The organism is Streptomyces sp. bgisy027, assembly GCF_057710365.1.
In genome coordinates this window covers 114,061-169,493 of record NZ_JBYIVZ010000016.1, presented here as the reverse complement: position 1 = coordinate 169,493, position 55,433 = coordinate 114,061, and the positions used below count along the sequence as shown (strand labels likewise).

The 55,433-nt window shown below is 71.2% G+C and carries 53 protein-coding genes (2 of these 53 only partly in view); 23 read left to right on the top strand and 30 right to left on the bottom strand.

All coding sequences use genetic code 11. The features are described 5' to 3' along the window. Window positions 1-675: the 3' portion of an amidohydrolase family protein gene (locus tag AC3ETA_RS18760; protein WP_432194047.1), read on the top strand. Its footprint begins 138 nt before the window's first position; 675 of the gene's 813 nt are visible here — the last part of the coding sequence; its start codon lies off the left edge, out of view; it ends in the stop codon at window positions 673-675. Window positions 676-1,296: 621 nt separating this feature from the next. Here AC3ETA_RS18760 and AC3ETA_RS18755 read toward each other — a convergent pair. Beyond that, window positions 1,297-1,749, bottom strand: coding sequence for a TIGR03668 family PPOX class F420-dependent oxidoreductase (locus tag AC3ETA_RS18755; RefSeq protein ID WP_432194046.1), 453 nt, complete (start codon window positions 1,747-1,749; stop codon window positions 1,297-1,299). Window positions 1,750-1,851: 102 nt separating this feature from the next. On the opposite strand from AC3ETA_RS18755, the gene AC3ETA_RS18750 reads away from it, so the two are divergent. After that, a complete protein-coding gene (locus AC3ETA_RS18750) occupies window positions 1,852-2,307 on the top strand; it encodes an archease (protein ID WP_432194045.1) in 456 nt (151 codons plus the stop codon). Between the two features lie 45 nt (window positions 2,308-2,352). Further along, window positions 2,353-3,471, top strand: coding sequence for a CapA family protein (locus AC3ETA_RS18745; protein ID WP_432194044.1), 1,119 nt, complete (start codon window positions 2,353-2,355; stop codon window positions 3,469-3,471). Between the two features lie 3 nt (window positions 3,472-3,474). Here the strand turns inward: AC3ETA_RS18745 and AC3ETA_RS18740 are convergent, their stop codons facing one another. Both AC3ETA_RS18740 and AC3ETA_RS18735 read right to left on the bottom strand, forming a co-directional pair. Further along, window positions 3,475-4,116, bottom strand: a complete 642-nt coding sequence (locus AC3ETA_RS18740; protein ID WP_432194043.1) for a phosphoribosyltransferase — start codon at window positions 4,114-4,116, stop codon at window positions 3,475-3,477. Between the two features lie 167 nt (window positions 4,117-4,283). Beyond that, complete coding sequence (locus AC3ETA_RS18735) at window positions 4,284-4,523, bottom strand: hypothetical protein (protein ID WP_432194042.1); 240 nt, start codon at window positions 4,521-4,523, stop codon at window positions 4,284-4,286. Between the two features lie 229 nt (window positions 4,524-4,752). Between AC3ETA_RS18735 and AC3ETA_RS18730 the strand changes: the two genes are divergently transcribed. After that, window positions 4,753-5,406 carry a phosphoribosyltransferase gene (locus AC3ETA_RS18730; protein ID WP_432194041.1) on the top strand — a complete coding sequence of 218 codons (654 nt, stop codon included), beginning with the start codon at window positions 4,753-4,755 and terminating at the stop codon, window positions 5,404-5,406. A 54-nt stretch (window positions 5,407-5,460) separates the two neighbouring features. Beyond that, window positions 5,461-6,033, top strand: coding sequence for a GNAT family N-acetyltransferase (locus AC3ETA_RS18725; protein WP_432194040.1), 573 nt, complete (start codon window positions 5,461-5,463; stop codon window positions 6,031-6,033). Between the two features lie 19 nt (window positions 6,034-6,052). On the opposite strand, the gene AC3ETA_RS18720 is transcribed toward AC3ETA_RS18725, so the two are convergent. From AC3ETA_RS18720 to AC3ETA_RS18700, 5 genes are all read right to left on the bottom strand, one after another. Further along, a complete protein-coding gene (locus AC3ETA_RS18720; protein ID WP_432194039.1) occupies window positions 6,053-6,832 on the bottom strand; it encodes an SDR family NAD(P)-dependent oxidoreductase in 780 nt (259 codons plus the stop codon). A gap of 163 nt (window positions 6,833-6,995) precedes the next feature. After that, window positions 6,996-7,520: a hypothetical protein gene (locus tag AC3ETA_RS18715; RefSeq protein WP_432194038.1), complete on the bottom strand. Its 525-nt coding sequence runs from the start codon at window positions 7,518-7,520 to the stop codon at window positions 6,996-6,998. 166 nt (window positions 7,521-7,686) lie between these two features. Beyond that, complete coding sequence (locus AC3ETA_RS18710; protein WP_432194037.1) at window positions 7,687-8,793, bottom strand: NAD(P)/FAD-dependent oxidoreductase; 1,107 nt, start codon at window positions 8,791-8,793, stop codon at window positions 7,687-7,689. A 150-nt stretch (window positions 8,794-8,943) separates the two neighbouring features. Next, the gene (gene katG, locus AC3ETA_RS18705) at window positions 8,944-11,157 is read right to left on the bottom strand and encodes a catalase/peroxidase HPI (protein ID WP_432194036.1); all 2,214 of its coding nucleotides are present in this window, start codon (window positions 11,155-11,157) and stop codon (window positions 8,944-8,946) included. A gap of 24 nt (window positions 11,158-11,181) precedes the next feature. Next, a complete protein-coding gene (locus AC3ETA_RS18700; RefSeq protein WP_093748167.1) occupies window positions 11,182-11,631 on the bottom strand; it encodes a Fur family transcriptional regulator in 450 nt (149 codons plus the stop codon). A 201-nt stretch (window positions 11,632-11,832) separates the two neighbouring features. On the opposite strand from AC3ETA_RS18700, the gene AC3ETA_RS18695 reads away from it, so the two are divergent. Next, on the top strand, window positions 11,833-13,203 hold the full coding sequence (locus tag AC3ETA_RS18695; protein ID WP_432194035.1) for an alpha-lytic protease prodomain-containing protein: 1,371 nt from the start codon (window positions 11,833-11,835) through the stop codon (window positions 13,201-13,203). Window positions 13,204-13,280: 77 nt separating this feature from the next. On the opposite strand, the gene AC3ETA_RS18690 is transcribed toward AC3ETA_RS18695, so the two are convergent. The 5 genes from AC3ETA_RS18690 to AC3ETA_RS18670 are packed head-to-tail and all read right to left on the bottom strand — an operon-like array spanning window position 13,281 to window position 17,223. Next, window positions 13,281-14,393 carry a serine hydrolase domain-containing protein gene (locus AC3ETA_RS18690; RefSeq protein WP_432194034.1) on the bottom strand — a complete coding sequence of 371 codons (1,113 nt, stop codon included), beginning with the start codon at window positions 14,391-14,393 and terminating at the stop codon, window positions 13,281-13,283. After that, entirely contained in the window at window positions 14,390-15,310 is a 921-nt protein-coding gene (locus AC3ETA_RS18685) for a DUF6895 family protein (protein ID WP_432194033.1), read from the bottom strand. Before AC3ETA_RS18685 ends, AC3ETA_RS18690 begins: the two co-directional genes overlap by 4 nt. Then, window positions 15,307-16,323, bottom strand: a complete 1,017-nt coding sequence (locus tag AC3ETA_RS18680) for a DUF6895 family protein (protein ID WP_432194032.1) — start codon at window positions 16,321-16,323, stop codon at window positions 15,307-15,309. Before AC3ETA_RS18680 ends, AC3ETA_RS18685 begins: the two co-directional genes overlap by 4 nt. Next, window positions 16,320-17,018, bottom strand: coding sequence for a hypothetical protein (locus AC3ETA_RS18675; RefSeq protein WP_432194031.1), 699 nt, complete (start codon window positions 17,016-17,018; stop codon window positions 16,320-16,322). Before AC3ETA_RS18675 ends, AC3ETA_RS18680 begins: the two co-directional genes overlap by 4 nt. 22 nt (window positions 17,019-17,040) lie before the next feature. Next, complete coding sequence (locus tag AC3ETA_RS18670) at window positions 17,041-17,223, bottom strand: hypothetical protein (RefSeq protein WP_030958898.1); 183 nt, start codon at window positions 17,221-17,223, stop codon at window positions 17,041-17,043. A 1,002-nt stretch (window positions 17,224-18,225) separates the two neighbouring features. Here AC3ETA_RS18670 and AC3ETA_RS18665 point away from each other — a divergent pair. The 5 genes from AC3ETA_RS18665 to AC3ETA_RS18645 are packed head-to-tail and all read left to right on the top strand — an operon-like array spanning window position 18,226 to window position 22,348. Next, window positions 18,226-18,699 (top strand): carboxymuconolactone decarboxylase family protein, encoded by a 474-nt coding sequence (locus AC3ETA_RS18665; RefSeq protein WP_432194030.1) that lies wholly within the window; start codon window positions 18,226-18,228, stop codon window positions 18,697-18,699. A 36-nt stretch (window positions 18,700-18,735) separates the two neighbouring features. Next, window positions 18,736-19,701, top strand: a complete 966-nt coding sequence (locus AC3ETA_RS18660) for a patatin-like phospholipase family protein (RefSeq protein WP_432194029.1) — start codon at window positions 18,736-18,738, stop codon at window positions 19,699-19,701. Beyond that, window positions 19,698-20,921 (top strand): macrolide family glycosyltransferase, encoded by a 1,224-nt coding sequence (locus AC3ETA_RS18655; RefSeq protein ID WP_432194028.1) that lies wholly within the window; start codon window positions 19,698-19,700, stop codon window positions 20,919-20,921. Before AC3ETA_RS18660 ends, AC3ETA_RS18655 begins: the two co-directional genes overlap by 4 nt. A gap of 3 nt (window positions 20,922-20,924) precedes the next feature. Beyond that, a complete protein-coding gene (locus tag AC3ETA_RS18650; RefSeq protein WP_432194027.1) occupies window positions 20,925-21,413 on the top strand; it encodes a hypothetical protein in 489 nt (162 codons plus the stop codon). Next, a complete protein-coding gene (locus AC3ETA_RS18645) occupies window positions 21,410-22,348 on the top strand; it encodes a hypothetical protein (protein WP_432194026.1) in 939 nt (312 codons plus the stop codon). The genes AC3ETA_RS18650 and AC3ETA_RS18645 overlap by 4 nt, the downstream gene beginning before the upstream one ends. Before the next feature lie 9 nt (window positions 22,349-22,357). Here AC3ETA_RS18645 and AC3ETA_RS18640 read toward each other — a convergent pair whose 3' ends face one another. Further along, entirely contained in the window at window positions 22,358-23,257 is a 900-nt protein-coding gene (locus AC3ETA_RS18640) for a UTP--glucose-1-phosphate uridylyltransferase (protein WP_432194025.1), read from the bottom strand. A 159-nt stretch (window positions 23,258-23,416) separates the two neighbouring features. Between AC3ETA_RS18640 and AC3ETA_RS18635 the strand changes: the two genes are divergently transcribed. The 5 genes from AC3ETA_RS18635 to AC3ETA_RS18615 all read left to right on the top strand — a co-directional run bounded on the left by AC3ETA_RS18635 (window position 23,417) and on the right by AC3ETA_RS18615 (window position 28,312). Continuing rightward, a complete protein-coding gene (locus tag AC3ETA_RS18635) occupies window positions 23,417-24,175 on the top strand; it encodes a class I SAM-dependent methyltransferase (protein ID WP_432194024.1) in 759 nt (252 codons plus the stop codon). Between the two features lie 70 nt (window positions 24,176-24,245). After that, window positions 24,246-25,142 carry an RNA polymerase sigma-70 factor gene (locus tag AC3ETA_RS18630; protein WP_432194023.1) on the top strand — a complete coding sequence of 299 codons (897 nt, stop codon included), beginning with the start codon at window positions 24,246-24,248 and terminating at the stop codon, window positions 25,140-25,142. A gap of 108 nt (window positions 25,143-25,250) precedes the next feature. After that, window positions 25,251-25,682 carry a hypothetical protein gene (locus tag AC3ETA_RS18625; protein ID WP_432194022.1) on the top strand — a complete coding sequence of 144 codons (432 nt, stop codon included), beginning with the start codon at window positions 25,251-25,253 and terminating at the stop codon, window positions 25,680-25,682. Window positions 25,683-25,734: 52 nt separating this feature from the next. Continuing rightward, window positions 25,735-27,435, top strand: a complete 1,701-nt coding sequence (locus tag AC3ETA_RS18620) for an FAD-binding protein (protein ID WP_432194066.1) — start codon at window positions 25,735-25,737, stop codon at window positions 27,433-27,435. Window positions 27,436-27,565: 130 nt separating this feature from the next. Then, window positions 27,566-28,312, top strand: a complete 747-nt coding sequence (locus AC3ETA_RS18615; protein ID WP_432194021.1) for an SDR family oxidoreductase — start codon at window positions 27,566-27,568, stop codon at window positions 28,310-28,312. Between the two features lie 178 nt (window positions 28,313-28,490). On the opposite strand, the gene AC3ETA_RS18610 is transcribed toward AC3ETA_RS18615, so the two are convergent. Next, complete coding sequence (locus tag AC3ETA_RS18610) at window positions 28,491-29,165, bottom strand: sigma-70 family RNA polymerase sigma factor (RefSeq protein WP_432194020.1); 675 nt, start codon at window positions 29,163-29,165, stop codon at window positions 28,491-28,493. A 90-nt stretch (window positions 29,166-29,255) separates the two neighbouring features. Further along, entirely contained in the window at window positions 29,256-29,519 is a 264-nt protein-coding gene (locus AC3ETA_RS18605; protein ID WP_432194019.1) for a WhiB family transcriptional regulator, read from the bottom strand. Window positions 29,520-29,724: 205 nt separating this feature from the next. Here AC3ETA_RS18605 and AC3ETA_RS18600 point away from each other — a divergent pair, with 205 nt between their 5' ends. After that, window positions 29,725-30,444: a sigma-70 family RNA polymerase sigma factor family protein gene (locus tag AC3ETA_RS18600; protein ID WP_432194018.1), complete on the top strand. Its 720-nt coding sequence runs from the start codon at window positions 29,725-29,727 to the stop codon at window positions 30,442-30,444. Window positions 30,445-30,483: 39 nt separating this feature from the next. Here the strand turns inward: AC3ETA_RS18600 and AC3ETA_RS18595 are convergent, their stop codons facing one another. The 3 genes from AC3ETA_RS18595 to AC3ETA_RS18585 all read right to left on the bottom strand — a co-directional run bounded on the left by AC3ETA_RS18595 (window position 30,484) and on the right by AC3ETA_RS18585 (window position 36,570). Beyond that, complete coding sequence (locus AC3ETA_RS18595; protein WP_432194017.1) at window positions 30,484-32,280, bottom strand: stealth family protein; 1,797 nt, start codon at window positions 32,278-32,280, stop codon at window positions 30,484-30,486. Between the two features lie 30 nt (window positions 32,281-32,310). Beyond that, window positions 32,311-33,981 carry a stealth family protein gene (locus AC3ETA_RS18590; RefSeq protein ID WP_432194016.1) on the bottom strand — a complete coding sequence of 557 codons (1,671 nt, stop codon included), beginning with the start codon at window positions 33,979-33,981 and terminating at the stop codon, window positions 32,311-32,313. Window positions 33,982-34,521: 540 nt separating this feature from the next. Further along, complete coding sequence (locus tag AC3ETA_RS18585) at window positions 34,522-36,570, bottom strand: SpoIIE family protein phosphatase (RefSeq protein ID WP_432194015.1); 2,049 nt, start codon at window positions 36,568-36,570, stop codon at window positions 34,522-34,524. Between the two features lie 856 nt (window positions 36,571-37,426). Between AC3ETA_RS18585 and AC3ETA_RS18580 the strand changes: the two genes are divergently transcribed. After that, the gene (locus AC3ETA_RS18580; RefSeq protein ID WP_432194014.1) at window positions 37,427-39,007 is read left to right on the top strand and encodes an AMP-binding protein; all 1,581 of its coding nucleotides are present in this window, start codon (window positions 37,427-37,429) and stop codon (window positions 39,005-39,007) included. 87 nt (window positions 39,008-39,094) lie between these two features. Beyond that, complete coding sequence (locus AC3ETA_RS18575) at window positions 39,095-40,318, top strand: alpha/beta hydrolase (RefSeq protein ID WP_432194013.1); 1,224 nt, start codon at window positions 39,095-39,097, stop codon at window positions 40,316-40,318. Window positions 40,319-40,462: 144 nt separating this feature from the next. On the opposite strand, the gene AC3ETA_RS18570 is transcribed toward AC3ETA_RS18575, so the two are convergent. The 3 genes from AC3ETA_RS18570 to AC3ETA_RS18560 all read right to left on the bottom strand — a co-directional run bounded on the left by AC3ETA_RS18570 (window position 40,463) and on the right by AC3ETA_RS18560 (window position 43,818). Further along, window positions 40,463-40,927 (bottom strand): hypothetical protein, encoded by a 465-nt coding sequence (locus AC3ETA_RS18570; RefSeq protein ID WP_432194012.1) that lies wholly within the window; start codon window positions 40,925-40,927, stop codon window positions 40,463-40,465. Between the two features lie 569 nt (window positions 40,928-41,496). Further along, entirely contained in the window at window positions 41,497-42,729 is a 1,233-nt protein-coding gene (locus tag AC3ETA_RS18565) for an alpha/beta hydrolase (protein WP_432194011.1), read from the bottom strand. 234 nt (window positions 42,730-42,963) lie between these two features. Further along, on the bottom strand, window positions 42,964-43,818 hold the full coding sequence (locus AC3ETA_RS18560) for a class I SAM-dependent methyltransferase (RefSeq protein WP_432194010.1): 855 nt from the start codon (window positions 43,816-43,818) through the stop codon (window positions 42,964-42,966). 63 nt (window positions 43,819-43,881) lie between these two features. On the opposite strand from AC3ETA_RS18560, the gene AC3ETA_RS18555 reads away from it, so the two are divergent. Further along, window positions 43,882-44,565: a PadR family transcriptional regulator gene (locus AC3ETA_RS18555; protein ID WP_432194009.1), complete on the top strand. Its 684-nt coding sequence runs from the start codon at window positions 43,882-43,884 to the stop codon at window positions 44,563-44,565. Between the two features lie 220 nt (window positions 44,566-44,785). On the opposite strand, the gene AC3ETA_RS18550 is transcribed toward AC3ETA_RS18555, so the two are convergent. The 5 genes from AC3ETA_RS18550 to AC3ETA_RS18530 form a co-directional block, all read right to left on the bottom strand. Then, complete coding sequence (locus AC3ETA_RS18550; protein WP_432194008.1) at window positions 44,786-45,352, bottom strand: copper resistance CopC family protein; 567 nt, start codon at window positions 45,350-45,352, stop codon at window positions 44,786-44,788. A gap of 35 nt (window positions 45,353-45,387) precedes the next feature. Continuing rightward, window positions 45,388-46,077, bottom strand: a complete 690-nt coding sequence (locus AC3ETA_RS18545) for a superoxide dismutase family protein (RefSeq protein ID WP_432194007.1) — start codon at window positions 46,075-46,077, stop codon at window positions 45,388-45,390. A 191-nt stretch (window positions 46,078-46,268) separates the two neighbouring features. Then, window positions 46,269-47,039 carry a hypothetical protein gene (locus tag AC3ETA_RS18540; RefSeq protein ID WP_432194006.1) on the bottom strand — a complete coding sequence of 257 codons (771 nt, stop codon included), beginning with the start codon at window positions 47,037-47,039 and terminating at the stop codon, window positions 46,269-46,271. A gap of 167 nt (window positions 47,040-47,206) precedes the next feature. After that, window positions 47,207-49,030 (bottom strand): copper resistance CopC/CopD family protein, encoded by a 1,824-nt coding sequence (locus tag AC3ETA_RS18535; protein ID WP_432194005.1) that lies wholly within the window; start codon window positions 49,028-49,030, stop codon window positions 47,207-47,209. Window positions 49,031-49,088: 58 nt separating this feature from the next. Then, complete coding sequence (locus tag AC3ETA_RS18530; protein WP_432194004.1) at window positions 49,089-49,793, bottom strand: DUF1775 domain-containing protein; 705 nt, start codon at window positions 49,791-49,793, stop codon at window positions 49,089-49,091. A 225-nt stretch (window positions 49,794-50,018) separates the two neighbouring features. On the opposite strand from AC3ETA_RS18530, the gene AC3ETA_RS18525 reads away from it, so the two are divergent. The 3 genes from AC3ETA_RS18525 to AC3ETA_RS18515 all read left to right on the top strand — a co-directional run bounded on the left by AC3ETA_RS18525 (window position 50,019) and on the right by AC3ETA_RS18515 (window position 53,377). Continuing rightward, complete coding sequence (locus AC3ETA_RS18525; protein ID WP_432194003.1) at window positions 50,019-50,150, top strand: hypothetical protein; 132 nt, start codon at window positions 50,019-50,021, stop codon at window positions 50,148-50,150. 660 nt (window positions 50,151-50,810) lie between these two features. After that, entirely contained in the window at window positions 50,811-52,490 is a 1,680-nt protein-coding gene (locus AC3ETA_RS18520; RefSeq protein WP_432194065.1) for a chloride channel protein, read from the top strand. A gap of 146 nt (window positions 52,491-52,636) precedes the next feature. Beyond that, window positions 52,637-53,377 carry a DUF4142 domain-containing protein gene (locus AC3ETA_RS18515; RefSeq protein WP_432194002.1) on the top strand — a complete coding sequence of 247 codons (741 nt, stop codon included), beginning with the start codon at window positions 52,637-52,639 and terminating at the stop codon, window positions 53,375-53,377. On the opposite strand, the gene AC3ETA_RS18510 is transcribed toward AC3ETA_RS18515, so the two are convergent. From AC3ETA_RS18510 to AC3ETA_RS18500, 3 genes are all read right to left on the bottom strand, one after another. Continuing rightward, a complete protein-coding gene (locus tag AC3ETA_RS18510; protein WP_432194070.1) occupies window positions 53,297-54,046 on the bottom strand; it encodes a hypothetical protein in 750 nt (249 codons plus the stop codon). The two genes, AC3ETA_RS18515 and AC3ETA_RS18510, sit on opposite strands and share 81 nt — an antisense overlap. A 275-nt stretch (window positions 54,047-54,321) precedes the next feature. Beyond that, on the bottom strand, window positions 54,322-54,858 hold the full coding sequence (locus tag AC3ETA_RS18505) for a MarR family winged helix-turn-helix transcriptional regulator (protein ID WP_432194001.1): 537 nt from the start codon (window positions 54,856-54,858) through the stop codon (window positions 54,322-54,324). A gap of 34 nt (window positions 54,859-54,892) precedes the next feature. Beyond that, a protein-coding gene (locus AC3ETA_RS18500) for a PP2C family protein-serine/threonine phosphatase (RefSeq protein ID WP_432194000.1) crosses the window boundary here: on the bottom strand, window positions 54,893-55,433 show its end. Its footprint extends 548 nt past the window's final position; 541 of the gene's 1,089 nt are visible here — the last part of the coding sequence; its start codon lies off the right edge, out of view — the gene reads right to left on this strand; it ends in the stop codon at window positions 54,893-54,895.

The following is a 55,433-nucleotide window of genomic DNA, read 5'->3' as shown; positions in this document are numbered from 1 at the left end:
GAGGCCGCGGACGTGGAGATCGGTCTCGCGTCCGCCTGGTACGGGCCGCAGGGACCGCTGGTCGACAACGACGAGGTGGCCGGCTTCGTCGAGCAGGCCGGTGGACGGCTGCGCGGGGTGGCGGGCGCCGACCTCGCCCGCCCGATGGCGGCGGTGCGGGAACTGCGGCGCGCCGTCGAGGAACGGGGGTTCGTGGCGCTGCGCGTGGTGCCGTGGCTGTGGGGGCTGGCGCCCACCGACCGGCTGTACTACCCGCTGTACGCGGCCTGCGTCGACCTCGGTGTGCCGTTCTGCACCCAGGTGGGGCACACCGGCCCGCTGCGGCCGTCGGAGACCGGGCGGCCCATCCCTTACATCGACCAGGTGGCGCTGGACTTCCCCGAGCTGACGATCGTGTGCGGGCACATCGGCTACCCGTGGACGACGGAGATGATCGCGGTCGCCGACAAGCACGAGAACGTCCACATCGACACCAGCGCCTACACCGTCCGCCGCTATCCGCCGGAGTTGGTGGAGTACCTGCGCGGAAGGGGCCGCCGCAAGGTGCTGTTCGGCTCCAACTACCCGATGATCACGCCGAGTCGGGCCCTGGAGCACCTCGACACCCTGGGTCTGGACGAGGAGACGCGGGAGCTGTTCCTGCACGGCAACGCCCGCCGAGTCTTCGCTCTCTGACCTCCGTCCGCCGGCGGTTCAGCGCACGAGGCAGGGCCGCTTCGCGTCGAATCTCCAGCCCTCGACCAGGTACCGCATGCCCACGGCGTCGTCCCGGCCGGACGGCCGGCCGGACCGAATCACGCCTTCCTCAGCAGATGTCGAAGTAGTTGTTGGAGTGGCAACCCCAGGTCAGCCCCATCGCGTTGCACAGCTGGGCGACGCGGACCGGGTCGGCGTCGCGCAGGGTCCGCGTGATCTTCTCCCCGCCGGGTACCTCGCCGAGGCCGGTGCGGCCCTCGGAGTCCTCCAGGACGACGACGTAGGACCAGGACGCCGCCGAGACCCGAGGATCGCGAGGACCGTCGTGTACGTGGTGCGGGCTTTGACGGCGTCGAGGACGGACAGGTTGAAGTACTCCTTTTGAACCTGGTCATCAGGACGAGCAGGACCAGGACGCTGATCCCGACCACCACGAGCGGCATGTCTCAGTTCTCCTTTGAACGCCGCCTGGCCGCGTACGTTCACCTCACTGAATGTGATCCTCATATAAAGACATGGTCTACATATGAGGACGGAGATGATGTTCGTGGATGGCCAAGGTCAATGGGTCTGCCGCTGCGGGACCGCCGAGCGGTGGGATCACCGGCCGCCCGACACGGCCCGCCAGCCGCTCCAGTGCAGGACGGTGACCACGATGACCGCCCCCTCCGGGGGCTCCTGCCAGTACTGGGGGTACTTCTGCCGCAGCAGCTCCACGGCGTCGGCGTACTCGGCGCGCGCGGCCTCGTCGGCCGCGTCGGGCGGCAGGACCCGGGCGCCGCCGTCCGCCCTGACCCACCACAGCCGGTCCCAGTCCGCGTCGTACGCGTCGGCCAGCAGGCACACAGCCGGCCGCACGGCGATGTTGTGCAGCCGCTTGAGCCCCTTCGACCGCTTCGGCTTGGCGTCCACGGCGGTGACGATCTCGTCGCCGTCCGACGCGAACACGACGGGCACCAGATGCGGCCGGCCCTCCGGGTCGACCGTCGCCAGTCGTGCGACCTGTGCCGCGGTGAACCGCGAGCGTGCTTCGTCCTGCTCCATGTCCGGCATGTCGGCTCCTTCGGCCTCGGCGGCGGTACACCGTGCCCCGTGCCGGGTACCCCTGTCCGTGTAGCACTCCTCGGGGACGACTCGGTGGATCAGGTGGTGCCGATGGTCGGCGACACGGACGACGTCATTCAGGCGCGGCGGCGCGGCGAGAGCGGGCATCGGGCCGTGCCGCACACGGACGACGTACGGATCGAGGCGTGGGGGGTGAGTCGCGAGCGGTGTCTGGTGGAGGCCGCGCTGGGGATGGTGGAGTGCTTCGCGGACGTCACCACGGTACGACCCACCTCGGTGGAGCGGGTGCGGCTCGCCGAGGACACCGACGAGGGGCTCCTGACGGCGCTCCTCGACGAGGTCGCCGTACGCCTCGACGAGGACGGCCGGGTCCCGGTGGACCTGGAGGCCGACGCCGCGGAGGGCGAACTCGACGTACGGCTGGCTCTCGCCGAACTCACCGACGTGCGGGTCACCGGCATCGACCCGAGAGGTGTCTCCTGGCACGGGCTGCACATCGGGCCGGATCCGTACGGATGGTCCTGCGCGGTGACCGTGGACGTATGAGGGGCACAGGTCGGCGGCGAGGCGAGGGACTCGTACCGTGGAGGCATGAACGGCGGCACGGTGACGCTGTTCGTCTGCGGCGATGTGATGCTCGGACGCGGCGTCGACCAGATCCTGGCCCGGCCCGGTGACCCGGTGCTGCGGGAGGGGTACGTCACCGACGCCCGCGCCTACGTGCGCATGGCGGAATCGGTGAGCGGCTCGATCCCGGCTCCCGTGGACGCGTCGTGGCCGTGGGGCGAGGCGCTGCGGCTGCTGGAGGCGGGCGGCCCGGACGTGCGGATCGTCAACCTGGAGACGTCCGTGACGCGCAGTGACGCCTTCGAGCCCGGCAAGGCCGTCCACTACCGCATGCACCCGGCCAACCTGCCGGCCCTGACGGTGGCCCGGCCCGATGTCTGCGTCCTGGCCAACAACCATGTGCAGGACTTCGGCCGCGCGGGCCTGAAGGAGACCCTCGACGTGCTGCACGGGGCGGGCCTGCGCACCGCCGGCGCGGGACGCGGCGCGCAGGAGGCGTACGCGCCGGTGGCACTGCCGCTCCGTCACGGCGGGCGCCTGCTGGTCTTCGCGCTGGGCGCCGCCGACAGCGGTGTCCCGGCGGGCTGGGCGGCGACCGGGGACCGGCCCGGTGTCGCCTATGTGCCCGAGCTGTCGCCGGCCACGGCCGCCGCGGCGGTCCGGCGGATACGGCAGGTGAAGCGGGCCGGCGACCTCGTGGTGGTGTCCGTGCACTGGGGTTCCAACTGGGGCTATCCGGTCCCCCGCGAGCAGCGCCGCTTCGCCCACGCACTCGTGGAGGGCGGCGCCGATGTCGTCCACGGCCACTCCTCGCACCACCCGCGGGCGGTCGAGGTCTACGGCGGCCGGCTGATCCTGCACGGCTGCGGCGACTTCATCGACGACTACGAGGGCATCCCCGGTTACGAGCAGTACCGCGACGACCTGCGCATCGCCTACTTCGTGACCCTGACGGCGGACACCGGCGAACTCGCCGGGCTGCGCATGGAGCCCCTGCTGGCCCGCCGTATGCGTCTGGAGCCGGCGCCGGCGGAGGCCCGCGGCTGGCTGCGGACGACCCTCGACCGCATCGGCTACGGCGTCCACGTCACCCTCGGCCCGGACGGCGCGCTCGCCCTCAGCGGGCCCGCCGCCCCGGGGTGAGCCTCAGTCACCCCGCAGCGCGTCCAGCACATCGGCGTCGGTGAGCTGCCGGAAGTCCTCGTACCACTCGCCCACCGCGCTGAACAGCCGCGGCTCGTACAGGCAGACGAACTCGTCCACCTCCCGGCGCAGTTCCTCGGCCGCCTCCGGGGCACAGACGGGCACGGCGAGGACCAGCCGCCGGGGCGACCGGTTGCGTACGGCGCGCACCGCGACGCGTGCGGTGTTGCCGGTCGCCACCCCGTCGTCCACGACAACGGCGGTACGGTCGCGCAGCCCCGGCGCCGGGCGGCCCTGCCGATAGCGTTCCTCGCGGCGCCGCAGCTCCTTGCGCTCCCGCTCCACGACCGGCGCGAGGTCGGCCTCGCTCAGCCCCAGCCGGTACAGGGTCTGCTCGTCGAAGAGCGCAGGGTCCTCGCCTGCGAGCGCACCGACCCCGAACTCCTCGTGGAACGGCGCCCCGATCTTGCGTACGACGAGCACGTCCAGCGGCGCCTGAAGGACCTCGGCGATCTCCCGGGCGACCGCGACGCCGCCTCGGGGCAGCGCGAGGACGACCGGGTGCGGCAGCTCCCCCTTGTCCTGACGGATGCGCAGTTGCTCCGCCAGTTCCCGCCCGGCCTCGGCGCGGTCACGGAACTGCATGGGTCTCCCCTTCCGTCCGTCGCCGCGTACCCCGCGCTCCGGTGTCGGACACCCCACCGGACTCGGTCCGCTACCGGATGGTCCAGCCGACGCCGCCGACGGTGGCCGTGCGGTCGGTGTTGTTGTGGCGGCCGGCGATGCCGTGGGGTCCGGGTTGCGCTCGGCCCTCACCCCTTGCCCTTGTCGGAGGGGTCCGGGCTGTTCCAGTCGTACGGGCCGCCGCCGCGCCACTCGATCAGCTCGGGGTCGTCGACGGCCCGGTCCTCGGTGGGCAGGCCCGCGCGGTGCACCAGGTCCATGACGTCGAACAGGCTGTAGGCGGTGCCCGTCGGCTCGTCACGGATCGTCACCTGACGCCCGCCGTCCGACTCCGGCGGCGACACCACCACGGGGGGACGCGTGCTCATGTCACCACCATGCGCTCTGCGCGGCGTGTACGCAGCCCGGCGTACCGGCCACAGTTGAATCGTCATCAATTTGGGTTGTCGGTGTTCGGCGTACGGGTGCAGCGGAGCCGGGCGGTGGTCGGTTCGGGATGCCGCTCCGGAGGCCGGCCGGTTTCCCCGGTGCCCGCTCGTTTCGCGGTGCCTCGGGCCGGGCACTCGGCGGCTGCGCAGATCGGGAGGGAGGAGTCCCGTGCCATTCCGCGACCGTACCCACGCCGGACGGGCGCTCGGCCTGCGGCTGGTCGAGTGGGCCGGGTCGGACGACCTGAGCAATGTGCTGGTGCTGGCCCTGCCCCCGGGCGGCGTACCCGTGGCCTCCGAGGTCGCCCGTGCCCTGCACGCCCCACTGGACGTGCTCATCGCCGGCGAGATCAGCACCCCGATCCGGCCGCAGACACCGATCGGGGCGATCGTCGCCGACGACCCGCCTCTGTACGACCGGCAGAGCCTGGCCATGATGCATCTGTCCGAGGACCGGCTCGGTGACGTCGTCGTGCACCGGCGCAACGAGCTGCACCGCCTCGAATACGTCTACCGCGGCCGCCGCCCGCCGCCCTCGGTGAGCGGACGCACGGTCGTCCTCGTCGACGACGGCCTGACCACCGGCCTCACGGCCACGGCGGCGCTGCGCTTCCTGCGCCGCCACGGCCCGGCACGGCTCGTCCTGGCGGTCCCTGTCGCCAGTGCGCGGACCGTCGCCGCCATGCGCACCGAGTGCGACGACCTCGTGTGCCCCGAACAGCCGCCGGGCCTGCATGTGGTCGGCGAGTGGTACGAGGACTTCGGCCAGGTCCCCGACCTGGCCGTCGCGAAGACACTGCACGCGTTCCACGCCACGGCATGACGCGTCGCCGGGTCGGCTTCCGCACCCGTGCGGGTGGCGTGAAAGGGTTGTGCCATGGCCATCGAAGTCCGCCCGGCATCCGTCTTCGAGGACGTACGTCCGGTCCTCGGCCCGAAGTCGCCCACGGCGAGCGTCTGTTGGTGCCTGAGCTACCGCATCCCCTCGAAGCTGAACAACGCGCTGCGCGGACCGGCCCGCGGCGAGTACGTCGCAGAGCTGTGCCATGCCGATCCCCCTCCCGGGGTGCTCGCCTACGACGGTGACGAGCCGGTCGGCTGGGCCGCGGTGGCGCCGCGCTCGGCCACGTCCTTCGCCCGCAACCGCAAGATCCCGCACGTCGACGACCTCCCGGTGTGGTCGCTGTGGTGCGTCCGCGTCCGCCCCGGCCATCGCAAGCAGGGGATCAGCCACGCCCTGATCGCCGGAGCGGTCGAGTTCGCACGCGACCGGGGCGCTCCGGTGATCGAGGCGTACCCGCTCGACAACGGCGACGCCCGGGTCGACCTGACGATGGCGTACGCCGGGATCCGCAGGAACTTCGAGCGCGCGGGGTTCGTGCACGTCGCCGACACGACCTCGGTGCTGGCGGGTCATCCGCGGATCCTGATGCGGCTCGACCTGCGCTGACGGGCCGGGGCCCCCGGGCTCAGTGGACCGAGAACCCGCCGTCCACGAAGATCGACTGTCCGGTGACGTAGGCGGAGGCGCCGCTCGCGAGGAACACGGCGGCGCCGGCGAAGTCCTCCGCGAGGCCGTTGCGCCCGACCATGGTGCGCGCGGCGAGTGCCGCCACCTTGTCCGGGTCGGACGACAGGCGGGTGTTGAGCGGCGTCATGACGAACCCGGGCACGAGCGTGTTGCAGGTGACGCCGTACGGCGACCACGCCTCCGCCTGGGAGCGGGCCAGCGATTCCAGCGCCCCCTTCGAGACGCCGTAGGCGCCGCTCTGGACGAACGCCCGGTGCGCCTGCTGGGAGGTGATGTGGATGATCCGCCCGAAGCCGCGCTCGGCCATGCCGGGTCCGAACCGCTGTCCGAGGAGGTGGGGCGCGTCGAGGTTGAGGGCCATGGTGGTGTCCCAGACGTCCTCGCCGAGCTCGCCCATCGGGGGCCGCAGGTTGATCCCGGCGCAGTTCACCAGGATGTCGGGCTCGCCGAACGCCTCCACCGCCGCCTCGGCCGCGGCGCGCACGCCGTCACGGGTGCCCAGGTCCGCGCTCACCCGGGCCGCGCGGCAGCCCTTGGCCTCCAACTCACCGACGGTCGCCGCCAGTTCCGCCTCCCTGCGGGCCACGACCACGACGCTCGCGCCCGCCCGGGCGAGTGCCTCCGTGATGGCGCGGCCGATGCCGGAACTGCCACCGGTCACCACGGCGACCCGGCCTTCCAGCGAGAACAGTTCGGAGAGGTATGCCTGCGAGCTCATGCCCGCACCCTAGGCCGCACGCGTACGGCGCCGACGCTGGGGGCTGCGTGGTGTGCGACGCGGTCGTAGACGGCAGGTGGCGGGCCCTGCCAAGGGGCCCGAGGCGCCCTCTGGAACTGACGCGGCGTGAAGTCCGGTCCTCCGCGGGCGGCGGGCGTCCCTCTCACGCGATCAGCGCCTGCCCCGGGCCGAGGCGCTCGTCCAGTGCCGTGCGGTGCAGGACCGCCACGGGGGCGAGGAGATCGGGGTGGCGCAGCAGGGCAGCCGCCCGGCGGTCGTCGGCGTCGGGCGAGACCAGGCGCCGGAACTCCGCCGGGGCCGCGGCAAGGCCGCCGTCGGCGACGGCGCAGACCGCGAGCCGGGCCAGGTCGGCGTCGATGAGCAGGCAGGCGGCCCAGCTCGCGACGACTTCGTCGACCCAGGTGCGCCAGGCGAAGTCGTCCGGATCCTCGTGCGCGGCGATGTCCGCGCCGGTGATCCGGTCCAGGCCGGCCGAACCGCCGGGGCCGGCCATCCGGACCAGCGCGGCGTCGGTCGGCGTCGGGTAGCGCAGCCAGGCGGCGACCGTGACCGCCTGACGGGCCTGCACCTCGCCCAGGGCTGCGGCCAGGGCACCGCCGTACGCCGGGTAGGAGCGGGTCAGCCACTGGGTGGTCGCGGCGATGAGCGGGGAGAGGTCTGCGAGCACGGCCGGACCGTCCGAGGTACTGGCGATGGGCGAAGGCCATCAGGGGAAGGGGGGTCCCGCAAACGGTAGCCCGGCCGCCCCGGCGCGGAACATGCCCGCGATCTCACCGGCGGCGTGGCCTCCCCCACACCGGGCCGGCGTGTTCAGGCCGCCCGGCCGACGGCGCTCACGCGGCGCTGTAGCCGAGCTGGCGCCTCATGTAGGGCGTCATCAGGTTCTTCGCCTTGGCCACGGTCGTGGTGCGGCTGCCGAGGACGGCTGTTTCGCCGCCCGGCACCGGCATGACCGTCACACCGTCGGCCGCGCCGAAGGGGACGATGAGCGGGGTGCGGTGCATCGGCCGGTAGAAGCGGGGCTGCTTGCGGTGCTTGCCGTTGCTGTTGAGGTGGGCGCGGATGTTGTGGGCGGCCAGGTCGGCCTGAGCGAGCGCGGCCGGGGTGATCTTGAGGTCGGTCGCGTCGTTGACGTCGCCGACCGCGAACACGTCCTGCCGGCCGCGGAGGCGGAGTGCCTCGTCGACCTTGACGTGGCCCGTGGCGTTCAGCCAGTCGCCGTGACCGGCGAGCCGCAGCCAGAGGGTGTTGGGCGTGGTGCCGGTCGCCCAGAAGGAACGATCCGCCTCGATGAGGTTGCCGCGGGCGTCGCGGTAGGTGCCGAAGTCGTTGCCCGGCGACATGAAGGAGTCCAGCCACACCTGCACGTCGTGGGACTCCAGCCAGCCCCGCGCCCGGCGCCCGGCCCGTGCGCTGCCCGTGGAGTGCAGGAGTTCCGGACCGGAGTGCGCGAGGGTGAGGCGGGCATCGGGCCGGGAGAGCCGTATCTCCGCGGCGAGCTCCACGCCGGAGGGCCCGCCGCCGACGACCAGGACGTGCCCGGCGGTCGCGATGTGGTGCTGGTGCGTGGCGAAGGACTTCACCGCCTCCTCGGTGGTGGTGCCGCTGAAGCGGGCCGGCTCGGGGTAGTCGGCGCCGGTGGCGATCACCAGCACGTCGTACGCGAGCCGCTCGCCGGTGCCGAGGACGACCTGTCGCCCGCCGGTGTCGATACGGACCGCCTTGCCCACGACCACGCGGCCGTTGCGCAGCAGCCGGTCGTAGGGGATGAACGGGCTGTGCGACCAGTCCGGACGCACTCCGGCGCGCAGGGCGGCGATGCGGTGGAAGAAGACCTCCTTGCGGTCCACCAGTGTGACCCGCGCGGTCGTGTCGAGTCGCTTGGCCAGCCGGACGCCGGCATAGCCGCCGCCGATCACCACTACGTCGCCGTCAACCACGCCGAGTCTCCTGGAACCTCGTCGGCCTCTGTCTGGATGCGGCGAGCCTATAGCTTGAAGTCTAAATAATTGATGGTGCGGGGTGTGCGTTCTGTGAAAGACGTCCGGGCCGACCCCAGCGGGCCGGCCCGGACGTCTTACGGGGACTGATCAGACGAGGTCGAACCGGTCCAGGTCCATGACCTTGGCCCAGGCCGCGACGAAGTCCTTGACGAACTTCTCCTTCGCGTCGTCGCTCGCGTACACCTCGGCGAGGGCGCGCAGTTCGGAGTTGGAGCCGAACACGAGGTCGGCACGGGTGCCGGTCCACTTGACCTGGCCCGAGGCGTCACGGCCCTCGAACGTGGTCTGGTCCTCGGAGGTGGACTTCCACGTCGTGCCCAGGTCGAGCAGGTTGACGAAGAAGTCGTTGGTCAACTTGCCCGGGGTCTCGGTGAGGACGCCGTGCTTGGACCCGTTCTGGTTGGCGCCCAGGACGCGCAGGCCACCGACCAGGGCGGTCATCTCGGGGGCGCTCAGCGCGAGCAGGTTGGCGCGGTCCAGCAGCAGGTACTCGGCAGGCAGGCGGTTGCCCTTGCCGAGGTAGTTGCGGAACCCGTCGTACGTGGGCTCGAGCGCCGCGAACGACTCGGCGTCCGTGTGCTCCTCGGTCGCGTCGACACGGCCCGCGGTGAACGGCACCTCGACCGTGACACCGGCGTCCTTGGCGGCCTTCTCCACGGCGGCGGAGCCACCGAGGACGATCAGGTCGGCCAGGGAGACCTTCTTGGCACCCGAGTTGAACTCGCCCTGGATGTTCTCCAGGGTGCGCAGGACCTGGGCGAGCTCGTCCGGGTCGTTGACCTCCCAGCCGCGCTGCGGCTCCAGGCGGATACGGCCGCCGTTGGCACCGCCGCGCTTGTCGCTGGCGCGGTGCGTGGCGGCGGACGCCCACGCGGCCTTGACCAGCTGCGGGACGGTCAGACCCGAGTCGAGGATCTTGGCCTTGAGCGCGGTCGCGTCGGCGGCGTCGATGGCCTCGCCCTCGGCGGCGGGCAGCGGGTCCTGCCACAGCAGGGTCTCCGCGGGGACCTCCGGGCCGAGGTACAGGGACTTCGGGCCCAGGTCACGGTGGGTGAGCTTGTACCAGGCGCGGGCGAAGGCGTCCGCGAACTCGGCCGGGTTCTCGTGGAAGCGCTTGGAGATGGGGCCGTAGATCGGGTCGAAGCGCAGCGACAGGTCCGTGGTGAGCATCGTGGGCAGACGCTTCTTCGACGGGTCGTGCGCGTCGGGGATGATCTCCTGCGCGTCCTTGGCCACCCACTGGTTGGCGCCGGCCGGGGACTGGGTCAGCTCCCACTCGTAGCCGAAGAGGATGTCGAAGAAGTCGTTGCTCCACTGGGTGGGCTTGGTGGTCCAGGTGACCTCCAGACCACTGGTGATCGCGTCGCCGGCCTTGCCGGAGCCGTGGGTGGACTTCCAGCCCAGGCCCTGCTGCTCCATGTCGGCGGCCTCGGGGTCGTTGCCGACCGCGTCGGCCGGGCCGGCGCCGTGGGTCTTGCCGAAGGTGTGGCCACCGGCGATCAGGGCGACGGTCTCCTCGTCGTTCATCGCCATGCGGCGGAACGTCTCACGGATGTCGCGGGCCGCGGCGATCGGGTCCGGGTTGCCGTTCGGGCCCTCGGGGTTGACGTAGATCAGGCCCATCTGGACGGCGCCGAGCGGGTTCTCCAGCTCACGGTCGCCGGTGTAGCGCTGGTCGTCGAGCCAGGTGGTCTCGGGACCCCAGTACACGTCCTCGTCGGCCTCCCAGACGTCGGCCCGGCCGCCGCCGAAGCCGAAGGTCTCGAAGCCCATCTGCTCCAGGGCGACATTGCCGGTGAGGATCATGAGGTCGGCCCAGGAGATGGACTGGCCGTACTTCTTCTTGACCGGCCACAGCAGACGGCGGGCCTTGTCGAGGTTGCCGTTGTCCGGCCAGCTGTTCAGGGGCGCGAAGCGCTGCTGACCGCGGCCGCCACCGCCGCGGCCGTCGCTGATCCGGTAGGTGCCGGCGCTGTGCCAGGCCATACGGATCATCAGCGGGCCGTAGTTGCCGAAGTCCGCGGGCCACCAGTCCTGCGAGGTGGTCAGCACCTCGGCGATGTCCCGTTTCACGGCCGCCAGGTCGAGGGCGTTGAACGCCTCCGCGTAGTCGAAGTCCGCACCGAGCGGGTTCGCGACGACGGGGTCCTTGGCGAGGATCTTCAGGTTGAGCCGTTCCGGCCACCACTGACGGTTGCCGCCGCCCTGCGTGGGGTGCGCGGCGCGACCGTGCGCGACGGGGCAGCCACCCGTGCCCTCGGTCTTCGCGTCAGTGACGATCGCATCGGGGTTCTCAGCCATGGGAAACCTTCCGAACTAGGTGGATCACAGTGCTCGGGGTGCACTGTTGGCGGTGGAACAGTCGGGGCACAGGCCCCAGTAGATGACCTCGGCCTCGTCGATCGCGAAGCCGTGGTCGTCGGACGCGGTCAGGCAGGGCGCCTCGCCGACCTCGCAGTCGACGTCGGCGACGACACCGCAGGAGCGGCACACGATGTGGTGGTGGTTGTCGCCGACACGCCCCTCGAACCGGGCCGGGCTTCCGGCCGGTTCGATACGACGTATGAGTCCCGCCGCGGTGAGCGCGTGCAGGCCCTCGTACACGGCTTGCAGGGAGACATGACCTACGCGATCACGCACCCCGGAGGCGATGGCCTCGACACCGAGGTGGTCACCGGCCCGGACGGCGTCGAGCAGCGCGACACGCGCCGCGGTCACCCTCAGGCCGGCACCGCGGAGCTCCTCGGCGGGGGTCGGAGTCTGGGATGCGGTCATGCGCCCAACCTACCTCTGCAAACACGAATGATTCAAGAAAACGAACGATGAAACTCTGGTGATCGCCCCGCTGGCGCACATGGCAGCCAGCGGCACCCCCCCAAAGCGCTAAAAATAATCTTTTCTGACATTGGCGCATGTCTTTGCGTCAAGGCCTCCATCTGGTCGGAATCCCACGCGTACTCGATGGAGGCACATCGCATGCTCCTCAGACATACCGCGGCCGGTCGCCGCGCCGCTCTGACCGCTCTCGGCGCCCTCGCGCTGACCGGCGTCACCACGGCCGCCACGGCCGCGCCGCCGCCGGCGCCCGCGTCCACCGCCGCGCAGACGCTCGGTGCCGACCGGCCGCCGGCCGCGGTGGTCCGCGCCATGGAGCGTGACCTGAAGCTGAAGCCGGGACAGGCGGCCGAGCGGCTCGTGAACGAGGCGGAGGCCGGGGTCCGCGCGGGGCGCCTGCGCAACTCGCTCGGCAAGCGGTTCGCGGGTGCCTGGCTGCGGGGTGCGACCTCCGCCGAGCTCGCGGTCGCCACGACGCACGCCGACGACGTCTCCGCCATTAGGGCCCAGGGTGCCAAGGCCGTCGTCGTCAAGCACCCCTTGAGCGAGCTCCAGGCCGTCAAGGAGAAGCTGGACAAGGCCGCGAACGGCGCCAACACGCGCGACACACCGGTCTGGTACGTCGACGTGCCGACGAACCGGGTGGTCGTCCGGGCGGTAAGGAAGCCGGCCGCGACCGCGTTCATCAAGGCCGCCGGTGTCCAGGACAAGGGCGTGACCGTCCTGGTGTCGGCGGCCCGGCCGCGGCCGCTGGCGGACGTCGTCGGCGGCGAGGCCTATTACATCGAGGGCTCGGCGCGCTGCTCCATCGGGTTCTCCGTCACCAAGGACACTCAGCAGGGCTTCACCTCGGCGGGCCACTGCGGCAACGCCGACGACTCGACCAGCGGGTTCAACATGGCCACGCAGGGCACCTTCGAGGCGTCCACGTTCCCCGGCAAGGACATGTCGTGGGTCAGCGTGAACAGCAACTGGACGGCCACGTCGGACGTGAAGGGCGAGGGCGGCCAGCGCACGCAGGTGACCGGCTCGGTCCAGGCGCTCGTCGGCGCGTCGATCTGCCGCTCCGGCTCCACCACCGGCTGGCACTGCGGGACCATCGAGCAGCACGACACGAGTGTCAGCTACTCCGAGGGCACCGTGGACGGCGTCACGGAGACGACGGTGTGCGCCGAGCCGGGTGACTCCGGCGGCCCGTACATCTCCGGCTCCCAGGCACAGGGCGTGACCTCGGGCGGCTCGGGTGACTGCACGAGCGGCGGGACCACCTTCTACCAGCCGATCAACCCGGTCCTCAGCGACTTCGGCCTGGTCCTGAAGACCGCGACCGCGCAGGCCGGCTCCCCCGCGCCGACGGACAACGGCACGGCCACCGCATGGGCCGCGGGCCGGGTCTACGAGGCGGGCACCACGGTGACCCACTCCGGCGTGCGCTACCAGTGCCTCCAGAGCCACCAGGCGCAGGGCCGCTGGTCGCCGGGCGCCACCCCGGCCCTGTGGCAGCGACTGTAGGCGGACGCAGGAGTCGTACGGCTTCCGGTGCGGGGCGCGCGCCCCGCACCGTCCGTCTTTCCGACGGCCCGGCCCGGTCACTCGTCGGCCAGCAACGCGTACGCGGTGGCGATGAAGGCGTCGCGGGCGCGGAAGCGGCGGGTGCACAGCGCGGCCAGGGCGGTGCCGGTGTCGGGCCTGAAGCCCAGGAAGGCCTGCTGGCCTAGGGTGGCCCCGCTGTGGAAGTACAGCGGCCCGCCGTCCGTGGGGTGCCGGAACCACGCCATGGTGTGCACGTGCCGGTGCCCGAGACCGCGGCGCAGTACAGGGGTGCGGACCGCACTCAGGGCTCCGGCCAGCGGGGAGCCGGCCGGGTCGAGGTGGGCCTCCAGGAACGTCAGCAGATCGTGCGGCGTCGCACGGACGGCGCCGGCCGCCGCGAAGCCTCCGGCGTCGAAGGCGAGCGCGGGCGTGACCCCGTCCTTGCCGTGCCCCACGGCGTCGGTCTCGGGGTCCTCCGGCCGCAGGGCGGTGCCGTCGAGGCCGAGCGGGCGCAGCACATGCGTACGGAGGAGTTCCTCCCACGCCGTGCCGGCCGCGGTGGCGAGGGTGTGGCCGAGGACGGCGACGCCGAAGTTGGAGTACTGCCAGCGGGTGCCGGGCCGATGCCGGGGGCGGTGGCGCAGGAAGGCGTCGACCACCCGCTCGGCGGGGTAGCGGCCGTAGGGGTTGGTGCGCCACGCGGGCAGTGCGCGCCGGTAGAAGTCGGGGGGCAGCGTGGGCAGTCCGGCCGTGTGGGTGAGGAGGTGCGCGAGGGTCGCCGGGGACGCGCCGGCGCGGCGCCCCGGCGCGAGCCAGGCAGTGGCCGGCTCACCCCCGGTGAGCAGGCCGCGCCGGATGAGCTGGGCCAGCAGCAGCCCGGTGAACGTCTTCGAGGCCGAGCCGATCTCGTACCGCAGGTCCTCCCGGGGCACGGGCGGATGCGGGGCGCCGCCACCGCAGTGCAGGGTGCGCCGGCCGTTCCGGGAGACGGCGAAGACCACGTCGGGCGCGTCGATGGCGTCGACGGCCCGCGCCACGCGCTCGCGCAGGGCGTCCTCGTCGTCGGCCGAAGTGGGCCGGTCCGTACCGGCGTTGCCGAGGATGCCGCCCTCGGCCACCGCCTCCGTGTCGTCGTCGATGCCCGGCCAGGGCGGCAGCCCGGCGGTCATGACGTCGCGTGGGTCAGTTCGGTGAGGGCGCGGGAGGTGGCCAGGAACGAGGCGAACGCGGCGACCAGGGTGGGGTGGTAGACGATGTCGAACAGCTCGTCCGGTTCACCCTCCGGCATCGACCGTACGGCCGGCATGGCGCCGTCGGCCTGCTGCGCGGCGGCGAAGCCCGCCCAGCCCCGCTCGTCCAGCGTCGGCCGCGGCAGACAGGCGTCGACGACGAGGAGTTCGCCGAGCAGGTCCCAGCGCTTCAGGTCCAGCCAGTCGTCGATCCAGACCGGCAGCCAGGTGGCGAGGTAGTCGGCGATGTCCGGCGGCAGCGCCTCCGGGTGCGCGCCCCAGTCGGTGAGGTGGAACACCGTGTGCGTGACGTCGTAGGCGATGTGCCCGCTGACCGTCCACGGCTCGGGCCTGCGGGCGAGCCAGGTCGGAGCCACGAGTGCCGCCTCGGGCGGGCGGGGCGTGAGGCCGAAGCGGCGCTGGAACGCGGCCAGTCCGAGGCGCCGGGTCGGGTCGAGTTCGAGGGCCGCCCAGCTCTCGAGCCGGTGGTAGAGCACCGTGGCCCGCTCCACCTCAGGCTCGCTGTACCCGAGTTCCTTGTACGGCAGGTACACCTCGAAGGGGATGGGCGACATCGGCTCGATGCGCTGGCCGCGCGCCAGCATCCGGCCGCCGTCCAGGGTGTGCCGCCAGGTGTGGTCGAGGAGCCGGCGGGCCAGGTCGGCCTGCCGGGACCCGGCGACGCCCTCGCGGAACAGCACCCGGCAGATCAGGGCGAGTTCACCGACGGGTTTGAAGCGCTCCAGGAAGCCGATCTCGGGATCGACGTCGGGCTCCAGGCGGAACCCGTCGCGGTGGGCCCACAGCCACTCCAGGGCGCGCACGCCGACGGTGTGCATCAGACGGGTGTCGGTCATCCGGGCACTCCTTGTCCGTCGTGGCGGGTCCGCGCGCGGCCCGCTCGCGACCGGTGACCGTCACCGCCCGCGTCGCTGTCGTCGTCGCCCTCGCCGGTGAGGCGCTTGACGGTCTGTGCCGCGGCGAAGGCGGCCATCAGGATGGAGTGGTAGCAGCGCAGGAAGTCCGGCTCGGGGGCGGCGGCGTCGGCGCCCGGGCCCTCCTGCGGCAGCGCCCCGGAGCCGTGCTGGGCCCGCGCGATGCGGGCCCAGGCGGGCTGGAAGGCCGGCAGGTCGGGCGGGGCCGGCAGGCTCCCGGCCACGACCAGCAGTTCACAGCTCAGATCCCACATCGTGGCGTCCAGGCAGGTGTCGAGCCAGGACGGCAGCCAGTGGGCCAGATAGGCGGCGAGGTCGGCGGGTACGCCGGTCGGGGTGCGGCCCCAGTCGGTGAGGTGGAAGACGACGTGGGTGAGCGCGTACCCCGAGGAGCGCTCGAAGGTCCACGGCTCCGGCAGGCCGCCCAGCCAGGTGCGCCGCAGCACCTGGGCGGACTCGTCCGGCCGTTCGATGCCGCTGCGCCGCTCGGCCTTCAGCACGCCGAGGCGGCGCGTGGGTTCCTGTTCGGTGAGCCGCCAGCCCCGGGTGCGGGCCGTCGTGGCGGCGGCCGCCTCGTACCCGGGATGCCGCAGCCCGGCCGCGGCGAACACCGAGTAGACCTCCAGGGGGTAGGTCGCGAAGGGCTCCGACCGCTGGAGGCGGAGGAAGAGTTCGCCGCGGCCGGTCTGCTGCCAGGCGAACCGCAGCAGGTCCGACGCGCACCCGTGCAGCGGGTCCGACGGCGGCAGGTGCGTCCGTACGCTCTGGCAGGTCTGGGCCAGTTCCCCGAGTGGTTTCCAGGTGACGTCGACGTGGGCGTCCTCGGTGAACGCGTCCTCGTCCAGCGCGAAGTCGGCGCTGTGCGCGGACAGCCAGGCGAACGCGGCGGCGCCCACCTCGCGGATGTCCCCGACGCCCATGGCGGTCGCCGTCATACGAGTGCTCCGGCCGCCCGCATGACCCGTGCCGCCTGCACCTGGAGGGTCACCCGGGGATCGCTGCCGCCCATCAACTCCACGAAGTCCAGGCCGGTTTCGAGGCCCAGCGTGTCCGGTACGCCGTCCAGCAGGGTCAGCCAGCGCCCGGCGCCGGCCGCCTGTTGCCAGTCCCTGCGGCGGACCGCCCTGACGAAGCCGCGGGCCACGTCGACCGGGCGGCGCCGGGCCACGCGGGCCACGGCGCAGTCCTCGCCGGGCAGGGCGAGGGGTGCCAGGACCGCGAGTTGGTGGGTCAGTGTCTGCCAGGGCGCCTCGTCGAGCCAGTCCGCGCCTGGTTCGGTGTCGGGGTCGCCGGCCGGGGATGGGTCGAGCCGCGCCAGGGTGCGGCGCATGGCCCAGTGGCTCCACATCACGGTGGGTGCCGCGTCGGGACGCGGGGGGAAGGCCTCCACCGTTCTGCGGAACGTCTCAAGTGCCTCCGGGGCGGGCGGAGTCGGGAAGAGGACGTGCGGCAGCAGCAGATCCGCTCCCACCACGCGTACGGCCGCGAGGGCCATGCCTCCTTCGACGTCGTTCATCGCCGCGGTGCCTGACATGCGCACGTGGTCTCCGCCCCGAAGGGCGGAGACCACGTCGGACGCAATGTCCTGCACAGCGCCCTGCAGGAGGGCCGAAGTGCCTGACTGCTCCATTCAGTCGCTCCCGTTCGTCCGCTCAGCCCTTCTTGGGGCGAGGGGTCGGGGGGGACAGCAGCAGCTTGGTGTCCGCGGAGAGCAGCGCCAGTGCTGCGCACTCGCGGCTGTCGCGGAAGACGCCGTCGGGTTCGGCCGGGTCGAGTGCCGCTTCGAGGTCGGTCCGCACGCCGGTCGTTTCCTCGATCGCCTTGATGGAAGGCATATCACCATCTCCTCTGGGGTCAGCCATAGCCTCCACAACCAAGAGCACCACACAGTCACAAAGCGCGCATCTTTTCCCACAGGGCGCATACGTCACTTGCTCAACAGCCCGGGGGCCGGTCGTGAGGCTTCCGGCATGGGCCGTCCGGACACCCCGGGCGCACCGGGCGCACCGGGCGCACCGGGCGACCCGTCCGGTATCCGTCCGGGGAATTGGAATCCGAGTCAACTGAACGTATGTCAGAAATCCATCGCTGAGCTGCCTGGATTCGTTTTGACTCCACTGGGCACAGATGGAGCCCCAACTATGGTCTCCGGAGCGGGAATCCAGTGTTCACCCGAGTTACCGGCCAGTTTCTCGCAGATGACCCGTGGAGGGCCGGGACAGGACCAAGTGCCCGGCCTGATCAGCCCGGTTGGCCGGCCGGCAGACCGTGCTCGACACCCTCGACGGGTTCGTGCGACGACTTCAGGACGGTGTCTCCGACACCGCCGTCGTCACCGGTCCCGTCGGCTCCGGCCGCTGTGCCGTTCTCGACCGGGCCGTCGACCGGGCCCGAGCCTCGGGTCTCGCCGTCGGGGTCGCCAGCGGTTACCGATGCGGGATGTCGTCGACCGGGCCCGGGCCGGTGCGGTCACGGACCGGGCGTCCGCCCGGCGCGGGAGCGCCGGCGCGCGCGTACACACAGAGGGCGGCCGCCCCGGGGGATGGGCGGCCGCCCCGTCGGCACGACCTGGGCCGGGACCCGCCGGGACGCGGGGCGTCGGCTCAGGTCGGACGGCGTGTTCTGCGGGTTCTCTCGGATGCGGCACGGTGAGAGTCTCGGTCGGCACGTACGGGAAAAACCCTGGTAACGCCGAGGGCGCCCCTGGACCGCCCCGAGGAGGCGGTCTCCGGCGAGCGGTGGTGAGACGTGGTTCACACATGCCGTGCTGTCACAGCTTTCGGCTCCGTCCGGTCAGTGGTGTGCAAGCCATCCCGAACGGCTAGGAGATCAAGACCGTGGAACCGCGTCTCGACTACTTCGGAAACCCCCTCGCGGGAAAGGTGCTGCGGCACCTCAACTCGGCCGGCAAGCTCCTCGCGGACTCGCCTCTGCCGATCACGGTCCAGGAACTGGTGAAGATCCGCGCGAGCCAGATCAACGGCTGCGGTTTCTGCACGGACATGCACACCAAGGACGCCGCCGAGGCCGGTGAGACCGCGCAGCGCCTGCACCTGGTGGCGGCCTGGCGGGAGGCCAAGGTCTTCACGGAGGCGGAGCGCGCCGCCCTGGAGCTGGCGGAGCAGGGCACCCGTATCGCCGACGCGGCCGGTGGCGTCACCGACGAGGCCTGGGCCGACGCGGCGAAGCACTTCGACGAGGAGCAGCTCGTGGCGCTGATCTCGCTGCTCGGTGTCATCAACGCCTACAACCGCGTCAACGTCATCAACCAGCAGCCCGCCGGCGACTATCGGCCCGGCATGTTCGGCTGACCGCCCCGCCACCCCGTACGACGAGAGAGGTGGATCATGACGCGAGCCGAGCGGGCACGTCATCTGTCGCCGGTCCCGTCGGCCGGTGCCCCGTCGGCGGGACTGGACGCGCTTCCGCGCCCCGTCGCCGTCGTGGTGGGCGCCGGTGGAGTGCTCGGAGCGGCGCATGTCGGCGTCGGATACGCGCTGGAACAGCGGGGATTCGTGCCGGACATGATCATCGGAACGTCGGTGGGCGCCCTGAACGGCGCCATCGCGGCCGCTCATCCCGACCGGGCGGCGCCGTGGCTGGACCATGTGTGGACCCAGCTGCGTCGCCGTGAGGTGTACCCGCTCGGCCACCTCTCGTCGCGGGCCATTGTCTTCACCGACCGCGGGCTGCGCCGGCTGATCGCCCGCGCCGGACTACCCTCACGGATAGAGGAGTTGGCGGTCCCGTTCACCGCGGTGGCGATGGACCTGGGCACCGGTGCTCCGGCTCTGCTCGACCGCGGGGACCTGGAGTCCGCGCTGCTGGCGAGCGCGGCCGTCCCGGGGATGCTGCCGCCGGTGGAGCGTGCGGGCCGCACACTCGTCGACGGCGGGGTGATCGCGTATGTGCCGGTCCTGGCGGCCCTGGAGGCGGGGGCGGCCGGTGTGGTGGTCGTGTCGACCGGGCCGCAGAGCGTGGCGCCGCGCCCGATCGGCGGGCGTCTGCGGGCCGGCGCGGTCGCGGCCCGGGCCGGAACGCTGCTGTTGCGCCATCGGATCGAGCGCGATCTGCGCGAGGTGTCCCGGCACGTCCCGACCGTCGTGCTGCCCACCGGCATCGAGATCTGGCCCGCCCCGTGGGACTTCGGTCATTCCCAGCGGCTGATCAGCACCGCGGCCGGCTCGGCGGGGCGCTTCCTGGACGGGCTGCGCATCGACGGGCCGGGCCTGTACCGGCTCGACGGCCCGCTGCCCGCGGCCGCCGGTGCGGGCGGGGCATCGATTTCTTCCGTAGGCGAGGCCGGGCTGTGAGTACCATCGCGTTCCTCAACATCGGCATGCACGGGCACATCAATCCGACGCTGCCGGTGGTGGCCGAGCTCGTCCGGCGCGGGCACACCGTCACGTACCACACCTCGCCGGCGTTCCGTCAGGAGATCGAGGCCACCGGCGCGTCCGTGCGTCTGTATCCCGGCGGCGAGCAGCCGTTGCCCGATCCGCCGACACCGGTCACCCTGCTGGAGTCGCTCGCGACCACGAGTCTGCGTCTGCTGCCCACCGTGCTGGACGACCTGCGCCGCGACGGGCCCGACCTGATCGTCCACGACAGTTCCTGTCTGTGGGGCGCGGTGGCGGCACGTGAACTGGGCGTGCCCGCGGCCTCGTCGTTCACCACGTTCGCCTTCAACCGGCAGGTCCCCAGCCCCACTCACGCCTCGTGGGATCTGCTGGCGGCGGCGCGCGGTCAACTCGGCAGCGTACGGGGCTACTTGCGGGCCCGCGGAGAGCTGCGCCGCCGGTTCGACGCGCGCGGACTGCCGCCGCTCGACCTGCTGAACATCCGCCAGGGGCTCAATCTGGTGTACACCTCACGGACGTTCCAGCCGGCCGTCGAGCACTTCGACGAGTCCTACCGTTTCGTCGGCCCGAGCATCGGTGCCCGCCCGGCCGATCCGTCGTTCGACGCCGACCGGCTCCGCAGCCCGGTGCTGTACGCCTCGCTCGGCACGGTGTTCGGCGCCGATCCGAAGCTGCTGCGTACGTTCGCCATCGCGCTCGCTCCGCTCGGCGGCACGGTGATCGTGTCCACCGGGCAGACCGTGCCCGAGGCCCTGGGGCCGCTGCCCGCCCATGTGCTCCCGCTGCGTTTCGTACCGCAGTTGGAGGTTCTGGACCGTGCGGCACTGTTCCTCACCCACGGTGGGATGAACAGCGTCAACGAGGCCACGCACGCGGGGGTCCCGATGCTGGTGGTCCCGCAGGGCGCCGACCAGCCGATGACCGCGGCTCGTGTGGTCGAGCTGGGCGCGGGCCTGTCGGTCCGTACCGAGGACGTCGACAAGGGCTCGGTGCGCGCCCTCGCCCGACGCCTGCTGCACGAGCCCGCCTTCCGGGAGGCGGCGTCCGCCCTGAAGGCCGCCCAGCACGAAGCGGGCGGCCACCGGAGGGCAGCCGACGAACTGGAGCGGTACATGCAAGGGGCCGGCGCTGCCCGCCGGCCGGTCACCGCCGATCCGGCACAGCAGGGCTGAGTCATGTCCCTCGTGATCGTGCTGCTGCTGTTCGCCGGGCTGTCGGAGGCCGCCGGGCGCATCCTGCCGCTGCTGGCGCGCCGGCCCGGCATGCCCCGGACGCTGGTGGTCGGGCTGCTGATCGGGGCGGGTCTGGTCGAGGCCGCCGTATTCGCGCTGTGGCCGCTGACCGCGTGGACCCTGGCCGAGCTGGTGGTGTCCTCCCCGGCGGCGGCGGGCGACGCCCTGGAGTGGACGCCTGGCCTGGCCGCCCCGCTGCTGCTGTGCGCCGTGCTCGCGTTCCCGCTGCTCGGACCGCTGCTGCACCTGGTGCTGTTCGTGGGGGTCGGGGCCGGTCTGGCCGGACCGCTCGCGGCGGCGACCGACCTCGGCTGGTGGGGCGCCGCCGGCTGCGTGGCCGTCGCCGGGGTGGGACTCGGCCTCGCCGTCGAAGCCGTGCGGCGGCTGGTCGTCCGGCTCAGTACGCCTCGTACACCGGAGCCGATCCCATGAACGACTTCCTGCTCTGGGCCTGCGTGCTCGGGCCCGTCCTGCTCGCCGAGGGGCTGCTGGCCCGCTACGAGGTGCTGGCCTACGGCGCCGGCTTCCGGGCACCCACCACCGAGCTGCCCGAGGGCGTGCCCTACGCCCGGGGCGCGGCAGCCGACGCTCCCCCGGCGGCCTACCTGGTCTACCTCGACGGCATCGGCAAGCGCCGCGTCCGTGACACGCGGGACGGCGGACAGCTGGTCAAGGCGGTGCTCGCCGGGGCACCCGAGCTGCGGGTGCTGGGCCAGGTGCAGCCCTACTCGCCGCTGGCCGACCCGCTCGCCGACCGTCCGGTGTGGGCGTGGCTGCGCCGGCACATCGGTCTGCTGCTGTTCCTGCACAACGTCATGCAGATCTTCGTCGCCGCCGACCACCGCTACCGCCCCCTGTACAACCGGGCCGTCGGCTCCCAGATCGCCACGCAGTTGCAGCTCGCCGGCTACCGGCCCGGCAGCGGGGTGCCGGTCGTGCTGCTCAGCTACAGCGGCGGGGCGCAGGTCGCCACCGGCGCGGCCGACGAACTGCACACCCAGCTGCGCTGCCCGCTCGTCGTGATCACGCTCGGCGGGTTCCACAACGGCGCCAACGACCTCTCACGAGTCGAGCAGCTGCACCGGCTCACCAGTGCTCACGACCGGATCGAGTGGGTCGGCACCTGGATGTTCCCGCAGCGCTGGCGCCTGTTCCGCGGCAGCGGCTGGAACCGTGCCCGGCGGGCCGGGAAGATCACCGTGCATCGGCTCGATCCGGCGACCCATCTCGGCCCCCGCAGCTACATCAGCCGGGAACAGCGGCTGCCCGACGGGCGCAGCCTTCTCGACCGCACGACCGACACGGTGATCTCCCTCATCCGCGCCCGGCAGGACGCGCCCGCACCGACGGACCGGCCCGTGCCGTGAGGCGCCGGGTCAGCCGGCGTCGTCGAGCCCGGCGACCAGACCGCGCAGAAGGGGGCCGTACTCCGGGTGGGCGAGGGCGGACGCCATCTGGGCGACCAGGTAGTCGGCCGGGTTGCCGGTGTCGTACCAGCGGCCCTTGATGACCTGCCCGTACACCGCGCGGGTGGCGGCGTAGGCGTTGATGGCGTCGGTCAGATAGACCTCGCCGGTCCGGTGCTCGTACCAGCGGCGGGTCTGCTCGCGCAGTTCGTCGATGATGCCGGGGGTGACGACGTAGCCGCCGATGGCCGCGTACGACGACGGGGCGGAGGCGGGCTCGGGCTTCTCGACCAGGCCGGTGATGCGCAGCTGGCCGTCTCCGAGGTCCTCCTTGACGACGGGGACGCCGTAGCGCTGGGACTCGGTCGGATCCATGGGCAGCAGGGCCAGCACCGGGCAGCCGGTCTGCTCGTAGGCGCGGATCAGCTGCTGGGCACGGGGGACCTCGGCCACGAAGACGTCGTCGGGCCACAGCACGAGCACGGGCTCGTCGCCGAAGGAGCGGGCGGCGTTCAGCACCGGGGTGCCGTTGCCGTACGGGCCGTGCTGGTCGAGGTAGGTGATGTGGCCCTTGCGGGCCAGCTCGGCGACCTCCTCGACGGCGTCGGCGTAGGCCGTCTTGCCGTCGGCGCGGAGCTGTTCGACGAGGGCGGGGTTGGGTCGGAAGTGGTCCTGGATGAGGCTCTTGCCGCCGGAGACCACGATGGTGATGTCGGTGATTCCGGAGTCGACCAGCTCGCGCACGGTGTGCTCGATGACCGGCTTGTCGCCGACCGGGAGCATCTCCTTGGGTGTCGCCTTCGTCAGGGGCAGCAGTCGGGAGCCGAGTCCGGCGGCGGGGATCACAGCCCTGCGGATCGTCGGGGACATCGCATCTCTCTCGGTCGGTCGGCACATCGCACCGGCAGGCGCGGCACGATCGACGCTACCAACGCCTGTCGTGGCCCTGCCCGGCGTCGGTGCACTCTCCGTCGAGCCCGCTGTCACAGATGGGCCGTCCGGCCTGTCTGTCTCTATATGTTCCCTTTCTTGACAGATGTCACCGTTGATCCGCCGAGCCCGGAGCCACGGGACGCCTACGAGGTCAGTGCCGAGTTCTACGACATCCTTCAAGCGGACCGGGACAGGGTCCGTGTGCACCGGTTCTACGCCCGAGACGTACGCACCGCACGCCGGGGTGTACTGGACGTGGGCGCGGGTACCGGGCGGGTCACGCTCATGAGCCTCACCGAGTCGCGGGCTCCGGTCCATGCGGTCGAGCCCGCGCGCTCCCTGCGGTCGCTGCTGATGACGCGGCTGGCGGCGCTGCCCGTCGGCATGCGGACGCGGGTCACTGTGCACCCCCATGGTCTCGGCGAGGCCGGGCTGCGGGAGGTCGCTGACGTGGCGATATGCCACAACACGATCGGCTGTCTCCCGCCGGCCGCGCGCCGCGCCCTGTGGCCGGCCGTGGCCGAGGCACTACTGCCCGGTGGGGTGCTCCTCGTCCACCTGCCGCCCGACCGCCTCCCCCGTGACGAGGCCACGCACGTCCTGCCCGCCCAGAAGGTGGGCCAGCACGTGTACGGAGGGCGCATGGTGATGTCGGCCGACGCGGACCGGATCCGTACACGCTTCGACTACTGGGTGCGCGGCGCGCGGGGTGTCCTGCGCGAGTACACGGAGACGTTCTGGATGTGGCCGGCCTCCCGGGCCGAGGTGATCGCGGAGCTCGCGCGTTCCGGGCTCGTTCCGCTGCCCCGACGGGCCGATCCCGCCGTGCTGGCCGTGCGGCTCGGGCGGCGCTGACGGGCGGCCCCGGCCGCGCGTCCGGCCGTGCCCGCTTGTAGCCTGATCGTCCAGGACTGGAGGACATTCCATGCGCGCCGAGGACGGCACAGACTCCCTCGACCGGGCAGCACAGCAGTTCATGGCGGCGCGCCCCCAGCTCTTCGGCATCGCCTACCGGGTACTCGGCACCGCCGCGGAGGCCGAGGACGTCGTCCAGGACGCGTGGCTGCGGTGGCAGAAGACCGACCGCAGCGAGATCAAGGAGCCGGCCGCGTTCCTCGCGACCGTCACCGCGCGGCTGGCGATCAACGTCGCCCAGTCCGCCAGGGTGCGGCGTGAGTCGTACACCGGGCCCTGGCTGCCGGAGCCGGTCGACACCCGGGCGGATCCGCAGCTGGGCGCGGAGCGGGCCGAGGCGCTGGACATGGCGGTGCTCCTGCTCCTGGAGAGGCTCAACCCCGTGGAACGGGCCGCCTATGTGCTGCGGGAGGCGTTCGACTACCCGTACAAGCGGATCGCGGAGATCCTGGAGACGAACGAGGCGCACACCCGCCAGCTGGTGACCCGGGCCCGCAAGCACATGGCGGCGGAGCGCAAGGAGCCGGTCAGTTCGACCGCGCACCGGCGCCTGCTGGAGGTGTTCCTCGACGCGGCCCGTACCGGCAGCCTGTCAGGGCTGGAGAACGTCCTCGCGCAGGACGTGGTCAGCTACGCCGACGGCGGCGGCATCCGCGGGGCGTCCAAGATCCCGGTCGTCGGCCGGCTGCACGTCTCCAAGTACCTCGTCGCCTTCGCCCCGCGGTTCTGGCCCCCGGCGGAGGTCCGCTGGGTCGAGGCCAACGGCCGGCCCGCGGTCCTCGTGTCGGCCGGGGGCAACCCGGTGGCCCTGCTCTGCGTCGACGTCTCCGAGCGGGGCATCGAACGCATCATGTGGGTCATGAACCCGGCCAAGCTCGCCCCCTACGTGGCGTCGCTGACCGACTGAGGCCGGCGACCGCGCCCCGCCTCACGCCGACGGAAATCGCCGCCCCACTCTGTGAGAAGGGCGGCTCACACTGCCCCGTCTTCGTCGGTGACGAGCGTGAGAGGCCGTATGCGCGGTCGCCCGAGGACCGGTACCGGGTCAAACAACGACGTCGAGCTGCTGCTCGACACACGTGCGACCCGGACGGCCGGCGCCGACGTGACCGTACTCGAACACCCGGAGCTGCCGCTGCTGAAGGTGCTGGGACGCGAGGCGGCCGAGGCGTTCGCCGCGCTGCACCCCGACCACGGCGTCGAACTCCTGCCGAACTCGGAGGTGGAGTCGACCGGGACGGACGTCAACGTGTGGGACGTCGTCGACCCGATCCGCACGCTCATCACCTCCGGCGCGGACGTCGGTGACGAACTCCTCGCCGATCCCGGCGTCCCCTGGAACGCGTCCTGTCCGGGCACAACGGGTGACGACGCACACACACCGAATCGGTCTCCGGGCACCGGAACGCTGTCACAGATGAGCCGCCGGCCCGGTCGTAACTGGTGACATCCCCCGATCGGAGAAGACCGTGGCTATCACCGAACAACGTCTTTCCACCATGGTGCTGGTGATCGGCACCGGCGGTGCGGGTCTGCGCGCGGCGATCGAACTGGCCGAGGCCGGCGTCGACGTCCTCGCGGTCGGCAAGCGCCCCAAGGAGGACGCCCACACGGCGCTGGCCGCCGGCGGCATCAACGCGGCCCTGGCCACGATGGATCCCGAGGACAGCTGGCAGCAGCACGCGGCGGACACGATCAAGGAGAGCTACCTGCTCGCCGATCCCCGCACCGTCGAGATCGTCACCCAGGGCGCCGCCCGCGGCATCGACGACCTGGAGCGGTACGGCATGGCCTTCGCCCGTGAGGAGGACGGCCGTATCTCCCAGCGGTTCTTCGGCGCGCACAAGTTCCGGCGGACCGCGTTCGCCGGCGACTACACCGGTCTGGAGATCCAGCGCACGCTCATCAGGCGCGCCCAGCAGCTCGACATCCCCGTGCTCGACGGTGTCTACATCACCCGGCTGCTGGTGCACGACGGCGCCGTCTTCGGTGCGTACGGCTTCGACCTCGCGAGCGGACGGCGCTACCTGATCCACGCGGACGCGGTGATCCTCGCCGCGGGCGGCCACACGCGGATCTGGCGGCGCACCTCCTCGCGGCGCGACGAGAACACCGGCGACTCCTTCCGGCTGGCGGTGGAGGCGGGCGCGCGGCTGCGCGACGCCGAGCTGGTGCAGTTCCACCCCTCCGGGATCATCGAGCCGGAGAACGCGGCCGGGACCCTGGTCAGCGAGGCCGCCCGCGGTGAGGGCGGGATCCTGCGCAACGCCCTCGGGGAGCGGTTCATGGCCCGCTACGACCCCGACCGGATGGAGCTGTCCACCCGCGACCGGGTGGCCCTGGCCTCGTACACGGAGATCAAGGAAGGGCGGGGCACGCCCAACGGCGGCGTGTGGCTCGACGTCTCCCATCTGCCCCGGCAGACGATCATGACGCGGCTCCCCCGCGTGTACCAGACGATGCTGGACCTCCAGATGCTCGACATCACCCGCGAGCCCATCGAGATCGCGCCCACCGCGCACTACTCGATGGGCGGGGTGTGGGTACGTCCCGAGGACCACAGCACCGACGTGGCGGGCCTGTACGCCATCGGTGAGGCCTCGAGCGGGCTGCACGGAGCGAACCGGCTCGGCGGGAACAGCCTCATCGAGCTGCTGGTCTTCGGCCGGATCACGGGGCGGGCGGCGGCCGCCCACTCGCAGTCCCTGACCGCGCAGCGGCGTTCGGCCGCGGCCGTCGCCGAGGCCCGCGCGGAGGTCGACGATCTGCTCGCCGCGGACGGTCCGGAGAACGTGCGCGCGCTGCAACGCGCCATCCGCAACACCATGACGGAGCACGCGGGTGTCGTACGCGACGAGGAGGGCCTGCGGGCGGGCCTCGCGGAGCTCTCGGTGATCGAGAAGCGGATGGCGGACGTCGGTGTGCATCCGGACATCGCCGGCTACCAGGACCTCGCGCACGCCTTCGATCTGAAGTCGGCGGCCATGGCCGCGCGGGCCACCCTCGAATCGGCGCTGGAGCGTCGTGAGACCCGCGGCTGCCACAACCGCAGCGACCACCCGGACCAGGATCCGGCGCTGCGCGTCAATCTCGTCTGGTCCCCGAAGACCGGTGTGACCCGCGAGAGCATCCCGGATGTTCCGGACGAGATTTCCGCTCTGCTGCAGGAGGTCTCGACCGAAGGAAAGCTTGTCGAATGAGCCGAGGCCGCCGGGCGGAAAATCTTCCGGATTTCTGCCCGGGACCTGTCACAGGCAGACCCGCTCCCCTGTCTCTTCTGGTGCAGGGCAAATCCAGTGCGAAGCGAATTTTCTCCGAGAGGAATCCGTCATGAAGGTCGTAGTGATCGGTGGCACCGGGCTCATCGGCTCGAAGCTGGTCGGCAAGCTGAACGAGCACGGACACGAGGCGGTCGCGGCCGCGCCCAACACCGGCGTCAACACCCTGACGGGAGAGGGGCTCGCCGAGGTGCTGAAGGGCGCGTCGGTCGTGGTCGACGTGTCCAACTCACCCTCGTGGGAGGACGAGGCCGTCCTGACCTTCTTCCGGACCTCCACGGCCAACCTTCTCAGGGCGGAGGCCGATGCCGGTGTGACGCACCACGTCGCGCTGTCCGTGGTCGGCACCGACCGGCTCCAGGAGAGCGGGTACTTCCGTGCCAAGCAGGCGCAGGAAGAGCTGATCAAGGCGTCCGGCCTGCCCTACTCCATCGTCCACGCGACCCAGTTCTTCGAGTTCGTCAAGGGGATCGCGGACATCTCGACCGACGGTGACACCGTGCACCTGTCCTCGGCCAAGTTCCAGCCGATCTACTCCGACGACGTGGCCGCGGCCGTCGGCCGCACCGCGGTCGGCGCGCCCGTCAACGGCGTGGTGGAGATCGCGGGCCCCGAGGTGTTCCGGCTCGACGAGCTGATCCGCAAGACGCTCGCCGACGCGAACGACCCCCGCACGGTCGTCACGGACCCCAAGGCCCCCTACTCCGGTGCCCAGCTCCAGGAGACGACGCTCCTGCCGGGTCCGGACGCGCACATCGCGGAGACCAGGCTGGCCGACTGGATGGCGCGGCAGCAGTAGAACACCGCCAGGTGGCCCCTGCCGACGGGCGGGGGCCGTTTTCCGTCATTTGATCTCGGCCCTTTTCGAAACTGCGGACCCGTGCGGACGAATTTGCTCCGGGAACTGAGAAATGTCGACGAGTGAATGAGCGCCGTGTGTCCGCTCCGCACTCGCATTCCCCCTCATGAGACGTCGGTCATGCGTGCGCGTCCGTGGTGAGGACCGCTTCCAGGTGCGCGAGGTCGCCGTACCGGGCCGCGGCGAGGAACGCCTGGACGAGCCGGCGGTGCGCCACGGAGTCCACGGGCTGCCGGGGACGGTCCGCGGCGAGCCGCTCCTGGGCCCTCGACGCCTGCTGCCTCGCGTTGTCGACGCCGATCCCCAGGAGCTCGGCGATCCGGCCGTACGGGTAGTCGAAACCCTCCCGCAGCACGTACACCGCACGCTGTCTCGGTGTCAGCGTCTCCATCAGCAGGCGGACCGCGCCCTCGGCGGCGTCGTGCCGCTCCGCCACCGCCTCAGGCGTGGCGTCGAGGTCCGTCGACTCCGGGAGCCAGGGGCCGGCACAGGACTCCCGGCGCTTGAAGGCGGACTGGACGAGGTTGATCGCCAGCCGGGCGGTGGTCGTCCTGAGCAGCGCCGACGGATTGCGGACCACGGTACGGTCGGCCCGCTGCCAGCGCAGCCAGGCCTCCTGGATGACGTCCTCCGCCTCGTTCGTGTCCCCGACGATCCGGTGGGCGATCTTGAAGAGACCGGGTCTGGCCTGCATGAACACCGATGTGGCGTCGTCGGGTACGACCATCGCCGGTGCGGCCGTCCCGACCGCCCCCTGCCGGCCCGGCCCGGCTTCGACCAGATGCGTCTCCACGACCGGCTCCCTGGCTCGGTGGATCGGCGGCCGAAAAGCTGCCGATTCCAACATCTCGCCACAGGCACCCGACCGCACCTCGCGGCCGGGTCAGGGGGTGACGCGTCCCCGGGAAGGGGGTACCGGGCGCCGGGCCATGGCATGGCGTTCCTGTTCCGTGGTGCCGCCCCAAATGCCGTCCATCGGACCCGCCTCGACGGCCCACGCGAGGCACTGCGCACGCACCGGGCAGCGCCGGCACACGGCCTTCGCCTCGTCCGTCTGCAGCAGCGTCGGACCGCTGCCGCTGTTCCCGACGGGAAAGAACAGATCAGGGTCCTCGGCCTGGCAGAGCGCCCTTTCACGCCATTCCACGGAAGACCTCCACTGCGATCGACTGCCGGTGCCGCACGGGGCGCGGCACGGTCCGTCACCGCTGAGACCGGATGGCCGCCGTTTTCGTGACAGGCAGGCCCCTGTCACAGGGCGCGGGCCTGTCCGGTCACACCTGACGAGCGGACGCGTCACGAGAGAGATGCGGTCGTCGTCCTGGGGAGCCGCGCGCGAGGGAGGTCGGGCTGTGGCGGGTGCGGACGATGCGGTGTCGCTGGCGGAGTTGGTGGACGAGCGGCGGCATCTGCTGGCTGTGGCGTGCTGGTTGCCGGGCAGTGGGCGCGAGGCCGAGCGTGTGATCGACGAGGCGTACCGGCAGTGGTTCGGGCTGCCGGAGGCGGAGCGGAACCGGATCGAGGAGCCGCGGGTGTGGTTGTGCCGGGCGGTGGGCGGCGCGTGTCTGTCCCGGCCGGCGTCGCCGGGACAGCGCGGGGCGAGCGCGGACGAGGTCGGCGGGGTTCTGCCGGACCCGTCGTCGCCGGCGGATGGGGCGCGCCGGAGTCTGCGGGCCCGGCGGGGGCGGCCGACATCGGCGGAAGAGCACGACACGGTGGTGCGGGCGGTGCGTGAGGCGTGTGCGTGTGAAGACGAGAGGCGCCTTGCGTCGTTGCTCGCGGCGGACGCGGCCGCGTTCTTCGACGGGGGTGGGAAGGTCCGGACGCTGGTCAGGCCGGTGGAGGGGGATGTGCCGGTGGCGCGCAGTCTGCTGACCCTGCTGGCGCGGCAACCCCGCACCACGCTGGCCACGCACGCGGTCAACGGCCGGACCGGGCTGGTGGTGCGCTACGACCGTCAGGTCGCCGCGGTCATCAGCCTCGACGTCGTCGGCCCACACGTCGTGCATGTCTGGGTGACCCTCAACCCCGACAAACTCCGGACCTGGAATCACACGGTTCGATCCCGCTGACGGCCGGGACCCGACATTCCACGTCCGGTACGGCGGCCTCTACCGCGCCAGGTGCTTCTGAGCCACTTCACCGCTCCGTGCGACCGGGCGCGGGGTGATCACGGGTGCCGTCCCTTCGAATCGGCTGCGGAACGGGTACTTCCGTTCCAGGAAGTCGTGGATGACGGCCTGCGCCGCCGATCTCGCGGCCGGTGCGGTGTCCACGTCGTTGAGGCAGAAGAAGTCGATGTCCTCGCCGGCCGCGAGGCGGGCCAGGCGGCGCCGCATGTCCGGTGTGCCCAGCTGGACGTAGCGGAACCGGTAGTCGGCCGGCACGGCCCGGCCGGTCATGATCGCCCAGTGATGGTGGAGCGTGGACGCCGGAGCGACGTCCGAGGTGGAGCGGAAGCGCGAGTAGGAGGTCCGCTCGAGCTCCTCGATGCCGAGGCGCTCCATCTCCCGCATGACCGACAGCAGTTGGGGATGCGGAGTGTGCAGCGACTTGTGGGTGATGTTCGTGCCGTGGAAGCGTCTGATCACCTCGCGGGCGTTCTTGCCCGCGGAGTTCGGGGCCGGCTCCAGCGGATGCGGGGCACCGACGCCGAGTTTCAGCGGTGACAGCGGGATCCGGGCGATGCCGTTGCCGTGGAAGAAGTGCTCGGCCCGTACCGGGCGGTTGATGAAGACGTCGTCGTTGAAGTAGAGGTAGTGGTCCGACAGGCCAGGGATGTGGTGCAGCCTGCTCTCTATCGCGTGCGAGTTGAACACGGGGAGCGCGTCGGCCGGGAGGATCTCCCGGTGATCGACCACCGTCAGGCCCGCCACGTCCGGGTCCAGCCAGTCGGGGAGCTGGGAGTCGGTCACGAGATACACGTGCCGGACGAAGCCGGCGTACATCTCCAACGAACGCAAGGCGTACCGCAGTTCGTCGTGGTCGGTGTAGCGGGAGGCGCCGGTCTCGCGCGGGGCGATGACGTTGTCGGAGAGCGCCTGGTGGGCGCGCCGCTTCGCGGCCAGTGCGGGGTCGTCCCCGTCGACCCAGGTGTACACGGCGTCGACGGGGAAGCGCACCTCGTCGATGCCGGGCTCGGCGAACGCGGCGAACGTCGGCACGCTGCGGTCGCGGGACGCCACGGCGGCCGGCTGCTGCGCCGCCACCGGCAGCACCTCCGAAACGGGGTTGCGGCGCGGGGCGACCAGCGCCGTGCCGAAGGTGTCCGGCAGCCGGCTGCCCGGGACAGTGAGCCAGGACGGATCCCCCGAGGCGGTGCCGAAGTCCCGGCCGTGACGCCAGAACTCGATGTCGCACCCCGTTTCGAGGCCGGTGAGCACCTGCCTTCCCGGGCCGAGGCGCACCATGCCGGTGCGGAGCACCGCGGCCCGCTTCACCGCTCGCGGCAGCTTCCGGTCCGCCCACAGTGCCGCGTTCGTCACTGCTCCGTCGGGGCCGACGGCACCGACGTACCCGACGGTGCCGGCGAAGCGCCGGGCGGCCTGCGTCAGGACCATGCCGCGGTGCGTCTCCGCGACGCCGATGATCCGCCGCGGCCCGCCGTGCCCGAGGTCGGCGGGGACGAGGAAGTACGGGACGCCGAGCTCCTCCAGCAGGGCGCACACCCGGTCGAGATCGGCTTCGACGGCGTCCGCGGCGGTGTAACCGGCGACCGTACGGCCGTACAGTCGCATCGGCCCGAAACTGACCCGGCGCAGTCCCGGGTCCGTGGCCCGCAGGCGCCGTCGGGGCCGGGCCGCGCGCAGCGCCCAGAGCCGGGCCGAAAGCCAGAGCCCCAGGCGTACCAGAGAGTCCCGCACGGCCCGCATGCTCCCGAGCGCGGCGCTGCGGTGACGGATGTCCATGCCCCCCATGTCCATGCCCGCCAGCCCCCGTCACTTCTGCTTCTCGAAAGGACTCGCGAAGGGGAAGTAGTCCGCGAGGAACTCGTTCATCCGGACGCCGACCCGCTCCCGTTCCTCGGGCGGCACATCGACGTCGTTGAGGCAGAAGAAGTCGAACCGGCGGTTGCGGCGCAGGTCCGCCAGGCGTCCCTCGGCGTCCGGGCGGCTGATGTTGACGTACCGGAAGCTGTACTTCCCCGGTACGCCGCGGCCGGTCATCAGTGCGTACTGGTAGAGCAGCGGAGCCGTCATGGCGAGGTCCTGCGGGGAGCGGAAGCGGGACGCCGTGGTGCGGGCGACGTCCTGCGGGAAGAGCTCTTCCAGGGCCTGGAGCGTCTCCCGGTGCTGCGGCAGCGGGGTGTGCATGAAGTTGTTCGTCGTCATCCGCCCGAACTTCTCCAGCAGCAGCCGACGGACGTTCTTGTTCGCGGAGTTGGTGGCCGTCTCCTCGGCGTGCGGTTTGCCGACGCCTATCTTGAGCGGGGACACCGGGATCTTCATCAGGCCGCTGCCGTGGAAGAAGTGCTCCGCGGTGACCCGGCGCCCGACGAACACGTCGTCGTTGAAGTACAGATAGTGCTCCGACAGGCCGGGGATGTGGTGCAGCCGGGTCTCGATCGCGTGCGAGTTGAACACCGGCAGGACGCCCTCGGGAAAGATGTCGCGGTGGTCGACGACGGTGATTCCCGGGGCGCTGTCGTCGAGCCAGTGCGGCTTCTGTCCGTCGGTCACGAGGTATATGTGCCGGACGAAGTCGGCGTACATGGCGAGTGAGCGCAGCGAGTACTTCAGCTCGTCGTGGCTGGTGTAGCGGGAGGCGCCGGTCTCCTTGTCCAGAATCTCGGCGATGCCGTGCTCCTGGTACCGGGCCCGCTTGGCCCGCATCTCCGGTTCCTCACCGTCCACCCAGGTGTAGACGATGTCGACGGGGAAGGTCACGTCGTCCAGGGTCGGCAGGGTGAGCGGGGCGAAGCTCGGCAGCTCACGCTCGCCGACCCGCACCGCGACCGGCTGCTGCTCGGCCGCCGGCAGCACGTCCGTGATGCCGTTGTTCCGCGGCGCGACGAGGGACTCGGCGAAGACGTCCTCGGACGCCTGCGGCTGCACCTTGGCCAGTCGGCGGGGCCCGTCGTCGGAGGCGAGGAGGTGTGCCCCGTCGTCCCAGAACTCGACGTCGCAGGCGAGTTCCGGTCCGGCGAGCAGCTGGCCCGAGGGGCCGAGGTGGTTCTCCCCGATCCGCAGCACGGGAGCCGTGCGCAGCGGGGTCGGCAGTACACCGTCCATGAACAGGGCGGGGTTCTTGAGCTTGCCGCCGGGCAGCGGTCTGCCGATGAACACCGCCCTCCCCGCGTTCTGTTCCTCCAGGGTGGCAAGCAGGCACTCGCGGTCGACGGTGTTCACGCCGACGGTGTGGCGGATGCGCGAGGCCGGTACCAGGAAGTACGGGACGCCTGTCTGCTCCAGGGCGGCGACGACCAGGCCGAGGTTGGCGGCGGCGGCCTCGGCGGCGCTGAACCGGGTCACGACCCGGCCGTAGAGCTGCTGGCCGCGCACCGCCACCGGGCGGAGCACCGGGTCCGTGACCGCGGCCCTGCGGCGGCGGCGCAGGGTGCGCAGCTGCCAGACCTGTTCGGCGGCTTTCCGCTCGACTCGCGGTCTCATCCGCCGGGCAAAGGAACGCACAGTCACGTTCTGAGCTCCTCTTCATCGACCCCTGAACATCCCTGCGTTAGCCAGACAGACGCGCGAGACGGATGGTTGTAGAAGAGTTCTCCGAAAATTAACGATCAGAGGGCCGTTCACACAACTCCCCTGCATCTACCTGTGATAAAGCCCCGGTCAGGCCCACGCCCCGACCGGCACGAACGAGTTGTCCTGCCGGGAACGTCTTTGACCCTTCTGGGCGACGCCCTGACCTGCGCAGGAGCGCCATCGCGCAGATTCCCGTGCACATCGCTTGCACACTGGCAGCGTCTGGCTCAGCGCGCGGAGACGGCCAGAGCGACATCGCCGCCGCCCTCCGCCACACCGGCCGCGGCTACCACCGGCCCCTACGAGCTCTCGGTCTCACCTGACGAGCCCAGGTAGATCTCGATCATGCAATGCCCCTGGCCATGGGAGGGGGCAGGCGAGGTGCACAGACGCAGTTGCCCCGGCGGGCGATCGGCGAGCGGAACGTGCAGTCCCGCACGTGGTGCCAGGTCACTGGCTGGGGCGGATGATCAGGAGGGCGATGTCGTCGTTGTGCCGGCTGGAGTGTTCGGCGTGGCGGAGGAGCCGCTCAGCGAGGTGGTCGAGGTTGTGAACCTGGTTTTGTGCGAGGAGTTGGGCGAGGGCGTCAGTGGTGTCGTCGATGTCTGCTCCGGGGACCTCTACCAGCCCGTCGGTGTAGAGGACGAGTACGGCGCCGGGCGGCAACGGGATCTCGGTGGTGGGGTAGTCGGCATCAGGGTCGACGCCCAGCAGGAGTCCGGGAAGCAGTCTCAGGACTTCTGTGCCTCCGTCAGGGTGGCGGAGCAGGGGTGGGGGGTGTCCGGCGGTGGCGAGACGGACGCGGTGGTGAGCGAGGTCAAGCTGGGCGATCAGGCAACTGGTGAACCGTCCCGCGTCGAGGTCGGTGAGGAGGCGGTTGGTGCGGGCGAGGAGGTCGCCGGGGGAGGTGCCGGCGGCGGCGTGGGCGTGGACGGCGGTGCGGACCTGTCCCATCAGGGCGGCGGCTGCGGTGTTGTGGCCCTGGACGTCGCCGATCGCTGCTGTGGTGGCGGTAGGCATGTGGATGAGGTCGTAGAAGTCGCCGCCGATGTCCATGCCATGACCGGCCGACTGGTAGCGGGCGGTGACATCCAAGCCGGGGACGTGGGGCAACGCAGGGGGCAGCAGGCCGGTCTGAAGGGTGTGGGCGAGGGTGTGCCGGGCGTCGTAGAGGCGGGCGCGGGCCAGGGCCTGGGCGATCAGTCCGGCGAGGGAGGCGAGAAGAGCACGATCGGACGGCCGGAAGGGATGCGGCTGGTCGTAGGAGAGGACGAGGGATCCGATGCTGCGCCCGGAGGCGGTCAGGGGCAGGAAGGCCCAGGCGCTCCTGGCCTCGTAGCGAGGCGCGTCGGGATACGTGCGCTGGAAGTCGGCGAAGCTGGGGAAGAAGGCGGGGTCGCCCTTGGCCCCTGCGTGCGCGGACGGCGTTCCGGAGGACAAGGACGTGCCGTCGAAGCGGTCGATGAACTCGGTGCTGTAGCCGCGGTGGCCGATGATGCGCAGGCGGCCTTCTTCGGCGATCATGAGGACCAGGCCCTGAGGTCCGAAGGCGGGCACGATCTGGTCGGCGACGACGTCGGTGACGTCATGGACGGTGGCGGCTTCAGCGAGGGCAGCCGCCAGATGTGTGAGGTGGTACAGCCCCATGACTCCGACTGATTCCTCGGAAGAAGCATCCGGAGTGGTGTCTGTCTGCCGCATGGCGGGTGTGATGTGGACGCTGATACCGCTGTCGTCGGGGTAGAGCTGGAAGAGCAGTGGTGCATCCGGCGAGCGCATGGCGGTGAACGAGGTGGGTCGACGGGTGACCACTGCTGCGCGGTAACTTTCTTCACTGACCGGTGCGTGCAGCCACGGCAGTGCTTCCCACGGCCGACGGCCCGCGAGTGAGGCGGCATCGGCGCCCACCAGATCGGCGCCCGCGGAGTTGATGAAAGTGAGCCGGCCCTCCAGATCGAGTGCGCAGCACCCCACGGGAAGGCGTTCGGTGAAGCCGAGCGCTGCCATGGCCCGGGCGGGGTCGGCGTCCTTGGGCGATGCCGGAAGATACCGAGGTTCATCAGGAGGCAGCAACGGGTTGCCCTGCGTGGCGGCGTGCTCCAGGACAAGTGCCACCTGCCGACAGCATGCGGTGACGGCCTCACGCCGGTGCGAGCTCAGGTGCGCAGGGTGTCGGGCGGGCCACAGCAGTGCAAGGCCGCCCCACACCTGGGAGCCGCTGACGAAGGGTGCCGCGGCAAGCGCGAAGTCGTACGGCAGGACGAGGCCCACTTGCGGGTAGCGGCGGGCCACCTCTTCCTGGCTTTCCAACCAGACCGAACACCGTTCGCGCATGGCGTCCGTGACCGGCGTCGAAGCAGTCAGGGAGGCTCGGGACCAGGGCGCGGCGATCTGCCGGGACACACCGGACAGCAGGGCGAGCCACAACACCTGATCTCCGGGCGGCCGCAGGTAGAGCAGCCCGGCCGATGCGCCGGTCTCGCGCATCACGTCGGTCATGAGCGCTTCCACGTGTTCCATACCGGGGCCTGGCCTTGGGCCGACAGGCGACGATTGCATGACCCCTACCACGTCCTCATGACAACCGCGGTGACCGTGCGAGAGCCGTAACCGCCTTCCACCGACGGTGGTTTGTATACCGCCGGCCACCGCACGGGCGGACGGCGCCCCGCAGCTGCGCACGATTGACCCAAAGAGAACAATTACACCCAAACCTGCACACTCAATAACAATACGCCTGAGCATACGGATGGCAGCTTTTCAGACACACGACAGCCCTGCATCGACACGTACATTCTCCTCCCGTTGTCGTCGTTCGGCTCCAGCGGCCCGGATCGCACGACGGGCACCAGCTCCCGCCATCCGAAGGCGGCCTCACGGTCCCCCTCAACGAGGCCGTCGCTTGCCCCACGGCAGCCGAGGCCCTCTCACCGCCTTGCGCGCATGCAGAACGGGACGAAGGGCTGCGCGGCAATCCGGGGCGCCCTCCGGGCGCCCCGGACAGGTGAGCCGCGGCCGCCTCGCAGATCAGCGGATCTCCGCCCTCAGGTCCTCCTCAGGGAAGGCTCAGACTTCCACCAAGCGATCGGGTGACGACGGCCCCATGATCGAACTGTCCCGGAGACCCGGATGACCGGTGGGCCACCGACCCGTGTCATCAGTCATCCGGAAGCGGATTCGCCCACGGCATGTGGCCCTCTCAGCCTCTGACCGCACGAACTCGCCCCACCGGACCGCCAACGCCAAGGCGCCAAGGCGCCAAGGCGCCAAGGCCAGTGGCTCGCCCGGCATGGGGCCCTGACCGTCCCGGTCACCCCTCGAACCAAGAAATCCGGAACCTGGAAACGGAGACTCAATGATCTACAAGAGCAGGCACTCGGATGTCGCCGTCGTCGACCGCCCGATCCATGAATGGGTTCTCCGAGATGCGGCACAGTGGGAGACGAAGCCGGCCATGGTGGATGTGTCCAGTGGGCACACACTCACCTACGGCGAGTTGGCCGGGTTGGTCCGCAGGCTCGCGGCGGGCCTTGCCGCCGAGGGCATCGGCAAGGGTGACGTGGTCGCGTTGCACTCGCCGAACACGGTCCTGTTCCCCGTGGTCCTCTACGCCACCACCACTGCGGGCGGGACGGTGACGACCCTGTCGCCGCTGGCCACACCGGCTGAGATCGCCAAGCAACTGATCGACGCCGAGGCACGGCTGATGGTGAGTGTGTCGGCGCTGATCGAGACCGCGCGGGCAGCGGTAGGTGTGGTCAAGCGGCTGACCGGCCGAGACATCGAGATCCTGGTCTGTGACCGGGCCGATGGCCACCGTCCCGTGCTGGAACTGCTCAGCGACGGCGAGGTTCCGGCCGTCGAGCTGGATCCGGCCGCGGACGTGGCTGTACTGCCGTACTCCAGTGGCACGACGGGCGTGCCCAAGGGCGTGATGCTGACCCACCGCAACCTCTGCACCAATCTCGAACAGCTCAACGCCCTGCATCACGTCGGCGAGAACGACCGCGTGATCGCGATCCTGCCCTTCTTCCACATCTTCGGGCTGACCGCCCTGGTCAACAGTGCGCTGCGGCGCGGCGCGACCGTGTACGTGCACGCCCGCTTCGATCTCGACGCGTTCCTGACCAGCCTGGAACGCGACCGCATCACCCACGCCTACGTCGCCCCGCCGGTGATGCTCGCGCTGGCCAAGCACCCGGCGGTCGGGAGTCTGGACCTGTCGCATCTGCGGCGCGTCATCTGCGCGGCCGCGCCGCTCGACGCCGGACTTCAAGCCGCCGTGGCCGACCGGCTGGCCGTGGAGGTCGGACAGGCGTACGGCATGACCGAACTGTCCCCCGCCTCGCACATCCACGCCGACGGCAACCGGGACGAGCCCTTCGCGTGTGTGGGACATCTGCTCCCGTCGACGCAGGCACGTCTGGTCGACCCCGACACCGGGCAGGACGTGGCGGAAGGCGCACCGGGCGAGGTGTGGATCCGCGGACCGCAGGTCATGAAGGGCTACTTCGGCCGCCCGGAGGACACCGACGCGACCATCGATGCCGACGGCTGGCTGCACACCGGTGACATCGGCCGGGTCGACGAGGACGGGAACTGGTTCATCGTCGACCGCGTCAAGGAACTCATCAAGTACAAGGGCTACCAGGTGGCGCCGGCGGAGCTCGAAGCCATCCTCGTACAGCACCCCGGGATCGCCGACGCGGCCGTGATCGGCGTCAGCGACGAGGAGGGCAACGAGATACCCAAAGCGTTCGTGGTGCCCATGACGGGTGTGCCGATATCCGCCGCCGAGGTGATGGACCACGTCGAGGGCCAGGTCGCCCCGTACAAGAGGATCCGCCGCGTCGAATTCATCGACTCGGTCCCGAAGGCGGCCTCCGGCAAGATCCTCCGGCGCCAACTGCGGGAACGGGAGCCTGCGCGCTCCTGAACGGTCCCGGTGCCATCGGGCCGGGCTCAATGACGACACACCTGGACCCAACTCCCGCAGATTGGATGGACGTTGTAAAGTTTTCGTGTGGGCAGCGCGGTTTACCGATTCGGGCAGTACGCGTTGGACGCGCACCGCCATCGACTCAGCCATGACGGACAGCGGGTCGAGGTCGAGCCCAGGGCACTGGAGCTCCTGTGCCACCTGGTCGAACACCGCGGCCGCGTCGTATCCGAAGAAGAGCTGCGCGACAGGATGGGCCAGGGGCACGCGGTCAGTGAGGCCGCACTCGCCACCTTGCTGCGGACAGCTCGTCTCGCGATCGGTGACAGCGACACGCGACAGCAGCTGATTCGCGCCGTGCGCCCGCACGGCTATCAGTTCATCGCGCACACGGCGGCGGATTCCACCACGTCGGGAGCCACGCCGACGGCCCCCGGCGTAGCGGCAGTCGCGGAGGCGGAGGCGGACCACGAAGTCATCCGCTTCTGCCGGTCCGCCGACGGCACCCGCATCGCGTACGCGCTCACCGGCGAGGGCCCGCCCCTGGTGAAGACCGCCAATTGGCTGACCCGCCTCGACCTCGATCGGACCACCCCGATGTGGGCGCACTGGTTCGACGGTCTCACTCGCGGACGGCAGCTCATCCGCTACGACGAGCGCGGCTGCGGCCTCTCCTCATGGGACATGGGCAGCTTCACGCTCGACGACCTGGTCGCCGACCTCGACGCCGTGGCCGATGCCGCCGGTCTCGACCGCTTCCCCCTGCTCGGGGTGTCGCAGGGCGGCGCGGTGGCGGTCGCCTACGCCGCGCTTCGACCCGAGCGGGTCAGCCATCTGGTCCTCACTTCCGCCTATGCCCGCGGACAACAGATCCGTGCGGACAGCGACGCCGAACGCGATGCCGCTGAGGTCGACCTCAACATCGCTCGTGCCGGATGGCGTTCGCGGGACGGCAACAGCTTCTTGCGCCACTTCGCCTCCCAGTTCCTCGCCGACGCCACTCCGGCGGAGTGGGACGCGTTCGCCGCGTACCAGCGGCAGACGACCTCGTCCGCCAACGGCCTGCGCTTCCTGGAGGAGTTCACCCGCATCGACGTCTCGGGCATCGCGCACGACGTGACCTGCCCCACGCTGATCGTCCACTCCCGCGACGACGCGCGAGTCCCCGTAGCGCAGGCCCTGGAACTGGCCACGCTCATCCCCGACAGCCGGCTGGTTCTGCTCGACAGCCGCAACCACCTCTTCACTGCCGGCGACCCGGCCTGGCCCGGCTTCCTCACTCACCTCTACAACTTCCTCTCCGAGTAGCCCGCGTGGCACAGGCGACCTCCAGGTCGCCGTAGCGGTGAGTGATCATTTGTCCGGGTTCCCCCTGTGCTGTTCCGACACGGCGTCCGTGAGGCCGGCGGACGGCTTCACGGACGCCGGTGGTCTTGTCGGGCCGGCGTGCGATCAGCCGATGACGATGTCGCAGTCGGCCCTGCCCCGGGCGACGATGTCGGCGAAGTCCGCCTCGACGTTCGGGTCGTACGCCGCCGAGCTGATGCTGCGGGTCTTCTTGCCGGGCACGGCCTTCTTGCCGGTGGAGTGCTTGACGGTCGCCGCGTCCCACGTCAGGTCGCAGGTCCAGTGGAACGTGCGGACGAGCAGGTGGGAGTTGTGCCCGCTCCCCGCGATCGACCAGTTGCCGTCCGCCTTCACCACGAAGGTGACACTGCCGTTGACGCCCCGGCTGCTGTCGCTCGTGGCGAACGTGATCGACTCGCCGTTCGCCGCGACGGTCTTGGTGGTGTCGTTGGCCTGCGCCGGGACCGTTCCCAGCAGCAGTGAGCCCAGTCCGACCCCCGTCGCGATCAGCAGCGCCAGCCCCCGGCGAGTCCGGGCCTGGCCGGACGTCCTGGTGTTGTCGAGTCGCATCGTGTGTCCTTCTCTCTCGTGTGTGCGGTGTCTGAGGTGAGTGCCGGGCCAGGGGACATGCGTTCACGGCTGCTCCTCGGCCCGGCTCCGCTCAAGCATCGGGCCCCTGAACTGGCAAGGCTTGGTGGAGGTCTGAGGCTTGTCTGAGGGCAGGCTGAGGACGCACTGAGGGGCCTTCCCTCACTCGGCGAGCCGGGTTGGTGAGACGTGCTGGAGCACCACTCCGGTGGGCCGGATGCCCACGGGGGTGCCTGGGGTTGCCGGGAGTTCCGTCCGGAAGCCGCGACACGGACTGATCGGCCACGGTGGCCCAGCCCGCCCAAAGGCGGGCGCGGGTCTGCTCAGGGATTCGGGCCGAGCAACTCCGCGGGCAGCCCCCGCACGGCGAGGGGACTCGGTTTCGCCGTCCCTCGGGAAGAGCGTGGCTGCGGTCTTCGGCGCCCCGGCACCGAGCCGCCGGGACCCACTTCGACGGTCCCGAGCCGCCGGTCACGCAGTCACAGCTGACGGACCGCCGGCCGCATGCCCCGGCATGGCGAACAGGCGGCCGGCGGCTCAGGCCGCACGGCTCACTCGGTCAGGAAAGCGTCGACGCAGGACAGGAACTCGTCCCAGGCCGGTTCGAACGCGGTGAGCAGGTGATTGCGGCTCTTGAGCAGGACGAGCCGGCTGTCGGGGATGAGAGCGGCCAGCTCGTTGGCCTGCGAGACCGGCACACGCTCGTCGTCGCGAGAGTGGAGGATCAGCGTCGGACAGGCCACACGGTGGGCGATGTCGGACACATCGATCCGGGCGAACTCCTCAAGGAAACGTACCCCGTTGGACGGCGACGTCGTCTGCCGCTGGAAGGCGGTGAACTCGTCCCAGTCCTCCGGTGTTCCTTCGGGCAGGAACTGGGAGGCAAAGACCCGCAGGAATCGGGGGTCCTGGTGCATCCAGCCCACCCGGGCCACATCCAGGTCGAGGGCTGCCTCGGCACCCTCCGTCTCGCTCCGGGCCCGGACCTGACGTCCCCGTGCGTAGGCCCCGGCGAGGATCAGCCTACTGACCCGCTCGGGATGGCGTACGGCATAGGCCACGGCCACCGCACCGCCCTGGGAAACACCGAGCAGGGGGAACCTGTCGAGCCCCGCTGCCTCGACGACGGTCTCCAGATCGTCGACCCAGTCGTCGAACGTGAAGCCGGGCACCACCCAGTCGGAGAGGCCGCACCCGCGCTCGTCATAGCGGATCAACCGGCGGTTGCGGGCGAGTCCGCCCAGCCAGTGCGACCACACCGGAGTCGTCCACTCCAGGTCGAGATGGGACATCCAGTTGGCGGCTTTGAGCAGGGGCGGGCCCGAGCCGACGGCGGCATAGGCGATGCGCGTGCCGTCACCGGCCCGGCAGAACCGGATGGTCTGACGGTCGGCGCCGATCGATCCGTCGGCGGACGTGGTCCTGACCCCGGTGTCCCGATCTGTGGCGGGGGGCGGGGTGGCGTCGACGGCTGTCACCGGCGCCACGAACTGACAGCCCCGCCGGTGCACGGTTCGGATCAGATGCTGACGGCTGCCGGTGTCACCCACGGCCAGACGCGCGGTCCGCAGTGCTGTCGTGAGGGCGGCCTCACTGACGAAACGGTCACCCCACACCTCGTCGAGCAACTCGTCTTTGGGTACCACCCGGTCCCGGTGCTCGATCAGATGGCACAGCAAGTCCAGAGCACGGGGCTCGACGTGGACCGGCTCACCGGCCCGGCGGAGCTGTTGCCGAGCCGTGTCCAGCTCGAACTCCCCGAAGCGATACTTGTCCCCCTTCACCTTTGCAGCCTACAACTCCATTCCACAGGCGTACACATGACGGGGTGCTGACGGGGTGCGGCCCGATCGAAGCCGCCGGAACACCACCGGCCGTCCGAACACCGCGTCCAGGCCGCCGCCTTGCGCCGGGACAAGCTGCGGGATCTCGACTTCGACGCCAGCCCCGGCGCCGGCCCGACACCGTCAACACGCTCACGACCTGCGCGTGGGTCCGGGAGGGCGAACCGCTCGGATTCAGTGGCCACGAGTCGCAGTGACGAGCCACGTGGCCGACGGGTAGAGCACGCCCTCGGGCTCCTGATGGCCCTCGATGGTCGCTCGCAGGGCGGCCAGGGCGCGGGCGCGTCCCGTGTCGTCGAGATCGTCGAGCATCCACGCGAGCAGGCCGACGACGAACCGGTACGCGTCCTCGGCATCGGCCCCGAAATGCATGGGGGCGGTGAGGCCCTGGAAGCGCGGCTGTTCGAAACCTGCGGCGGCCAGGACGCCCCGCACGTGCTCGGGCTCGGACAGCGAGAACGGCCCCGGAGCATCCGGCGCAGGCGCGGGAAGGGGTCGGCCTGCCGCCAGGGCCGAGGTGAAGGCCCCGATCCACTCGTTGCGCGGCGGGCTCTGCCAGACCAGTTGCACCAGACGGCCACCGCGCCGCAGGGCGCGTGCGACATTGCGGAACGCGCCGAGGGGGTCGGCGAAGAACATGGTGCCGGTGCGGCTGATCGCGACGTCGAACTCCCCGGCCGGGAACGGGTGGATCTGCGCGTCGGCCTGCTCGAAGCGAAGGTTGCCCAGTTGTTCAGCGACCGCCCGCTGCTGGGCCACCCGCAGCATCTCGGCTGACAGATCGACGCCGAGTACCCATCCCGCCGGCGCCCGGCGGGCGGCGTCGTGGCTGGTCTGCCCCGTCCCGCAGCCAATGTCCAGCACCCGGTCTGCCGGGCCGATCGCCGCGGCGTCCAGGAAGCGCGCCTGATAGTCGCAGAGCGCGCGATCGAACTGATCGGCGTGTTCGGCCCAGTAGCTGCCCTCCTCACCGTCCCAGGCACGGGCCTGCTCGGCGTTCGCGGGATCGACCTGCAATGTCTTGGTCATCTCACCCACCGCCCATATACTCCCAATGGGACTATTTTCCCGGTTTACGCCGAAGGAGCGACGATGTCAAGGGAACCGGCGCTCACCACCACCTCCTACGCCATCCTCGGTCTGCTCGCAGTACGTCCGTGGAGCACCTACGAACTCGCCCGGCAGATGGACCGCAGCCTCGGCCGGCTCTGGCCCCGGGCGCAGAGCAAGATCTACGAGGAACCCAAGAAGCTCGTCCGGCGCGGCCTTGCCCTGGCCGAGCGCGGGTCCGTGGGACGACGGCCACGCACCGTCTACAGCATCACCCCCCAGGGTCGGCGGTTGCTCGCCGACTGGCTCCGTGAGCCTGGCGCCGGTCCGGTTCTGGAGTCCGAACAGCTGCTGAAGGTCTTCTTCGCCGACTCCGGCACCACGGCGGACGCCCTGGCCACGCTCCACGCGGCCCGGGTCTGGGCCGCGGAGCGCAACGAGGACAACCTCGCCGCCGCGCGCGCTTACCTCGCAGGTCAGGGAGCGTTCCCCGAGCGGGCCGCGCAGACCCTGCTTGTGGGCCGCTTCCTCACCGACTACTACTGCCTGGTCGCCACCTGGGCCGACTGGGCGGCCACCATCGTCGTGGGCTGGCCTGAGAACCCCCGCGACGCGGTGGCCGCCGCTGACGAGATCGCGGAAACGGTCAGGCGAGCCCAGTGGAGCGAGACAGCGGCTCCCCGGCCCGACCGGCAGACCGAGGAGCGACCACAAGAGGATCGCTGACGTCGATCGCGCCGCGTTGTGCCCTCCGAAGCCGGTCAGGCGCATCCGGTACCCCACCCGTTGTCCGTCGCTCGCCGAACACCGGGCCCTCTCGCCGCGGACACATGTGTGGGGCCCGGCCGGGCCATCGCCGGTCCGAGCCCCACACGCGCCGGAACACGCCTGCCTGTTCTTCAGCTTGTATCCGTTGCAGACGAGCGGACCGTGGCGTACTCCGGCCTCACTCGCCCGGCCTCCTCTCCGGCGCCGGCCGCCCGACGTGACCGGACCGCGCCGCTCGGCGGGTACGCAGGGCCGCAACGGCTGCCCCCGCGATCACTACGGCTGTCACCGCACCGCCGGCCAGTGCGGTGGTGCGGCTGAGCCCCAGGACCGTGCCTCCCTCGGACGGGCTCTCACCCGTGTCCGGTTCCGGCAAGGTCAGCCCCTTGCAGGCGGACGGGGTGGTCACCGCCTCGGCGCCGTCGGAAACCTCGAACTGGAACGCACTGCGCTGTGTGTCCCCGTCGGCGGAAGTGACGGTGTAGCTGAGGGTGCTGACGCCGGCCCGCAGCGGAGCAACCGCGGCACAGACGACGGAGTCGTCGGCCACGACGGGCCGTCCGACCGGCACAGCGGTGCCGTCGGGTCCGGTCAGGCCGATCTTCGGTGTGGTGCCGGACTTCAGCCGTCCGAAGGTCAGAGACACGGCGTCGACGCCCGGAGCGACTTCGGCCCCGGGAGCCGGCGTCGCGGTTTTCAGGGTGCTGTGGGCGTACGCGGGCGCGCCACCCAGGAACAGAAGCACACACAGACAGCCCAGCAGACTTGACGCCGGCGCCCTCAGAAGTCGAAGTCCGCGCATGCGATCCGGTTGTCCTGTGCCGCCATCGGATGGACGACGATGGCGGCCGCGCCCTCGCCGGTCTTGCGGTCGTTGCTCACTGTCATCATGCCCATGCCCAAGTTGTCGGCGGTGAACATCAGGTGCACCTCGTTCGGAGGCGTGGTGGCACCGCCCTTGTCGAACTGAAAGTGCTCTCCGCCGTTCCGGGCCGAGCACGGCTGGGCGTGCAGGTGCGACATGTACTTCTCTCCGGGCCTGAGACCGGACAGCGACACCGTCACCGTCGTGCCCTTGGGTCCCTGTGCCAGCCAGGCGGTGCCCTTCACGTCGTCCATGCCCGGCGGACGCGTGTCCAGCAGCTTGAACGCGCCCTTCACCACCTCTGCGTCGGCAACCTTGTCGGCGGGCGTCGCGGAGGGGTCTCCCATGGCCATGCCGTCCATCTCGCCCATGCTCTTGGAGGGGGAAGCGGAGGCCGCCTGGTCGGCGGAGGCGTCGGACGCGTTCTCCGAGTCGCCGGCGCAGCCGGACAGCAGCACGGCCGTCGCCGCCACAGCGGCACAGGCGACGGCGTGACGGGCGCGTGAGCGGCCGGACTCGGCAGCGGCACCCTCCCGTTCGGGTACTGGCCCGGTCGCTGAGGCGGCACCACGAAGGAGCGAGGAGCCGGATGTGTGGTCGTACATGGGAATCTCCCGATCGATTGCGACAGGCTGAGCCCGGACGACGACATGCGGCGAACAGCAGGCACCGCGATGAGGGCGCCGGGCGCAGCCCGGAGGACGAGACGACAGGGCCGACACGCCTCAGGGCGCATCGACCGACCCGCCCGTCCCCCGCCGCAACCGGCGCCTGGAGCCGGACTGGTTTCCGGGTCCTAGGACGCGCAGCGGATCGAGAGACAGGCGGCCGACTGCTGCATCGCGGCCCTCGGTGGCCCTCGGCGTACGACGGCGTGTCTCAGTGAGGCAGCAGTAGGCGGCCGGTGCTCCACTCCGGCGGCGGTGGGCCGCCGCAACAGGCCCTCACGGCAGGTCCGCGCCCCGAAGAGCACGCGGCAGACTCTGCGCAGCGGTGCGAACAGAGCGGCAGCCAGGGCCCGGCCGGCGCGGTGGACCGCCGCCTCGCCCTGCCACAGCCACACGCCGCAGGCGACGGCGGCCACCAGGTGCGCGAGGAGCATCCCGACGGAGCCACCGTGCGTCACGGCTGCCAGCACCGTCATGTCGGAGGCTGTGTCCTTCGCCGCGCCAGGTATGCCGGAGTGGTGCATCTCCATGCCGTGGTGGGAGATCGCCGCCGTGTGATGCGTCCCGTGATCCAGACCCGAGGTGTCTGCCGCCGACGGCCGGCCGGCCGCTGCGCCGGTCGCGGAGACCAGCCTGGGTGACAAGGTGAACAACAGGTGCAACAGCCCCTGTGCGACGACAGTGACGCCGACGACCGTCGTGGCACCGCGTTCCCGGCCGGTCAGCCACCACGCGCCCCAGGCCGTGCCCGCGAATGAGACGACCACCGCCCACCAGGGCAGGTCGCCGGCGGACATCAGGGCATGTCCCAGCGTCGTCGCCGCGACGCACACGGCCGCGAACACCGCGGCCCGCACCACGCGCAGCGCATCAGCCGCAGCCTCGGTGTCGCCGGTCATGGGCCGACCCCGATGCGCTCCACCGTCACGGTGGTGCGTTCGGGGCATCGCATTGCTCCTTGAGTCGAGTCCGGCGGGCTCGTCTGTGCGTACGGACGGCAGGCCGGCAGCGTTCATGCGCGGGCGGACCAGTGGGCTCCTTCCTGCAGTTGATCCCGGCCCGGACCTCATGACGTGATCTTCACGCTCTTCTCCACGGTGACCTGGTCGGTGTCGGAGACGCGGACCGTGGCCCGCATCGTCCAGGTTCCTGCGAACGGGAGGTTGAGGGTGTCGCTGCCCCAGTAGCCGCGCTGGTCTGCAAGTTCGGCGTCCAGCGGGCCGACGTCCTGCTCGGACTGGGTGAGGGTGAGACGCAGTTCGGGTACGGCGATGAGGCTTCCGTCAGGGCCGTAGGTCGTGGCCTCCACCACGTTCCGGCCGACCCGGCCCGGTTCCAGGGTGATCTGCACCTTGCCGCGCCCGCCAGGAGCGCCCGTGTCGAACGGGATCACTGTCAGGGTCAGGCTCGGCCGCCCGAGTGCCGCGGCGGACGCTGCGGCGGCCCGCCCCGGCTGGCTGCCGGTCAGCACGGTGGTGAGCATGAGGACCACGACCCCGATCACCGCTTCGGCCAGGACGGACCGGCGCAGCCCGCGCCGGCACTCCTCGGAGCCGGGCTCATGCGGGTCCGACCCGGTGCCGGGCTGGTCGGCGGGGCCGCGGGTGGGCCCGTCCGTCGGACCGGGTGGAGGGCTCTGGCCGCCGCCGACCGTGACCGGCTCCCGTTCCGGCCGGGGCACATGTCGTAGTTGCTGCGTCCAGTGCCGGGAGTACGACGCCGCCATCAGCATGAGGACCACGGCCCCGGTCTTCAGGGCGAGTGTCCTGCCGTAGGGAGTGGTGAATGCCTCCCAGGAGCCGAGCCCGCGCCAGGACTGGTAGACGCCGGTGGCCGCCAGCACGGTCACCGAGGCGAGGGCAAGCCGGGAGAAGCGGGCCACCGCGGCGGGCGGGAGCCGGTCACCGGCCGGGGCCCGGTACAGCGCGATCAGCAGCGCGGTCAACCCGCCCAGCCACACGGCCATGGCGAGCAGGTGCAGCATTGAGGAGACCACGGCCACCGGCACCTGGATCCCGGCGGAGGCATGCTCGGCCGGCGCCCAGGTGCCCACCAGACCCACAGCGAGCAGGACGCCGGCCACAGCCGTACGCCGATCCGCGCCCCGCTCGAACGGAGCGCGCCTGAGGAGGAGGGCCAGGAGGAGAAGCAGGGCAAGGCGGGCCAGCAGCGCGATGCCCGGTCGGCTCTTCGTCGTGCTGAGCAGCAGCTGCGGGTCGAACACCCCGGCCACTCCGGCCCCGCTCGCGTACGGCCCTCGCACGATCAGCAGCACGACCGTCGACAGCGCCAGCGCCCACCACCCGGCCCGGAAGGGCCCGTGGACCAGCGGTGTGGCTCCGGGCCAGCACACCAGGGCGAACACGGCGAGGCCGATCAGCAGGGCCAGGCCGGCGTAGGCAAGGTAGCGGCCGATGCCGTACAGCAGATCGACGACCGGGTCCACGGCCGGCTCGGCGGCGGTCCCGGCCCCGAACTGCGACGGCGCGCCGATGGAGAAGGTGAACGCACCGGACACGGCGTGGCTGTCCTCCGACAGCACCCTCCAGGAGACGCTGTAGGTGCCCTTTTTCAGGCCGCCGGTGAGCGGCACTCGGGCGGTGTCCGCCTTGCCGTCCGCGTGTTCCGGGTCGCCCGCGGTCACCGGGCGGCTGTCGGGGTCCAGCACGCGAACGGAGTCCTCGGCCAGGACGACGGACTCGTTGAAGGAGACGGTGATCTGCTTCGGTGCCGTCTGCAGCACCGCGCCCTCACGGGGGTCGCTGCCGGTGAGCACCGCGTGCGCCGAAGCCGGTGCCGCGCCGCCGAGCAGCACACCGGCCAGTATCGCGGCCACCGCCAGCAGCGATCTGCCCACCTGCCGGCCCTGCCTCGTCCGCTGTCGCGCCACGTCACTCCTCCGGTTCCTCGTCATCGCTGCGGCACGGCTCCTGAATGACACGGGGCGGTCAGCCGGCATCGGAGGAGGTCCGGCGCCTGGCAAGCCACCATGCACCGCCGCCCAGCGCGAGCAGCGCGACGACCACGGAGCCGACGAGCGCGCCGGTCGCAGCGCCGTCGTCCTGTGCGGCGGCCGTCTCGGCGGCGGGGCGGGTGCCGGGCGAGGGCTCGAAGGTCTTGCGGGTGGACGGGCTCGGACGGGGAGGGACCGCGTCAGCCACCGCGGACTTCAACTCCAATACGGGGGCCGGCTGTTCGGGCTCCACAGCGCCGTTCGGCAGTTCGATCCAGCGGGCGATCTCACCATCGCTGTAGGTCTCGACGGTCTTGAACACGAGCTGCTCGGCGTCCGGCAGTTGCCGGATCCTGATCTTGTGTACGGCATCGACTCCGGTCTTGAGGACGGGGCCCGCGACCGTGTAGCCGTCGGCAGTGGTCTTCAGCTTCCAGCCTGTGGGCGCGTCGGTCAGCGTGATGTCGCCGGGCGCGACGCCGTCGGGCAGGACGACGCGAATCCGTGTGAAGCCGGCGCTGTCGGACTCCGCCTCGGAGACGAAAGTGAGCGTGACGTTCTCGGCCAGAGCACGCGCGGTGCCGGCCTCGACCTCCGCGTGGGCGGAGGCGGGACGGGCAAGGGTCAGGACGGCCGTCAGCGCGGCGGCGCCGGTCGTGAGGACACGGCCCGCCGCACGGGCAGGGTGGTTCGGGGACACAGGGATGCTCCATGCGGGGATGACCGGGCGGACCGAGAAGGCCACCCGTATGCGGAACCGGTCGGGAGACGGACGTGTCCCGGCGGCCCCCTGCGCACCAGCGCATGCCCGAGGAGCAGAGGTCGGCGGGCGGGCCTGGAAGGTGTGACGCATCCGGCGACCGACACGGCAGGCAGAGGCTTCGCTCGAGCGCCGCCCCGCAGTGCCCGCACCCAGAAGGTGACCGTGGCCGCGAGTCCGCGTACGGCACGGGCGATGCTCAAGGCGGCCATGACGGCGGCGTCGGCCCGGTGCAGCAGCAGGACCAACGCGGACGCGGCCAGCACATGGGTGGCCGTCGTCCCGGCCGAGAAGTGACGCCAGCCGTCTCCGTCCACCGCCGCCAGGGCCGCATGTCCCCGTGCCCCGAGCGCGGCGTGGTCGGCCGGGGTGGATGCCACCGCGCCCGGCTCGCCCCCGGTCGCCAACGCGACGTGCAATGCGCCTTGCACGGCGAAGGCGCATCCGAGGGTGGAGCCGAGGGAAAAGCGCCGGCGCGCGACGGGCCAGACCACGGCGAACTGTGCCACCGCCAGCAGTGTCACGAACCGCCAGGGCACCGCCCCCTCGGCGACGCTGTGGTGCCCCACAGCGGCCAGCACACTGCCGGCCAGAGCGAAGATCCCGGCCCTGACACAGGCCACGGCACAGCTCGCCCCCGGCCGCCGTTGACGGCCGCCGTAGGACACCCCGCGCTCGCCCTGAATGATCAACCCTCCTCCCGCCACGACAGCCCAGTCGGCTGCCGTCGAGCCTCAAGGAGGTACGGAGGTGCCGTGGACCGCGTTCAGCAGAACCGGGACTCAGCAGACCCGCGCAGCGACCCCCTTGACAGGTTTTGCATAATGCAAAAGTAAGGAAGGGGAACGAATGAGCACCACTCGGGCGGTCACGCACAGCGTCCAGGCCATGACAGCGGAGAGCGCCTTCGCGTCCGCGGGCAGAGCAGCGCGGCTGCGCACGGCGCCCTGGGGCCTGATGGCGCTGGCCGTTGCGGTCGGCGCCGGAGCCGGTGCGGGCTCCATCGTCTTCCGCTGGTGCATCACCGCCTTCACCCAGCTGCTCTCCGGCCACGCCGACTACGCGGCCTCGCCCGGCACGGCCAATCCGCACGTGCCGTGGCTCGGTCCGTACTTCGTGCTGCTCGCCCCGGTCGTCGGCGGTCTGCTGTACGGGCCGTTGGTGCACCGGTTCGCCAAGGAGGCGCGCGGGCACGGGGTGCCGGAAGTGATGCTGGCGGTGGCGCAGCGCGGCGGCCGGATCAGCCCGAAGGTCGCCGTGGTCAAGACGCTCGCCTCCGCCCTGACCATCGGCTCGGGCGGCTCGGTGGGCCGCGAGGGGCCGATCGTGCAGATCGGCTCAGCCCTCGGCTCCACCCTCGGGCGCGTGGCGAAGGTGACCGAGCACCGGATGAAGCTGCTGGTCGCGTGCGGCGCGGCGGGCGGCATCGCCGCGACCTTCAACGCACCGCTGGCCGGGGTGTTCTTCGCCATGGAGCTGGTCCTGGGCGCTTTCTCCGCGGAGGCGTTCGGGGCGACCGTCCTCGCCAGCGTCACCGCGAGCGTGATCGGCCGGGCCGCCTTCGGCGACGTCGCCTTCCTCTCCCTGCCCGCCTTCCACGTCGGCCATCTCGCGCAGTACGGACTGTTCGCCCTGCTGGGCCTCCTCGCCGCAGCGGTCGGCGTGGGCTTCGCGCGGGTGCTCTATCTGATCGAGGACGCCTGCGACTGGCTCTGGCGCGGCCCGGAATGGCTGCGCCCCGCGGTCGGCGGTCTGGCGCTCGGCCTGGTCCTGCTGGTCCTGCCGGAGATGTACGGGGTCGGCTACCCGGTGCTGGAGAAGGCCACCGAGGGCGGGTACGCGGTCGGGTTCCTGGTGCTGCTGCTCGTGGGGAAGATGCTGGCGACCAGCCTGACCATCGGGATCGGCGGCTCGGGCGGGGTGTTCGCGCCCAGCTTGTTCGTCGGGGCGATGCTCGGTGCCGCGTACGGCGCGGGAGTCCACCACCTGCTGCCCGGCACGGCCGGCTCGGTGGGGGCGTACGCGCTGGTGGGCATGGGAGCTGTGTTCGCGGGCGCGGCGCGGGCCCCCATCACGGCCGTGGTGATCCTGTTCGAGTTGACCGGCGAGTACTCGATCATCCTGCCGCTGATGCTGGCGATCGTGCTGGCCGCCGCCGTGAGCCGACTGCTGACCCGCGACACCGTCTACACACTCAAACTACGACGCCGCGGCATCGACCTCGAAGGCCCGGCGCCCGGGGCACGCATCGGCACCCAGCCGGTGAGCTCCGTCATGGATCCCCTGCCCTCGCCGCTCGCGGCGTCGACCGAGCTCGCCGACGCCGCGGACATGTTGAGCCTCTCCGGGTTCGGGGCGCTACCTGTGGTCGACACCACCGGGCACTATGCGGGTGTCGTCACCGCTCAGGCCATTGCCGAGGCGCTGGCGGAGCAGCCGGACGCCGCCCCGGCCGTGGTGGGACAACTCGCCGAGAGGCCCGCCCCCGTGACCGCCGACCAGCCCCTCGTCCAGGCGCTGCACACCTTGCTCGCGACAGCGGGGACCGGGGTTCCGGTGCTCGACCCCGTGCACGGAAAGCCGGTCGGCTGGCTGAGCCCGCAATGCGCGCTGCGGGTGATTCACGCGGCCACGTGACGGCTCCGCCCCCCTTCGACGACAAGTCGACTCCGTCTTGTGACTCAAAACACAGAGCAGGATGCAAAATTTAGCCTGTGCAATGAAGCCCGGAGTGGAATCGTCCGTACCTCCTGGCATCCGGACCGCTCAGCTCAGGAGCTTGCATGCCTCTCTCCCGCAACACGATCGGTGCCGTCTTCGTGGGCGGTGCGCTGATACTCACCCTCTCCGCGCTCGCCTACCCGGCCATGCTCGGCGTCGAGACCACGTCGGCGAACACGTCCCGCGTCATCGCCAACACGCCGTACGGGCCCCTCACCGAGGCCGACCGCGACTTCGTCGTCAAGGTCCGCGCGGCCGGCCTGTGGGAGTACCCCTTGGGCGAGATGTCCATGAACCGCGGGACGAGCAAGGAGATGAAGGAGGCCGGCGAGCACCTCGTGGTCGGACACGCCGGTCTCGACGCGATGTGCCGCAAGATCGCTCCGGAGCTGAACATCACGCTGCCCAACCAGGCCAGCCCACAGCAACAGCAGTTCGTGGCCACAGTGGACTCGAAGTCCGGCAAGGAGTTCGACTCCACCGCCGTCGCCATCATGCGCGTGACGCACGGCCAGATCTTCCCGGTCATCGCCAAGATTCGGGCGACCACCCAGAACACGCTCGTGCGCCAGCTGGCCGACCTGGCCAATGACACCGTCCTTGACCACATCACGGTTCTGGAGAAGACCAAACTGGTCAACTTCGATCAGGTCAACTTCCAGCAGACCACGCCACCGAAGCTGCCGAAGGAGCAGCTCACTCCGCCGGCGCCTCAGCCCGGGTCACCGGTCGTGGTTCTCACGCCGCGCCCGGATCTGGAGGTGAACACCGCTTCGCCGACCCCTTCCCCTTCGGCCGGCTGAGCGCCAGAGGGTGGCCACGTCCTTGTCGTGCGTTGAACGTGCCGTGGTGTGGGTCAGTCGGTAGGAACGGACGACTGCCAGCAGACATGCGGCGATCAGGGCGGCGGTCCAGCCCGCCGCGGCGCGCAGCGGGTCCGCCACCGTCATCCCTGTCTCCACGCCGCGCGGCGACACGTGCCCCTCCGGGTCGTAGACGACGGCGAGAGCATCGCCCGGCCGCGTTGCCTGTCCGCAGCCGCGCCAGATGCGGACCCTGAGCGGGACACCGCCCTGGTCGGCCACCGAGCACAGGTATCGGCCATGGCCGGCCGCGGCGCCCTCGACGGATGTCACCACCACGGATTCCACGCTGCCCCGCTCCGCGAGCACCACACCCGCGGCTGCCTGCGGGACCTGGAGCGCGAGGCACACCGCCAGTACGGCGACGAGGCCGACCAGTGCCCGGCCCGCTCCCACCACGCCCAGATAGAGGACGAGTGCCGCGGCGCAGACCAGCCCCGCTTCACCGGCCGCGAGCGCGGGAACGCCGTACCAGGCCCCGGCGACCGCGCTGCCGACGATGGCCACCGCCCCGAGTCCTCCGGCCAGAAGCCCTTCCCCGACCAGCCACCAGGGCGGGAGGCCGACGAACTCCGCGGGCCCCCACACCGAGCTGCGCAGGTGGGTCATCAGGTGCGGCTCCCCCGCAGGTAGGGGCCGGCGCGCTCGGCGCATGCGCTTGTCCACCTCCAGTCCCTGTCCCGTGTCCGTCGACCGCATCCTGGCGTCACGGGCGGGCGATCAGCATTGCCCCCGACCGGACGCATGAAGGCGGCCCGCATTGCCGGGATCCGGCAGCCGGGCCGCGCCTTCACGATTCCCTTGCATTATGCAAAACGTGTCGTGGCTGGAAAAGTGCCGCCCGGATCCACCATCCGCCCTGAGGGTGCCGACCGGACCGCGGGTCAGGCGTCCCGCGCCGCCGCGACGTCCATCGCCCAGCCCAGCGGATGCGGTTCGGTGTCGTCCCATGCCGGGGCGAGCGGCTCTCCCCCGGCCTCGTTGAACGCAGCCAGGGCCCCGATGAGCGCCGCCCGCTGCTTGGGGGCGAGCCGTTCGACGATCACGGCGATCTCGGCACGGCGCCGGGAGGTGACGTTCTCGACCGTACGGCGCCCCTCCTCGGTCAGCGTCAGCAGGGTTTCGCGGCGGTTGTCGGGGTTGGTCTGCCGGTCCGCGAGCCCGGCGGCGATCAGCCGGTCGACCATGCGCATCGCGGTGGAGGGCGCGACGCCCAGCAGGTCGGCGAGCGCGACCAGCTTGGTGGCGCCCCGGGTGTGCAGGACCACCAGCATCCGGAACTGCGGGAGCGTGACTCTCTCCTCGACCTCGGCGAGGGAGCGGGCGGAGACCGCCACCAGCAACCGGGACGCGGTCAGCACTGCCCGGGTCACCGCATCGACATCGTCCATGGCCCCTTCGGGGGTCGCGCGCTCCGCCATGCGTCCTTTCTACCGCGCCGAAGGCGCTGCTCACTCACGCCATGGGAACAGATTTTCCTTCCCCATGACCGTGGTAGCGCAACAGCAGCATCGCGGCGTCGTCGCGCGGCGGGCCTGCGGCATGCTGGGCAAGGTCCGCACGCAACGCCTCCAGGGCGCGGTGCGAGTCGAACTCCTTCAGCAACTGCGCCCGATCGCCGAGCGGGTAGAAACGCCCCTGATCGTCGCGGGCCTCGGTGACACCGTCGGTGTACAGCAGCAGCTGCTCGCCGGGAGCGAAGTTCACCCGGTAGGGCATCGGGCCCTCGCCGCCGTGGGCTCCCAGCCCCAGTGGGAGGGCGAAGGCGGGCGGGTGCGGGAAGTCGACGCTGCCGTCACGCCGTACCAGCATCGGCGCCGGATGGCCGTAGTTCAGCAGGACCGCCTCGTGATCCGAGCCGATCTCGGCCAGTATCGCGGTGACGAACCTCTCACCCTCCAGCTCACGGGCCACACTGCGCTCCAGGCGCTCACCGAGACCCACCAGGTCGGGCTCGTCGTGCGCCGCCTCCCGAAACGCGCCGAGGACGACCGCT

What these genes read in the sequence shown, in the direction of transcription:
- AC3ETA_RS18645 (WP_432194026.1), top strand. Translation starts at nt 21,410, where the DNA reads ATGAACGACTTCCTGCTCTGGGCCTGCGTGCTCGGGCCCGTCCTGCTC.
- AC3ETA_RS18750 (WP_432194045.1), top strand. Translation starts at nt 1,852, where the DNA reads ATGGTCGGCGACACGGACGACGTCATTCAGGCGCGGCGGCGCGGCGAG.
- AC3ETA_RS18585 (WP_432194015.1), bottom strand. Translation starts at nt 36,570, where the DNA reads ATGACCGACGTGATGCGCGAGACCGGCGCATCGGCCGGGCTGCTCTAC.
- AC3ETA_RS18560 (WP_432194010.1), bottom strand. Translation starts at nt 43,818, where the DNA reads ATGACCAAGACATTGCAGGTCGATCCCGCGAACGCCGAGCAGGCCCGT.
- AC3ETA_RS18675 (WP_432194031.1), bottom strand. Translation starts at nt 17,018, where the DNA reads ATGGAGCAGTCAGGCACTTCGGCCCTCCTGCAGGGCGCTGTGCAGGAC.
- AC3ETA_RS18590 (WP_432194016.1), bottom strand. Translation starts at nt 33,981, where the DNA reads ATGAGACCGCGAGTCGAGCGGAAAGCCGCCGAACAGGTCTGGCAGCTG.
- katG (WP_432194036.1), bottom strand. Translation starts at nt 11,157, where the DNA reads ATGGCTGAGAACCCCGATGCGATCGTCACTGACGCGAAGACCGAGGGC.
- AC3ETA_RS18660 (WP_432194029.1), top strand. Translation starts at nt 18,736, where the DNA reads ATGACGCGAGCCGAGCGGGCACGTCATCTGTCGCCGGTCCCGTCGGCC.
- AC3ETA_RS18745 (WP_432194044.1), top strand. Translation starts at nt 2,353, where the DNA reads ATGAACGGCGGCACGGTGACGCTGTTCGTCTGCGGCGATGTGATGCTC.
- AC3ETA_RS18595 (WP_432194017.1), bottom strand. Translation starts at nt 32,280, where the DNA reads ATGGACATCCGTCACCGCAGCGCCGCGCTCGGGAGCATGCGGGCCGTG.
- AC3ETA_RS18540 (WP_432194006.1), bottom strand. Translation starts at nt 47,039, where the DNA reads ATGACCGGCGACACCGAGGCTGCGGCTGATGCGCTGCGCGTGGTGCGG.
- AC3ETA_RS18630 (WP_432194023.1), top strand. Translation starts at nt 24,246, where the DNA reads ATGCGCGCCGAGGACGGCACAGACTCCCTCGACCGGGCAGCACAGCAG.
- AC3ETA_RS18615 (WP_432194021.1), top strand. Translation starts at nt 27,566, where the DNA reads ATGAAGGTCGTAGTGATCGGTGGCACCGGGCTCATCGGCTCGAAGCTG.
- AC3ETA_RS18695 (WP_432194035.1), top strand. Translation starts at nt 11,833, where the DNA reads ATGCTCCTCAGACATACCGCGGCCGGTCGCCGCGCCGCTCTGACCGCT.
- AC3ETA_RS18685 (WP_432194033.1), bottom strand. Translation starts at nt 15,310, where the DNA reads ATGACCGACACCCGTCTGATGCACACCGTCGGCGTGCGCGCCCTGGAG.
- AC3ETA_RS18570 (WP_432194012.1), bottom strand. Translation starts at nt 40,927, where the DNA reads ATGCGACTCGACAACACCAGGACGTCCGGCCAGGCCCGGACTCGCCGG.
- AC3ETA_RS18670 (WP_030958898.1), bottom strand. Translation starts at nt 17,223, where the DNA reads ATGCCTTCCATCAAGGCGATCGAGGAAACGACCGGCGTGCGGACCGAC.
- AC3ETA_RS18755 (WP_432194046.1), bottom strand. Translation starts at nt 1,749, where the DNA reads ATGCCGGACATGGAGCAGGACGAAGCACGCTCGCGGTTCACCGCGGCA.
- AC3ETA_RS18510 (WP_432194070.1), bottom strand. Translation starts at nt 54,046, where the DNA reads ATGACCCACCTGCGCAGCTCGGTGTGGGGGCCCGCGGAGTTCGTCGGC.
- AC3ETA_RS18725 (WP_432194040.1), top strand. Translation starts at nt 5,461, where the DNA reads ATGGCCATCGAAGTCCGCCCGGCATCCGTCTTCGAGGACGTACGTCCG.
- AC3ETA_RS18735 (WP_432194042.1), bottom strand. Translation starts at nt 4,523, where the DNA reads ATGAGCACGCGTCCCCCCGTGGTGGTGTCGCCGCCGGAGTCGGACGGC.
- AC3ETA_RS18505 (WP_432194001.1), bottom strand. Translation starts at nt 54,858, where the DNA reads ATGGCGGAGCGCGCGACCCCCGAAGGGGCCATGGACGATGTCGATGCG.
- AC3ETA_RS18740 (WP_432194043.1), bottom strand. Translation starts at nt 4,116, where the DNA reads ATGCAGTTCCGTGACCGCGCCGAGGCCGGGCGGGAACTGGCGGAGCAA.
- AC3ETA_RS18620 (WP_432194066.1), top strand. Translation starts at nt 25,735, where the DNA reads ATGGTGCTGGTGATCGGCACCGGCGGTGCGGGTCTGCGCGCGGCGATC.
- AC3ETA_RS18680 (WP_432194032.1), bottom strand. Translation starts at nt 16,323, where the DNA reads ATGACGGCGACCGCCATGGGCGTCGGGGACATCCGCGAGGTGGGCGCC.
- AC3ETA_RS18690 (WP_432194034.1), bottom strand. Translation starts at nt 14,393, where the DNA reads ATGACCGCCGGGCTGCCGCCCTGGCCGGGCATCGACGACGACACGGAG.
- AC3ETA_RS18555 (WP_432194009.1), top strand. Translation starts at nt 43,882, where the DNA reads ATGTCAAGGGAACCGGCGCTCACCACCACCTCCTACGCCATCCTCGGT.
- AC3ETA_RS18720 (WP_432194039.1), bottom strand. Translation starts at nt 6,832, where the DNA reads ATGAGCTCGCAGGCATACCTCTCCGAACTGTTCTCGCTGGAAGGCCGG.
- AC3ETA_RS18640 (WP_432194025.1), bottom strand. Translation starts at nt 23,257, where the DNA reads ATGTCCCCGACGATCCGCAGGGCTGTGATCCCCGCCGCCGGACTCGGC.
- AC3ETA_RS18650 (WP_432194027.1), top strand. Translation starts at nt 20,925, where the DNA reads ATGTCCCTCGTGATCGTGCTGCTGCTGTTCGCCGGGCTGTCGGAGGCC.
- AC3ETA_RS18545 (WP_432194007.1), bottom strand. Translation starts at nt 46,077, where the DNA reads ATGTACGACCACACATCCGGCTCCTCGCTCCTTCGTGGTGCCGCCTCA.
- AC3ETA_RS18625 (WP_432194022.1), top strand. Translation starts at nt 25,251, where the DNA reads ATGCGCGGTCGCCCGAGGACCGGTACCGGGTCAAACAACGACGTCGAG.
- AC3ETA_RS18520 (WP_432194065.1), top strand. Translation starts at nt 50,811, where the DNA reads ATGGCGCTGGCCGTTGCGGTCGGCGCCGGAGCCGGTGCGGGCTCCATC.
- AC3ETA_RS18700 (WP_093748167.1), bottom strand. Translation starts at nt 11,631, where the DNA reads ATGACCGCATCCCAGACTCCGACCCCCGCCGAGGAGCTCCGCGGTGCC.
- AC3ETA_RS18580 (WP_432194014.1), top strand. Translation starts at nt 37,427, where the DNA reads ATGATCTACAAGAGCAGGCACTCGGATGTCGCCGTCGTCGACCGCCCG.
- AC3ETA_RS18515 (WP_432194002.1), top strand. Translation starts at nt 52,637, where the DNA reads ATGCCTCTCTCCCGCAACACGATCGGTGCCGTCTTCGTGGGCGGTGCG.